General features: G+C 64.4%; 47 protein-coding genes and 3 tRNA genes (2 of these 50 cut by a window edge). 31 read left to right on the forward strand and 19 right to left on the reverse strand.

Features of this window, described 5'->3' with window-relative positions; all coding sequences use genetic code 11:
• From ubiD to QWY74_RS07655, 4 genes are all read left to right on the forward strand, one after another.
• A protein-coding gene (ubiD, locus tag QWY74_RS07640; RefSeq protein ID WP_264824255.1) for a 4-hydroxy-3-polyprenylbenzoate decarboxylase crosses the window boundary here: on the forward strand, positions 1 to 1,022 show its 3' portion. The gene continues 472 nt to the left of window position 1, outside the view; only the last 1,022 of its 1,494 coding nucleotides appear in the window; its start codon lies beyond the left edge, outside the window; the stop codon is at positions 1,020 to 1,022.
• Complete coding sequence (locus tag QWY74_RS07645) at positions 1,019 to 1,798, forward strand: NAD(P)H-flavin reductase (protein ID WP_264824254.1); 780 nt, start codon at positions 1,019 to 1,021, stop codon at positions 1,796 to 1,798. Before ubiD ends, QWY74_RS07645 begins: the two co-directional genes overlap by 4 nt.
• A complete protein-coding gene (folM, locus tag QWY74_RS07650; protein ID WP_264824253.1) occupies positions 1,795 to 2,508 on the forward strand; it encodes a dihydromonapterin reductase in 714 nt (237 codons plus the stop codon). The genes QWY74_RS07645 and folM overlap by 4 nt, the downstream gene beginning before the upstream one ends.
• A gap of 516 nt (positions 2,509 to 3,024) precedes the next feature.
• A complete protein-coding gene (locus QWY74_RS07655; RefSeq protein WP_264824252.1) occupies positions 3,025 to 4,092 on the forward strand; it encodes a 3-deoxy-7-phosphoheptulonate synthase in 1,068 nt (355 codons plus the stop codon).
• Positions 4,093 to 4,288: 196 nt separating this feature from the next.
• Here QWY74_RS07655 and ppk1 read toward each other — a convergent pair whose 3' ends face one another.
• Complete coding sequence (gene ppk1, locus QWY74_RS07660; protein WP_435389139.1) at positions 4,289 to 6,481, reverse strand: polyphosphate kinase 1; 2,193 nt, start codon at positions 6,479 to 6,481, stop codon at positions 4,289 to 4,291.
• 48 nt (positions 6,482 to 6,529) lie between these two features.
• Entirely contained in the window at positions 6,530 to 7,513 is a 984-nt protein-coding gene (gene hemB / locus QWY74_RS07665) for a porphobilinogen synthase (RefSeq protein ID WP_494337330.1), read from the reverse strand.
• A gap of 247 nt (positions 7,514 to 7,760) precedes the next feature.
• Here hemB and elbB point away from each other — a divergent pair, with 247 nt between their 5' ends.
• The gene (gene elbB, locus QWY74_RS07670; RefSeq protein ID WP_264824250.1) at positions 7,761 to 8,423 is read left to right on the forward strand and encodes an isoprenoid biosynthesis glyoxalase ElbB; all 663 of its coding nucleotides are present in this window, start codon (positions 7,761 to 7,763) and stop codon (positions 8,421 to 8,423) included.
• Positions 8,424 to 8,556: 133 nt separating this feature from the next.
• Here elbB and tatC read toward each other — a convergent pair whose 3' ends face one another.
• The 13 genes from tatC to QWY74_RS07735 form a co-directional block, all read right to left on the reverse strand.
• A complete protein-coding gene (tatC, locus tag QWY74_RS07675; protein ID WP_264824249.1) occupies positions 8,557 to 9,297 on the reverse strand; it encodes a twin-arginine translocase subunit TatC in 741 nt (246 codons plus the stop codon).
• A complete protein-coding gene (gene tatB, locus QWY74_RS07680; protein ID WP_264824248.1) occupies positions 9,294 to 9,641 on the reverse strand; it encodes a Sec-independent protein translocase protein TatB in 348 nt (115 codons plus the stop codon). The genes tatC and tatB overlap by 4 nt, the downstream gene beginning before the upstream one ends.
• Before the next feature lie 6 nt (positions 9,642 to 9,647).
• A complete protein-coding gene (gene tatA / locus QWY74_RS07685; RefSeq protein ID WP_290314081.1) occupies positions 9,648 to 9,908 on the reverse strand; it encodes a Sec-independent protein translocase subunit TatA in 261 nt (86 codons plus the stop codon).
• Between the two features lie 77 nt (positions 9,909 to 9,985).
• Positions 9,986 to 10,315: a phosphoribosyl-ATP diphosphatase gene (locus QWY74_RS07690; RefSeq protein WP_264824247.1), complete on the reverse strand. Its 330-nt coding sequence runs from the start codon at positions 10,313 to 10,315 to the stop codon at positions 9,986 to 9,988.
• A 22-nt stretch (positions 10,316 to 10,337) separates the two neighbouring features.
• Positions 10,338 to 11,960, reverse strand: coding sequence for a ubiquinone biosynthesis regulatory protein kinase UbiB (gene ubiB, locus QWY74_RS07695; protein ID WP_264824246.1), 1,623 nt, complete (start codon positions 11,958 to 11,960; stop codon positions 10,338 to 10,340).
• Positions 11,957 to 12,592: a ubiquinone biosynthesis accessory factor UbiJ gene (locus tag QWY74_RS07700; protein ID WP_264824245.1), complete on the reverse strand. Its 636-nt coding sequence runs from the start codon at positions 12,590 to 12,592 to the stop codon at positions 11,957 to 11,959. The genes ubiB and QWY74_RS07700 overlap by 4 nt, the downstream gene beginning before the upstream one ends.
• Positions 12,593 to 12,599: 7 nt before the next feature.
• Positions 12,600 to 13,352, reverse strand: coding sequence for a bifunctional demethylmenaquinone methyltransferase/2-methoxy-6-polyprenyl-1,4-benzoquinol methylase UbiE (gene ubiE / locus QWY74_RS07705; protein WP_290314083.1), 753 nt, complete (start codon positions 13,350 to 13,352; stop codon positions 12,600 to 12,602).
• 129 nt (positions 13,353 to 13,481) lie between these two features.
• Positions 13,482 to 13,868 carry a gamma-butyrobetaine hydroxylase family protein gene (locus tag QWY74_RS07710; protein ID WP_264824243.1) on the reverse strand — a complete coding sequence of 129 codons (387 nt, stop codon included), beginning with the start codon at positions 13,866 to 13,868 and terminating at the stop codon, positions 13,482 to 13,484.
• Positions 13,869 to 13,966: 98 nt separating this feature from the next.
• The gene (hslU, locus tag QWY74_RS07715) at positions 13,967 to 15,289 is read right to left on the reverse strand and encodes an ATP-dependent protease ATPase subunit HslU (protein WP_264824242.1); all 1,323 of its coding nucleotides are present in this window, start codon (positions 15,287 to 15,289) and stop codon (positions 13,967 to 13,969) included.
• Between the two features lie 2 nt (positions 15,290 to 15,291).
• Positions 15,292 to 15,810 (reverse strand): ATP-dependent protease subunit HslV, encoded by a 519-nt coding sequence (gene hslV / locus QWY74_RS07720; RefSeq protein ID WP_264824241.1) that lies wholly within the window; start codon positions 15,808 to 15,810, stop codon positions 15,292 to 15,294.
• Positions 15,811 to 15,952: 142 nt separating this feature from the next.
• Positions 15,953 to 16,723 (reverse strand): SPOR domain-containing protein, encoded by a 771-nt coding sequence (locus QWY74_RS07725; RefSeq protein ID WP_264824240.1) that lies wholly within the window; start codon positions 16,721 to 16,723, stop codon positions 15,953 to 15,955.
• Between the two features lie 3 nt (positions 16,724 to 16,726).
• The gene (gene argS, locus QWY74_RS07730) at positions 16,727 to 18,412 is read right to left on the reverse strand and encodes an arginine--tRNA ligase (RefSeq protein ID WP_264824239.1); all 1,686 of its coding nucleotides are present in this window, start codon (positions 18,410 to 18,412) and stop codon (positions 16,727 to 16,729) included.
• Between the two features lie 325 nt (positions 18,413 to 18,737).
• Entirely contained in the window at positions 18,738 to 21,089 is a 2,352-nt protein-coding gene (locus QWY74_RS07735; RefSeq protein ID WP_290314085.1) for a primosomal protein N', read from the reverse strand.
• Between the two features lie 20 nt (positions 21,090 to 21,109).
• Between QWY74_RS07735 and rpmE the strand changes: the two genes are divergently transcribed.
• Both rpmE and QWY74_RS07745 read left to right on the forward strand, forming a co-directional pair.
• A complete protein-coding gene (rpmE, locus tag QWY74_RS07740) occupies positions 21,110 to 21,322 on the forward strand; it encodes a 50S ribosomal protein L31 (RefSeq protein ID WP_264824237.1) in 213 nt (70 codons plus the stop codon).
• A 249-nt stretch (positions 21,323 to 21,571) separates the two neighbouring features.
• Complete coding sequence (locus QWY74_RS07745) at positions 21,572 to 22,843, forward strand: malic enzyme-like NAD(P)-binding protein (RefSeq protein ID WP_264824236.1); 1,272 nt, start codon at positions 21,572 to 21,574, stop codon at positions 22,841 to 22,843.
• 294 nt (positions 22,844 to 23,137) lie between these two features.
• On the opposite strand, the gene QWY74_RS07750 is transcribed toward QWY74_RS07745, so the two are convergent.
• Positions 23,138 to 25,666, reverse strand: coding sequence for a penicillin-binding protein 1A (locus tag QWY74_RS07750; protein WP_290314087.1), 2,529 nt, complete (start codon positions 25,664 to 25,666; stop codon positions 23,138 to 23,140).
• Positions 25,667 to 25,905: 239 nt separating this feature from the next.
• Between QWY74_RS07750 and pilM the strand changes: the two genes are divergently transcribed.
• The 12 genes from pilM to eno all read left to right on the forward strand — a co-directional run bounded on the left by pilM (position 25,906) and on the right by eno (position 42,109).
• Positions 25,906 to 26,895, forward strand: coding sequence for a type IV pilus biogenesis protein PilM (gene pilM, locus QWY74_RS07755; RefSeq protein WP_290314088.1), 990 nt, complete (start codon positions 25,906 to 25,908; stop codon positions 26,893 to 26,895).
• A complete protein-coding gene (locus QWY74_RS07760; protein ID WP_264824233.1) occupies positions 26,892 to 27,431 on the forward strand; it encodes a PilN domain-containing protein in 540 nt (179 codons plus the stop codon). The genes pilM and QWY74_RS07760 overlap by 4 nt, the downstream gene beginning before the upstream one ends.
• Positions 27,428 to 28,063, forward strand: a complete 636-nt coding sequence (locus QWY74_RS07765; protein WP_264824232.1) for a type IV pilus inner membrane component PilO — start codon at positions 27,428 to 27,430, stop codon at positions 28,061 to 28,063. Before QWY74_RS07760 ends, QWY74_RS07765 begins: the two co-directional genes overlap by 4 nt.
• The gene (locus QWY74_RS07770; protein WP_264824231.1) at positions 28,060 to 28,554 is read left to right on the forward strand and encodes a pilus assembly protein PilP; all 495 of its coding nucleotides are present in this window, start codon (positions 28,060 to 28,062) and stop codon (positions 28,552 to 28,554) included. The genes QWY74_RS07765 and QWY74_RS07770 overlap by 4 nt, the downstream gene beginning before the upstream one ends.
• Before the next feature lie 27 nt (positions 28,555 to 28,581).
• Positions 28,582 to 29,904: a type IV pilus secretin PilQ gene (locus QWY74_RS07775; protein WP_353960321.1), complete on the forward strand. Its 1,323-nt coding sequence runs from the start codon at positions 28,582 to 28,584 to the stop codon at positions 29,902 to 29,904.
• The gene (gene aroK / locus QWY74_RS07780; protein ID WP_264824230.1) at positions 29,904 to 30,446 is read left to right on the forward strand and encodes a shikimate kinase AroK; all 543 of its coding nucleotides are present in this window, start codon (positions 29,904 to 29,906) and stop codon (positions 30,444 to 30,446) included. Before QWY74_RS07775 ends, aroK begins: the two co-directional genes overlap by 1 nt.
• A gap of 4 nt (positions 30,447 to 30,450) precedes the next feature.
• A complete protein-coding gene (aroB, locus tag QWY74_RS07785; RefSeq protein WP_290314091.1) occupies positions 30,451 to 31,557 on the forward strand; it encodes a 3-dehydroquinate synthase in 1,107 nt (368 codons plus the stop codon).
• A 429-nt stretch (positions 31,558 to 31,986) separates the two neighbouring features.
• On the forward strand, positions 31,987 to 36,435 hold the full coding sequence (gene gltB, locus QWY74_RS07790) for a glutamate synthase large subunit (RefSeq protein ID WP_290314093.1): 4,449 nt from the start codon (positions 31,987 to 31,989) through the stop codon (positions 36,433 to 36,435).
• A gap of 42 nt (positions 36,436 to 36,477) precedes the next feature.
• Entirely contained in the window at positions 36,478 to 37,896 is a 1,419-nt protein-coding gene (locus QWY74_RS07795; protein WP_264824227.1) for an FAD-dependent oxidoreductase, read from the forward strand.
• Positions 37,897 to 38,261: 365 nt separating this feature from the next.
• On the forward strand, positions 38,262 to 39,917 hold the full coding sequence (gene pyrG / locus QWY74_RS07800; RefSeq protein ID WP_264824226.1) for a CTP synthase: 1,656 nt from the start codon (positions 38,262 to 38,264) through the stop codon (positions 39,915 to 39,917).
• 5 nt (positions 39,918 to 39,922) lie between these two features.
• A complete protein-coding gene (gene kdsA, locus QWY74_RS07805; protein WP_264824225.1) occupies positions 39,923 to 40,774 on the forward strand; it encodes a 3-deoxy-8-phosphooctulonate synthase in 852 nt (283 codons plus the stop codon).
• Between the two features lie 42 nt (positions 40,775 to 40,816).
• The gene (gene eno / locus QWY74_RS07810; RefSeq protein WP_264824224.1) at positions 40,817 to 42,109 is read left to right on the forward strand and encodes a phosphopyruvate hydratase; all 1,293 of its coding nucleotides are present in this window, start codon (positions 40,817 to 40,819) and stop codon (positions 42,107 to 42,109) included.
• A 493-nt stretch (positions 42,110 to 42,602) separates the two neighbouring features.
• Here the strand turns inward: eno and fdxA are convergent, their stop codons facing one another.
• Positions 42,603 to 42,926, reverse strand: coding sequence for a ferredoxin FdxA (fdxA, locus tag QWY74_RS07815; protein ID WP_264824223.1), 324 nt, complete (start codon positions 42,924 to 42,926; stop codon positions 42,603 to 42,605).
• Between the two features lie 144 nt (positions 42,927 to 43,070).
• Entirely contained in the window at positions 43,071 to 45,656 is a 2,586-nt protein-coding gene (mutS, locus tag QWY74_RS07820; RefSeq protein ID WP_264824222.1) for a DNA mismatch repair protein MutS, read from the reverse strand.
• 168 nt (positions 45,657 to 45,824) lie between these two features.
• On the opposite strand from mutS, the gene QWY74_RS07825 reads away from it, so the two are divergent.
• The 9 genes from QWY74_RS07825 to QWY74_RS07865 all read left to right on the forward strand — a co-directional run bounded on the left by QWY74_RS07825 (position 45,825) and on the right by QWY74_RS07865 (position 53,021).
• Positions 45,825 to 46,340, forward strand: coding sequence for a CinA family protein (locus QWY74_RS07825; protein WP_290314095.1), 516 nt, complete (start codon positions 45,825 to 45,827; stop codon positions 46,338 to 46,340).
• Between the two features lie 123 nt (positions 46,341 to 46,463).
• Complete coding sequence (recA, locus tag QWY74_RS07830) at positions 46,464 to 47,531, forward strand: recombinase RecA (RefSeq protein ID WP_264824220.1); 1,068 nt, start codon at positions 46,464 to 46,466, stop codon at positions 47,529 to 47,531.
• A 3-nt stretch (positions 47,532 to 47,534) separates the two neighbouring features.
• Positions 47,535 to 47,999, forward strand: a complete 465-nt coding sequence (locus QWY74_RS07835; protein ID WP_264824219.1) for a regulatory protein RecX — start codon at positions 47,535 to 47,537, stop codon at positions 47,997 to 47,999.
• 190 nt (positions 48,000 to 48,189) lie between these two features.
• Positions 48,190 to 50,796 (forward strand): alanine--tRNA ligase, encoded by a 2,607-nt coding sequence (gene alaS, locus QWY74_RS07840; protein WP_264824218.1) that lies wholly within the window; start codon positions 48,190 to 48,192, stop codon positions 50,794 to 50,796.
• A gap of 102 nt (positions 50,797 to 50,898) precedes the next feature.
• Entirely contained in the window at positions 50,899 to 52,149 is a 1,251-nt protein-coding gene (locus QWY74_RS07845; protein WP_264824217.1) for an aspartate kinase, read from the forward strand.
• Between the two features lie 216 nt (positions 52,150 to 52,365).
• On the forward strand, positions 52,366 to 52,563 hold the full coding sequence (gene csrA, locus QWY74_RS07850) for a carbon storage regulator CsrA (RefSeq protein WP_264824216.1): 198 nt from the start codon (positions 52,366 to 52,368) through the stop codon (positions 52,561 to 52,563).
• Between the two features lie 103 nt (positions 52,564 to 52,666).
• A tRNA-Ser gene (locus QWY74_RS07855) sits at positions 52,667 to 52,759 on the forward strand.
• 20 nt (positions 52,760 to 52,779) lie between these two features.
• Positions 52,780 to 52,856 (forward strand) — tRNA-Arg (locus QWY74_RS07860).
• Positions 52,857 to 52,944: 88 nt separating this feature from the next.
• Positions 52,945 to 53,021 (forward strand) — tRNA-Arg (locus QWY74_RS07865).
• Between the two features lie 178 nt (positions 53,022 to 53,199).
• Here the strand turns inward: QWY74_RS07865 and QWY74_RS07870 are convergent.
• Positions 53,200 to 54,165, reverse strand: coding sequence for a tRNA dihydrouridine synthase (locus tag QWY74_RS07870; protein WP_290314096.1), 966 nt, complete (start codon positions 54,163 to 54,165; stop codon positions 53,200 to 53,202).
• Between the two features lie 148 nt (positions 54,166 to 54,313).
• Between QWY74_RS07870 and QWY74_RS07875 the strand changes: the two genes are divergently transcribed.
• From QWY74_RS07875 to QWY74_RS07885, 3 genes are all read left to right on the forward strand, one after another.
• A complete protein-coding gene (locus tag QWY74_RS07875; RefSeq protein ID WP_264824215.1) occupies positions 54,314 to 54,565 on the forward strand; it encodes an OadG family protein in 252 nt (83 codons plus the stop codon).
• Positions 54,566 to 54,640: 75 nt separating this feature from the next.
• The gene (oadA, locus tag QWY74_RS07880; protein WP_264824214.1) at positions 54,641 to 56,440 is read left to right on the forward strand and encodes a sodium-extruding oxaloacetate decarboxylase subunit alpha; all 1,800 of its coding nucleotides are present in this window, start codon (positions 54,641 to 54,643) and stop codon (positions 56,438 to 56,440) included.
• Between the two features lie 86 nt (positions 56,441 to 56,526).
• Positions 56,527 to 57,671: the 5' portion of a sodium ion-translocating decarboxylase subunit beta gene (locus QWY74_RS07885; RefSeq protein WP_264824213.1), read on the forward strand. Its footprint extends 181 nt past the window's final position; only the first 1,145 of its 1,326 coding nucleotides appear in the window; its start codon is at positions 56,527 to 56,529; the stop codon falls past the right edge of the window.

The following is a 57,671-nucleotide window of genomic DNA, read 5'->3' on the forward strand; positions in this document are numbered from 1 at the left end:
GGCCGCTGGTGGTGACACGCGGCCCCAGCAAATCACGCCAGAACCTGGGCATCTATCGTCAGCAGAAGCTCTCGCACAATCGGCTGATCATGCGCTGGCTGTCGCATCGCGGCGGGGCGCTGGACTATCAGGAGTGGTGCGAGGCCCATCCCGGTGAGCCCTTCCCGGTGGCCGTGGCGCTGGGCGCCGACCCGGCGACCATCCTGGGGGCGGTGACCCCTGTGCCGGATACCCTTTCCGAATACGCTTTCGCCGGGCTGCTGCGCGGTTCGCGGACCGAGCTGGTGCAGTGCGGGCATTCCGACCTGCAGGTGCCGGCGTCGGCGGAGATCATCCTCGAGGGCGTCATTCACCCGGGTGACACGGCGCCGGAGGGCCCCTACGGCGATCACACCGGCTACTACAACGAGGTCGAGGAGTTTCCGGTCTTCACGGTGACGCGCATGACCATGCGCCGTGATGCCATCTATCACTCCACCTACACCGGGCGTCCGCCCGATGAGCCGGCCGTGCTGGGGCTGGCCCTCAACGAGGTGTTCGTGCCCATCCTGCGCAAGCAGTTTCCGGAAATCGTCGACTTCTACCTGCCGCCCGAGGGATGCTCCTATCGCATGGCGGTGGTGACTATGGAAAAGCGCTATCCGGGCCATGCCAAGCGCGTGATGATGGGGGTCTGGAGTTTTCTGCGGCAGTTCATGTACACCAAGTTCGTCATCGTGCTGGACGACGATGTGGATGCCCGTGACTGGCAGGATGTCATCTGGGCCATCACCACCCGCATGGATCCGGCCCGCGATACCGTGATGGTCGAGAATACCCCCATCGATTACCTGGATTTTGCCTCCCCGGTGGCGGGGCTGGGCTCCAAAATGGGGTTTGACGCCACCACCAAGTGGCCGGGCGAGACCGAGCGTGAATGGGGGCGCCCCATCACCATGGACCCGGACGTCAAGTCCCGGGTTGAAGCGCGCTGGGATGAGCTGGGCATTGAACTTCCCGACTCCGACAAGAGGCATGCATGACGGCCAAGACTCTTACCTGCCGGGTAGCCGAGGTCGAGGACCTCACGCCCGATGTCTTCCGCGTTTATCTCGAGGGCCGTGCTGAGGCCGTGGCGCATGCGGCCGGCCAGTATCTCGAGTTGAAGTTGGGCGAGGATGACTGGGTTCCCTTTTCCATCGCCAATGCGCACGGCGGTAATGGGCGTATCGAGCTGCATATTCAGCATTGGCCGGAGCGCAGCAACTCGGCGCGCCTGCGCGAACTACTGGTCGAGGCCGAACACCTGACCCTGCGTTTGCCCGGCGGCGACTGCATGCTCGATCCGGACAGCCAGCGCCCGCTGTTGCTGGTGGGGGCCGGGACCGGCTTCGCCCAGATGAAGGCGATCGCCGAAGCAGCGCTGGCCGAGGATCCGCAGCGCAATGTCGAGATCTGGTGGGCCGCCCGGGAACGTCGGGAATTCTACCTCGAGAGCCTGCCGCGGGCCTGGGCGGAGCAGTTTTCGCAGGTACACTTTCACGCCGTCAGTGAGGCCGAGCTGCCGGCCGATTTCGCAGACACCCGAGTGCATGGCCATCAGGGTCGGGTGGACGCGGTGCTGGCCGATTGCCTGTCGGATGTGTCGGCCCACGATGTCTATCTCTCCGGCTCGCCGGGCATGGTCTACGCCTGTGTCGATGTGCTGGCGTCCTGCGGGCTGGTGCCATCACGGGTCTTCTCCGACGTCTTCGCCTACGCCCCGCGGGACCCGCTGGTGCCGACGGTCGGCAGCCTGATCCGCGAGAGCGGGTCATGAGTGCGGCGCCGATCCTGATTACCGGGGGCGCCCAGCGCCTGGGTCGCCACTGTGCCGAACGGTTGTGCGATGACGGCCACCCGGTGATCATCAGCTACCGGCGCGAGCGACCAGCCCTGGACGCCCTGCGCGAGCGCGGCATCATCACCCTGCCGGCCGACTTCAGCAGCGAGGCCGGCATCCGTGACTTCATCATGCGGCTGCGCGAGACCACCGACGCCCTGCGTGCCATCGTCCACAATGCCAGCGACTGGCTGCCCGATGTGCAGGGCGAGGAAGCCGGCGCCAATTTCGAGCAGCTGTTCCGCGTGCACATGCTGGCGCCCTATCTGATCAACCTCGAGGCTCGTGACCTGCTCGAGGCGTGTGGCGAGCCATTGCGCGATATCGTGCACATGACCGACTATGTCGCGGCCCACGGTTCGCGCAAGCATCTGGCCTATGCCGCGTCCAAGGCCGGGCTGGAAAACCTGACCCTGTCGTTCGCCGCGCGCTTTGCTCCGGCCATCCAGGTCAATGCCATCGCGCCGGCGATGATCATGCTGGGTGAGGGCGATGACGACGCCTATGCTGAGAAGGCGCGGGCGAAGTCGGCGCTGGGCACCATTCCCGGCCCGGGAGTGGTCTACGAGAGTCTGCGTTATCTGCTCGACAGCCGCTACATGACGGGCGTCACACTGCCCCTGGATGGCGGCCGCCATCTGCGTTGATGCCGGGTGCTTGTCATCCGCGCCGCGACACGTCAGGATGTATTCAGACATCAGGAGATGACCATGACCTCGAATCCCCGCCCAGATACATGCCTTATCGCCCTCCGGGCGATGTGTGCCGGTGTGAGCAGCGGTTCTGGCGGCTATTGGCCGGGCTTTCGCTATTGGTTTAGCGACGTCGTGTCGCCGGTCATGTCCTGACGCCAACCTTTGAAGGACATCACCGCGAGGCACGCTCAGCATGGGTTGCCTCTCCTGCGAAACCCCCGGACGGCAACCCCGCCCGGGGGTTTCGCGTTGTATTTCCGGTAATTCGCCAACTGCCTGCAGCAAGGAGCTCATCATGACCGCCAAGCATCGTTGCCATGCCGAATGTCGCTTTTCGGGGCAGGAACACTACGGCGATGACGGGCGATTTAGCGGGACGCGGTCGGGCATGGACGCCACCTCCGGCCGTGCGTCAACCGGTGGCACGACGACCGCCAAACGATGTTCACGCCTACGGAGTTGAGCCCCATGAATGCCAGTGTTTCCCCCCTTGCCGAGGACACCCTGAAGGCGCCTCGAGCCGATGAATCCGTCCTGCCCACCCCGGCGGCACTGCGCCAGCGGATCCCGCTTGCCAGCATCCCAGCGAACCACATCCAGCAACAGCGCCAGGCGATTCGAGACATTCTGGAAGGTCGAGATGATCGGCTGCTGGTGGTGGTCGGTCCGTGCTCGATTCATGATCCCGACGCCGCGATCGACTATGCGCGACGCCTCGCCGCCCTGATGCCGCATATCGACGACCGGATCCTGCCGGTGATGCGGGTCTATGTGGAAAAGCCGCGGACAACTGTGGGCTGGAAGGGCCTGGCCTATGATCCGGAAATGCAGGGCGAGGGTGACATGGCTCGCGGGCTTACACTCTCGCGGCGGCTGATGCGGGATATCGCCGATTTGGGGCTGCCCGTGGCCACCGAATTGCTGCAGCCGATGCTGGCGCCCTATCTGGATGACCTGCTGTCCTGGGTGGCAATCGGCGCGCGCACCACGGAATCGCAGCTGCATCGCGAGCTGGCCAGTGGCCTGGAGGCCGTGGTCGGTTTCAAGAACGCCACCAACGGCGATCTCGGCGTGGCCCTGGATGCCATGCAGGCGGCCCGGCACCCGCACCAGCATTTCTCCATGTCTCCCCAGGGAGCCCCAGTGGTGCGTGACACGGCGGGCAACCCGCACACCCATGTGGTGCTGCGCGGGGGGCACGGCGAGCCCAACTATCAGGCCGCTCATGTGGCCGCTGGCCGTCGCGCGCTGAGCAAGGCCGGCCTGCCACCACGCCTGATGGTTGACTGCAGCCACGCCAACGCGCGCAAGGATCATCGCCGCCAGAGTGAGGTGCTACTCGATGTACTGGCCCAGCGCCTGGCCGGCGACGACTCGCTCATCGGCCTGATGCTCGAGAGCCACCTCCATGAGGGCAAGCAGCCGCTGGTCCCCGGTCAGCTGCGCTACGGCGTCTCGGTGACCGACGCATGCATCGGCTGGGAAACCACCGAGCACCTGCTGACCACCGCCGCCGAGAGGCTGCGCCGCGGCTAGCGCCGCTGCGAGAGCGAAGAGGGAAGAACGGCGCTTCGCGCCTTGAAGAGGGAAGAAAAAAACCTTGACTCCATGCCGTCGTGGTTCATGCTGCCTTCCTTCTTCCTTCTTCCTTCTTCCTTCTTCCTTCTTCCTTCTTCCTTCTTCCTTCTTCCTTCTTCCTTCTTCCTTCTTCCTTCTTCCTTCTTCCTTCTTCCTAGGCCCGCGCAGCGTAGGCGTAGAGCAGGGTTTCCTGGGCGCTGATCGGGGCGGCGTCGCCCGAGGTCTGCTTGACGTAGGTGCCGTCGCCCTGCAGTAGCCAGCTTTGGCAGTTGTCGACCAGGTAGGTTTCCAGGTCCTTGCGCACCCGGGCCGCCAGCTTCTTGTCGAGCAGCGGGAAGCAGGTCTCCACGCGGTGGAACATGTTGCGTGCCATGAAGTCGGCGCTGGAGCACCAGGTTTCCGGCTTGCCATCATTGTGGAAGTGGAAGACCCGGGTGTGCTCGAGGAAGCGGCCGATGATCGAGCGCACCCGAATGGATTCGGAAATGCCCGGCAGGCCGGGGCGTAGGCAGCACATGCCGCGGATGATCAGGTCGCACTCCACGCCGGCCTGGGAAGCCCGGTAGAGGGCCTGGATCAGCTTGGGCTCGGTGAGCGAGTTGCACTTGATGATCAGGTGGGCGCGCTTGCCCTTGCGCGCAAGGGCGGCCTCGCGATCGATCATCTCCACCAGGCGGTCGTGCAGAGTGAAGGGCGCATGCAGCAGCTTCTCGATATGCCGTGCCCGTCCCATGCCGGAAAGCTGCTGGAAGACCTTGTGCACGTCGGCACACAGCACCGGATTGGCGGTCAGCAGACTGTAGTCGGTATACAGCTTGGCGGTCTTGGAGTGATAGTTGCCGGTGCCCAGGTGAGCGTAGTGCCGCAATTCGCCACGTTCGCGGCGCACGATGTGCATCATCTTGGCGTGGGTCTTGTAGGCCATCACCCCGTAGATCACGATGGTGCCGGCCTCCTGCAGGCGCGAGGCAAGGGCCAGGTTGTCGGCCTCGTCGAAGCGCGCCCGCAGTTCGATGACCACGGTGACTTCCTTGCCGTTGCCGGCGGCTTCCACCAGGGCATTGACGATGGGCGAGTCCGCGCCGGTGCGATACAGTGTCTGCTTGATCGCCAGTACGTCTGGATCACGCGCCGCTTCGCGCAGCAGCTCCTCCACAGGATTGAAGGACTGGAAGGGATGATGCAGCAGGATGTCGCCATCGGCCATGGCCTGCAGCACGCTGTCGCGCTTGTTCAGGGCCTTGGGGTTGCCCGGCGTGAAGCCACGGTACAGGAGCTCGGGGCGGTCGACATCGTCGAGCACCGACATCATGCGGGTCAGGTTCACCGGGCCGCTGACCCGGTAGAGGTCGCTTTCCTCCAGCTGGAACTGCTTGAGCAGGAAGTTGACCAGGTCTTCCGGACAGTTGTCGGCCACTTCGAGACGCACGCCGCTGCCGTAACGGCGTGACAGCAGTTCGCCGCGCAGCGCCGATGCCAGGTCGGACACATCGTCCGGGTCGACGGTCAGGTCGGCATTGCGCGTCAGGCGGAACTGGTAACAGCCGCGCACCGACATGCCGGGGAAGACCTCCTCGGCATGGGCATGGATCATCGACGACAGAAAGACGTACTCGGTGAATCCCTTCTCGCACAGCTCGTCGGGCAGGGCAATGATCCGCGGCAGCGAGCGAGGGGCCGGCAGGATGGCCATGCCGCCCTCGCGGCCGAAGGCATCCTTGCCCTCCAGCTCGACGATGAAGTTGAGGCTCTTGTTGACCAGCCGCGGGAAGGGGTGCGAAGGATCCAGGCCGATCGGGCTGATGACCGGCATGATCTCGTTGGCGAAGTAGTTGGCTACCCACTTGCGTTGGCCCTTGGTCCAGTCGCCGCGCCGCCGGAAGCGCAGGCCCTGCTGCTCCAGGGCCGGTATCAAGTGGTCGTTGAGCACGCGATACTGGCGATCAACCTGCTCGTGGGCGATCTGGGCAATTTCGTTGAGCACCGAGCGCGGCGGGCGGCCGTCGGCGCCGGTTGTCTCATCCCCCAGGGCCAGCTGATTCTTCAGCCCGGCCACCCGGATCTCGAAGAACTCATCCATGTTGGACGAGAAAATCAGCAGGAACATTAGACGATTGAGCAGTGGATGCGCCTCGTCTAGCGCCTGCTCCAGGACCCGCACGTTGAACTGCAGGTGGGACAGCTCGCGATTGAAATAGAGGTTCGGATCGTTGAGATCGGCCTCCGGGTCCGGCATGGCCTTGGGCTTGATACCGGTGCGCGTCTGGTTGAGTCGCAGCATCGGGGGTTCGGCGCCCGGAGTGCTGTCCTGGCCCGCTTTGATCTCATCGTTACGCGATTCGTCCATTGGGAAGTCTCTGCTGTTGTCGGCTGACGACATGATGCTCGCCACGTTTCAGGTGTTGTCGGGCGCGCTGCCGAGTAGTCGCGCCGCTCGCTTGGCAAAATAGGTCAGGATCCCGTCGGCGCCGGCCCGCTTGAAGCACATCAGGGACTCCAGCATGACGGCATCGGCATCCAGCCATTGGTGGTCGAAGGCGGCCATGTGCATGGCGTACTCGCCGCTCACCTGGTAGGCGAAGGTCGGCACCCGAAATTCATCCTTCACCCGGCGGACCACGTCCAGGTAGGGCATGCCGGGCTTGACCATCACCATGTCGGCGCCTTCGTCGAGGTCCAGGGCCACTTCATGCAGCGCCTCGTCGCTGTTGGCCGGGTCCATCTGGTAGGTCGACTTGTCGGCCTTGCCCAGGTTGCCGGCCGAGCCCACGGCATCGCGGAAGGGGCCATAATAGGTCGAGGCGTACTTGGCGCTGTAGGCCATGATGCGCGTGTCGTGCAGCTTTTCCTTCTCGAGCACCTGACGGATGGTACCGATACGACCATCCATCATGTCGGAGGGCGCAATGATGTCGACGCCGGCCTCGGCGTGCGACAGCGCCTGCTTGAGCAGGGTCTCCACGCTCCGGTCATTGAGGACATGGCCCTGAGCGTCCAGGATGCCGTCCTGCCCATGACGGGTGTAGGGGTCCAGGGCCACATCGGTCATGATACCCAGTTCCGGCACGGCGCGCTTGAGCGCCCGCACACTGCGTTGCACCAGGCCGGCTGCGTTGTAGGACTCCTCGGCCAGTTCGCTCTTCAGGCTCGGGTCGATGACCGGAAACAGGGCCAGCAGTGGAATGCCCAGGTCACGCGCCTCACGTGCCTCCTCGATCAGCAGGTCCAGTGACAGGCGTTCGACCCCCGGCATGGACGGCACCGCTTCGCGTTGTCCCTCGCCCTCGAGCACGAACACCGGCCAGATCAGATCGGCGGCGGTCAGGCTGTTCTCGCGCATCATGCGGCGCGAAAAATCATCACGGCGCATGCGACGCATACGGGTGGCGGGGAACTGGCGTGTGCTCTTGAGACTCAAGGTGATCCTCCAACAATGGATCCTGGCCAGGATGTGAGTATGGTGGCCGGAGATGACGTGGCGATGACAATGCGCCGAGTATAGCAAGGTGGCAGAGTGTCGAAAGATGCGCCTTGTCGCACCCCGCATGACTCTCTACAGTGAGGGATTCGATTTGACCGACCCCTGCACGGCGCAGCCGGTGGGAAACGCCTTCAAGGAGATGAGCATGAGCAAGCAAGTCGCGGTGATTCTGTCGGGATGCGGGGTGCAGGATGGCTCGGAGGTCTACGAGACAACCCTGACCCTGTTGCGCCTCGACCAACTGGGCATCGGCTATCGCTGCTTTGCCCCGGACATCGACCAGCAGGAGGTGATCAACCACTATAGCGGCGAGGCGCAGCCCGAGCAGCGTCGCAATGTGCTGGTGGAGTCGGCACGCCTGGCGCGGGGCGATATTGCGCCGCTGGCCGAGCTTGCCGTAGATGAGTTCGATGCCGTCATCCTGCCGGGCGGCTTCGGGGCGGCCAAGAACCTCTCGACCTTTGCCACCGACGGTTCGGAAATGGCCATCCAGGCAGGGCTGCGCGAGGCGCTGGCGGACTTCCATGAGGATCGCAAGCCTATCGGCCTGATGTGCATTGCCCCGGTCATGGTGCCTCGGCTGCTGGGCCCAGGCATTGCCGTGACCATCGGCCACGACCCCGGCGTCTCCGGTGCCATCAGCGCCATGGGCGGCCTGCATCGCAGCTGCGGTGTCGAGGATATCGTGGTGGACTTCGAGAACCGTGTGGTCACCACCCCCGCCTACATGCTGGCGACACGCATCGGCGAAGCCGCCACCGGCATCTTTAAGCTCGTCGACCGCATCGACGAGATGATGGATCTGTAAGCTGGAAGAGCGGCTACGCCGCTATAAGAGGGAAGAACGGCGCTTCGCGCCTTGCAAGAGGGAAGGAAACCCTGACTTTCCAACCCCTGGCGCTAGCCTGCTATTCCCTCTTCCCTCTTCCCTCTTCCCTCTTTTACTCCCCATCTTCCCGCTTGCGCTTGACGAGTCGGCCGAACAGCAGGCCGATTTCGTAGAGCAGGTACATGGGCACGGCAAGCAGGCTCTGCGAGACGACGTCCGGTGGGGTCAGCAGCATGCCGATGATGAAGCAGCCGAGGATGATGTAGGGCCGCTTGCGGGCTAGGCTCTGGACCGAGGTGGCACCAGAGAGAATCAGCAGGAAGGTGGCCACGGGGATCTCGAAGGCGACTCCGAAGGCGAAGAACAGCTTGAGCACGAAGTTTAGGTATTGCTGGATGTCGGTCATCACCGCCACTTGGGCGGGACCTGTCTGGGTGAAGAACTGGAACAGCAGCGGGAAGACGACATAGTAGGCAAAGGCGATGCCGGCATAGAAGAGCACGATGCTGGAGGCCAGCAGGGGCAGGGCCAGATGCTTTTCGTTGGCGTAGAGCCCTGGGGCGATGAAGGCCCAGGCCTGATGCAGCACGAAGGGCACCGCGATCAGGAAAGCCACCATCAGGGTCAGCTTGAAGGGAGCCAGAAAGGGCGAGGCCACCTCGGTAGCAATCATCTGCGAGCCTTCCGGCAGCAGGGCCATCAGCGGGTCGGCCACGAAGGTGTAGATATCGTTGGCAAAGGCGTAGAGGCCCAGGAAGATCGCCAGGATCACGATCACCGCGCGCATCAATCGCGAGCGCAGCTCGACCAGGTGTTCGACCAGCGGCGCCTGCTTTTGCTCCGGTTGGCTCATCGCGGGTGGGTGTCCTTGTCGGCTTCAGCGGCGCTGGTGTCGTGCGATGTCGCGGTGGGGTCGTCAGGCCCGGTGTTCCGGCTGGTATCGGCTAGGTCCCGGGCGCCGCGCCTGACGTTGTTCACGCCTTCGTCCAGGGCTTTCTGCTGTTCGTCGAGCTGGCGACGCCAATCCTCGGCGTCGAGCTGGCTGTTGATCTCGCGCTGCATGTCGCTAACGGTACGCTTCAGTCTGCCCACCCAGAGTCCGGCGGTACGGGCGGCTCGGGGCAGCCGTTCGGGGCCGAGGACCAGCAGGCCGACGACACCGATGATGAGGAGTTCGAGAAAGCCGATGTCGAACATGGCGGCCTACTGGCGCTCCTCCGGGTCCTCTGCCTTGCGCTCGGCCTTGACGTCGTAGGTCGCGCTCTCGTCGTCATGGCGCATGCGGGCCTGTGGGTCGTCCTTACGGGTGCCGTCCTGCTTGTCCTCGTCGTTCACCGCCTTCTTGAAGCCCTTGATCGCCCCGCCCAGGTCGCCGCCGACATTGCGCAGTTTCTTGGTGCCGAAGATCAGGATGATGATGCCGAGTACGATCAGCAGTTGCCAAATACTGATACCACCTAACATGGGCGTTACCTCACTCATTGGCTCCGCCAGCGCGGAATGATGTTGCGACACGACGATGATGAGTCAAACGGCGCTGATTATCGAGCGGCCTTTTCGTCGTGCCCGGAAATGCCGAAACGGCCTGCCAGCTCATTCAGAACCTGATGATGGTCCAGTCCAAGATGGGAGAGCATGATTAGACTGTGAAACCACAGGTCGGCGGTCTCACTGATCAGGGCGTCACTCTGCGACGCGTCTCCCTGCTCCGCGTCCTTGGCGGCCAGCAGCGTCTCGGTGGCTTCTTCACCGACTTTCTCGAGTATCTTGTTCAATCCCTTGTGATGCAAGGACGCGACATAGGATGCATCCGGCGCGGCGTGCCGGCGCTGTTCCAGCACCTCGTGAAGTTGATCGAGAATATCGCTCATGGGTTACGTTTCCATTGCAGGGTCAGTTCCAGATCAGCAGCAGCGCGCCCAGGCCTGCCGCCGCGAGGATGGGCCAGGGCTGGTCGCTGGCCCATTCGAACAACGGTTGCCAGGCGAGGGCGCCCGCCATCAGCAGAACGCCCAGGCGCAGGCGACGTTGGCGCCGGACCTGGCGTGACAGGCCATGCTGGAGGCGGGTAATGGCCTCGGACTGACGGCGTTGCTGATGGTGGTCATGTTCGGCGCGTGTCAGTGCCTGGTGAGCGAGCACCGGCAGCTCCGGAAGTTGTCGCGACAGCTCGGGAGCCTGGCGCTTGAGTGACTCCCAGAAGCCGCGGGCACCGGCGCGCTCGCGCATCCATTGTTCCAGGAAAGGCTTGGCCGTCGCCCACAGGTCCAGGTCGGGATAGAGCTGGCGGCCCAGCCCCTCGATGTTGAGCAGGGTCTTCTGGAGAAGGACCAGCTGTGGCTGGACTTCCATGTTGAAGCGCCGGGCCGTCTGAAACAGGCCGAGCAGCACCTGGCCGAAGGAGATGTCCTTGAGCGGCTTCTCGAGAATCGGCTCGCACACCGTGCGCACCGCGGCGGCAAACTCGTTGGCGCGGGTATCCTCGCCGACCCAGCCGGACTCGATGTGCAGGGCGGCCACTTCGTAATAGTCCTGATGGAAGAAGGCCAGCAGGTTGCGCGCCAGGTAGTCCTGGTCCTCGCGGGTCAGGCTGCCGACAATGCCGCAGTCGATGGCAATGTACTGCGGGTCGTCCGGGGCCTCGCGGGACACGAAGATGTTGCCCGGGTGCATGTCGGCGTGGAAGAAGTTGTCACGAAACACCTGGGTGAAGAAGATCTCCACCCCGCGCTCGGCGAGCTTCTTTAGGTCGGTGCCCTGAGCGTGAAGAGTGGCGGTATCGGCCACCGGCACACCATGAATGCGCTCCTGGACCATGACGCGATGGCGCGTCAGGTCCCAGTAGGTAGCGGGCACATAGAGCAGCGGCGAGCGCTGGAAGTTGCGCCGCAGCTGGGAGGTGTTGGCGGCTTCCTTGGTCAGGTCGAGTTCGTCGAACAGGGTCGATTCATAGTCGCGCACCACCTCCACCGGGCGCAGGCGGCGGGCCTCGGGGACCAGTGCCAGCAGGCCCGCAATGCGATACAGCAGGGCCATGTCCTGGCGCATGACGCCCTCGATACCCGGGCGAATGATCTTGACCACCACATCCTCGCCACTGTGCAGGGTGGCGGCATGCACCTGGGCGATGGAGGCCGAGGCCAGCGGGGTCTCGGCGAAATGCGCAAAGGCCTGCTCGAGGGACATGTCGAGTTCTTCCTCGACCAGCGCCTTGGCCTGGTCGCCCGGGAAGGGCGGGACCTGATCCTGCAGGCGCTTGAGCTCATCGGCGATGTCCGGCGGCAGCAGGTCGCGGCGGGTCGAGAGCACCTGGCCGAACTTGATGTAGATTGGGCCCAGGGATTCCAGCGCCAGGCGCAGGCGTTCACCACGAGGCCGGGGGCCGATGGCGATCAGTCGCAGCGGTGACAGCAGAAAGAGGGCACGAAGCCACCAGGGGAGGCGCTCCAGGGGGACCAGGGTATCGAGCCGATAGCGGCTGGATACCCAGACGATGCGCATCAGGCGCCGGATCATGCACCGGCCTCCGTGGCCAGCAGGCGCCGGCGCAGCCGCTTGAGGCGGGCCTCCAGGCGGTCGGTGGCCAGCTCCAGCTCGGTCAGGTGGTCGCGCATGATCTCGAACTGGTGCTGGCCGGGCAGCAGGCGCGCTTCCTCGAAGACGTACTCGGCGACGTCGGCACGCAGCTCGCGTTGGGTGCGCAGCCCCCAGCGGCCGACGTTGCGCATGCCCTCGGCAAGGCTGTGGGCCGGCACATCGCCCAGCCACTGGGCGAGCTCGCCTTCCCAGTCGAGGTCGAGGTCCATCAGCAGGTCACGCATGTCTTCCAGCAGGTGCACGCGGCCGCGCACCGCCAGCTTGCCCTGGAACATCAGGCGCTCGATGGCGGCGCCCCCCAGGAGTTCGCCGAGGGTCTCGGCATCGAGTTCCACCGTGGCGTCGAAGTCTTCCTCTACAGCGTCATCGGGGCGCATCAGGTCGATGCCATGATCATGGAAATGCAGACTGAGTGCCAGGGCGGGAGATTCCAGGCGCAGCAGCACACGCTGCCCGCTGAGACGGGCGAGCCGTGAGGGCGCGGCGGGGTCCCGGGCGAGCAGTGCGTTGAGGGTGCGTTCCAGGCCGGCCAGCAACAGGGTCGATGTCATCTCGGCCTCACAGCTTGATACCGCGGTGCAGGGCTACAATGCCCCCGGTCAGATTGGTATAGTCGACGCGTTCCAGGCCGGCGCTTTCCATCATACCCTTGAGGGTCTGCTGGTCGGGGTGCATACGGATCGACTCGGCCAGGTAGCGATAACTCTCGGCGTCACCGGCGACGAACTCGCCCATGCGCGGCAGCAGGCGGAAGGAATACTCGTCATAGGCGCGATTGAGCACGGCGCTCTGCGGCCTGGAGAACTCCAGCACCAGCAGGCGACCTCCGGGCTTGAGCACGCGGGTCATGGAGCGCAGGGCGGCATTCTGGTCGGTGACATTGCGCAGACCGAAGGCGATGGTGATGCAGTCGAAGCTGTTGTCGGGAAAGGGCAAGGTTTCGGCATTGGCCTGGACATATTCGACATTGCCGCCCACGCCGCGATTCAGCAGCTTGTCGCGGCCGACCCGCAGCATCGACTCGTTGATGTCGGCCAGAACCACCCGGCCTCGTGGCCCCACCAGGCGCGAGAACTTGTAGGTCAGGTCGCCGGTGCCGCCGGCGATGTCTAGCACGCTCTGCCCCGGGCGCACCGCGGCGCGCTCAATGGTCAGCCGCTTCCATACCCGATGAATGCCGAACGACATCAGATCGTTCATCACGTCGTAGCGCGAGGCAACCGAATGGAAGACGTCCGCCACGCGAGAGGCCTTCTCGGTCACCGGGACTTCCTGGTAGCCGAAATGCGTGGTGTGCTTGTCGCTGGTCATGCGAGGGGCTCCCGAGTCCGCTGCACTAATGAGTCGCGATGGCGCCTGGCATCGCGCAATGGGACCTCATTGTAGCGCCCCATGGCCGCTGTTGTCTCGATGCGGTCGCATCAGGCATGCGAAAGGGAGCTATAACTGACGGATCTCGATACCCATCGGCTCTCGGGACGCGCCCGCCTGTTCCAGCTGTTTCAGGTAGTCGGCCCAGTAACGCTCGCGGCGCTGTATCAGGTCATACAGATACTCCCAGCTGTAGATGCCGCTGTCATGGCCATCATCGAAATGCAGCTTGATGGCATAACGTCCGACCTGGGAGATGTTGGTCAGGCCGACATCCTTCTTGCCGACTTGCAGCGTCGCCGACTCGGGGCCGCCGTGCCCACGCACCTCGGCGGAGGGCGAGAAGACGCGCAGATACTCCACCGACAAGCGGAAGCTGACCTCGTCCTCGTAGACCAACTCCAGCTCGCGCGCCTGCTTGTGGTAATGCACCTGGATCGGGATAGGAGCCTTCATCTTAACCTCCTGACGAGCTACGAGCTACGAGCTACGAGCTACGAGCTACGAGCTACGAGCTACGAGCTACTCGCGGCTCGTAGCTCGCGGCTCGCGTCTTAGAGAATATACCGCGACAGGTCTTCGTCCATCGCCAGTTCGCCGAGCTGGGAGTCGACATAGGCGGCGTCGATGGTCAGGCTCTCGCCCATGTCGGAGCCCTTGAACGAGGCTTCCTCGAGCAGGCGTTCCATGACCGTGTGAAGCCGACGGGCGCCGATGTTCTCGGTGCCTTCGTTGACCTTGAAGGCGATCTCGGCGATGCGTTCGATGCCGTCTTCAGTGAAGGTCACGTCCAGCCCTTCGGTCTCAAGCAGGGCGGCGTACTGACGGGTCAGGGCGGCGGAGGGCTCGGTGAGGATGCGCTTGAAGTCCTCCGGTGTCAGGGCGTTGAGCTCGACACGGATCGGCAGGCGGCCCTGCAGTTCCGGGATCAGGTCCGACGGGCGCGACAGGTGGAAGGCTCCCGAGGCGATGAAGAGGATGTGGTCGGTCTTCACCATGCCGTACTTGGTCGACACCGTGGAGCCCTCGATCAGCGGCAGCAGGTCGCGCTGCACGCCTTCCCGGGAGACTTCGCCGCCGCTGGATTGACCGCTGCCCTTGGCGACCTTGTCGAGCTCGTCGAGGAAGACAATGCCATGCTGCTCGACGGACTCGACGGCGCGCTGCTTGATGTCGTCCTCGTTGACCAGCTTGGCGGCTTCCTCGTCACGCAACAGGGCGAAGGCATCCTTCACCGCGACGCGGCGTGTCTCGGTCTTTTGCTTGCCCATGCTGGAGAACATGCTCTGCAGCTGGCTGGTCATTTCCTCCATGCCCGGCGGGGTCTGGATATCCATGCCCTGCCCCTGGGGCGTGACCTCGATATCGATTTCCTTGTCGTCGAGCTCGCCTTCGCGAAGCTTCTTGCGGAAGCTCTGGCGGGTGGCGTTATCGGTGCGCGGCTGATCTTCCTGACCACGCGGCGGCGGCAGCAGCACATCAAGGATGCGATCCTCGGCGGCATCCTCGGCACGATGGCGCACCTCGTCCTTGGCCTGCTCGCGCACCAGCTTGATGGCGGCTTCGGTGAGGTCGCGGATGATCGACTCGACATCCCGGCCGACATAGCCGACCTCGGTGAACTTGGTGGCCTCGATCTTGATGAAGGGTGCGCCGGACAGCTTGGCCAGGCGGCGGGCGATCTCGGTCTTGCCGACACCGGTCGGGCCGATCATCAAGATGTTCTTGGGCGTGACTTCCTGGCGCAGCTCCTCGTCGAGCTGCATGCGCCGCCAGCGATTGCGCAGGGCGCTGGCCACGGCACGCTTGGCGTCCTGCTGGCCGATGATGTACTGGTCCAGGGCGTGGACGATTTCGCGGGGGGTCATCCGAGTCATGATCAGAGCTCTTCCAGCGTGACGTGGTGATTGGTGTAGACACAGATATCGCCGGCGATTTCCAGTGACTTCTCGGTGATGTCGCGGGCTGACAGGTCGGTATTCTCAAGCAGCGCGCGCGCCGAAGCCAGCGCATAGTTGCCGCCGGAGCCGATGGCGATGATGCCGCGTTCGGGCTCGAGCACATCACCGTTGCCGGTGATGATCAGCGAGGCATGCTTGTCGGCCACGGCCAGCAAGGCCTCCAGGCGGCGCAGGGCGCGGTCGGTACGCCAGTCCTTGGCCAGCTCGACGGCCGCCTTGACCAGATTGCCCTGGTATTTCTCCAGTTGGGCCTCGAAACGCTCGAACAGGGTGAAGGCATCGGCCGTACCGCCGGCAAAACCGGCCAGCACCTGGCCACGGTAGAGGCGGCGTACCTTGCTGGCGTTACCTTTCATCACGGTATCACCAAGCGATACCTGGCCATCGCCGGCCAGAGCGACCTGCTCGCCGCGGCGCACGGAAACGATCGTGGTCATAGGGGAACTCCTTGTGGAAGCGGCTGGCTTCCGATGACTGGCGACGTCAGCGGCCTGACGCCGAAATAGCGCTTATCGGGTTAGTTTGGGCAGGCTCGGCAAAATTCAACCTCACGAGACAGGGCGGCAGGGCCGCCCATGGTCAATTCTGGAGTTGAATGAGCAGCGGCTCGATGCCCTGGGTGACCATCAGGTCCTGAGCGCGGGAGAGTTCATTGCGGTCGGTGTAGGGCCCGGCCTGAACACGGTGCCAGGTAGCGCCATCACCGGTCTTGACCTCGGTAATGTTGGCCAGCAGGCCGAAATCCTTGAGGCGATTGGCGAGCTTGCGGGCATCGGCGGTCGTGCGGAAGGAGGCCGCCTGCAGCATGTAGCGGCCGTCCTCGTCGACCTCGCGCTGCTCGTCGTCGGGCTCGGACGGCTGCGTCGTGTTGGCAGCAATGACCTGGGCGATGGGGTCATCGGCCGGCGCTTGGCTGTCGGAATCGGCAGTGCTGTCGTCACCGCTGTCGTTCTGTTCGGCCTGGTCCCGTGATGGGGGCGTGGCCGTGGATTCCGGCATGTTGCCGCCCGGGGCGACTACCTCGGACTCGGGCAGCAGGGTGTAGAACTCGAAGGTCGGCATGGCCGGTTCCGTGCGTTCCGGCTCGTCCTGCGACGCGCTCGGCTCGTCGTCTTCGGCTGCGGCCTGCTCATCGGCGGGCTGGGGTTCCACACGGGCGACTGGTGAATTGTCGGCATCCTGCCAGGGGGCCGTGCCGTGCTGATGCTGGGAAATCAGGAAGCCGGCGACCAGTCCGCAGAGCGCCCAGAGCCAGCCGGGCACGCCACGCCGAGCTGGGGCTTGCCTGGCCTTCGAGCGCTGATTGGTGGCACCGCGCTTGCGGGGTGCCGCCTTCTTGCGGGTGGCCATGGTTTACATCTCCTCGGGGGCACTGACACCCAGCAAATCCAGTCCATTGCGCACGACCTGGCGAGTGGCCAGACCCAGGGCCAGGCGTGCGTTGCGTGCCGCCGCGTCGTCGACCATGACCTTGACGGCGTTGTAGCAGGTGTGGAACTCCGCGGCCAGGTCCTGAAGGTATTGAGCGACCTGCTGGGGCTCGCGGGCCTGCGCGGCCCGCTCGACCACCTCCGGGTAACGCGACAGGCGGTTGAGCAGGGTCTTTTCCTGTTCGGTGTCGAGGCGGCCCAGGTTGGCCAGGGCCAGATCGTGGTCGAAGTGGCGTGCTTCGGCCTCGGCCTTGCGCAGCATGCTGCAGACGCGTGCATGGGCGTACTGCACATAGTAGACCGGGTTGTCATTGGAGCGGGAGCGCGCCAGATCGATATCGAAGGTCAACTGCGAATCGGCACGCCGGGCGGCCAGGAAGAAGCGGGTGGCATCGCGCCCCACCTCGTCGATCAGGTCGCGCAGAGTGACATAGCTGCCGGCCCGCTTGGAGAGCTTGACCTCGACGCCGGAGCGGGTGACCAGCACCATCTGGTGCAGCACATAGTCCGGCCAGCCCGCGGGGATGCCGGCCTCGAGAGCCTGCAGGCCGGCGCGCACGCGGGTCACGGTGGAGTGGTGGTCGGCGCCCTGTTCGTTGATCACGGTGGTAAAACCGCGCTGCCACTTGTCCAGATGGTAGGCGACATCCGGCAGAAAGTAGGTGTAGTGACCATCCTGCTTGCGCATCACCCGGTCCTTGTCGTCGCCGAAGTCGGTGGTGCGCAGCCAGGTGGCGCCATCCTGCTCGTAGGTATGGCCTTTTGCCGCCAGGCGCTCGGCCGTACTGGCCACCTTGCCCTGGTCATACAACGAGGACTCGAGGAAGTAGACATCGAAGTTCACGCCGAAGGCGTGCAGGTCCAGGTCCTGCTCGCGGCGCAGGTAGGCCACTGCAAAGTCGCGAATGGCGTCCAGGTCCTGGGGGTCGGCCCGGCCGGTGACGTGGCGGTCGTCGGCATGCACGGTGTCGCCGGCCATGTAGCTGTTGGCGACCTCGGTGATGTAGTGGCCCCGGTAGCCATCCTCGGGCCAGTCGGCGTCCTCCGGGGTGAGGCCGGTGGCGCGTGCCTGAGCGGAGAGTGCCAGATTACGTATCTGCGCACCGGCGTCGTTATAGTAGAACTCGCGGGTGACGTCATGGCCCGATGCTTCCAGCAGCCGGCATAGGCAGTCACCGATGGCGGCGCCGCGGCCATGACCCACGTGCAGCGGGCCTGTCGGGTTGGCGGAGACGAATTCCACCTGGACCTTCTGGCCCTGTCCGACCATGTTGCGACCATAGGCATCACCGCTGTCGAGGATGTGGCGCACAACCTGAGCGGCGGCGTCGGTCGCCGCAAAGAAGTTGATGAAGCCGGGGCCGGCGATTTCCACTCGCTGGATCGCCTCATTGTCGGGCAGTGCCGCGACCAGTCGGTCGGCCAGGTCGCGCGGTTTGAGACCGGCGGGCTTGGCCAGCATCAGGGCCAGGTTGGTGGCGTAGTCGCCATGGGCCTTGTCCCTGGCGGGGTCGACCTTGATGGCTGGAGCGAGGTCGTCGGGCAGAACCTCTTGGGTCTGGAGATCGGCCAGAGCGCGTTCCAGCAGAGCGATGATGGTGTCTTTCATGGGGCGTCGTCGATGTCCTGTGGCGCGGGCAGTGGGGGCGCGGCAAATGACGCGGTTTCCCCGGCGCTCAACCCGCCGATGGGCAGTTGGTGGCGTATTATCGACAATTGTAGGGCGGCTTTAAACCCCGGTCGGCAAGGACGCGGCTCCGCCGCTTGAAGAGGGAAGAGCGCCCGGCCTGTCGGCCGGGCTGGAAGTCGGAAGGATGGAAACTCGCGCCGAGCCTTGAGTCATGAAACTGCACTCTGTGTCTGGGCCCAACATGCTTTCCTGCGCTCCACCTCTTTCTTCCTTCTTCCTTCTTCCTTCTTTTCTCTTCCAGCCTTCAGCTCAGCGTCTGCGGGTCGATGTCGATGGACCAGCGGATGCGACGTGCAGAGGGCTCGGCTTCCATCCAGGCGATCAGGCGGGCGCAGGCGGCGTGGAGTCGGCTGCGTTGGTCGCCGCTTAGCATGATCTGCATGTGGTAGCGGTTCTGACGACGTTCCATGGGCGCCGGGACTGGCCCCAGGCAGTCGATGTCGAGGCCGCTGTGCTCGATGAAGGCGCGGGTGGCGGTGGCGGCGCTGTCGGCCAGGGCGTTGACATCCGCTTCCCGGGGGCCTTCAAGCCGCAGCAGCGCCATATAGCGAAAGGGCGGCAGGCCGGCGGCGTGGCGCTCCTTGAGCAGCTGTTCGGCCAGAGCGTCGTAGCCGTGTGCGGCCAGCAGCCGCAGGTTGGGGTCATCCGGGTGCAGGGTCTGGACCAGCACGCGCCCCGGGTGAGCCGAGCGTCCGGCGCGTCCGCCGACCTGCTCCAGCAACTGGGCACTGTGTTCCAGAGCACGGAAGTCGCTGGCGTAGAGGCCGGCATCGGCATTGACCACCACCACCAGATTGACGTGCGGCAGGTGATGGCCCTTGGCCAGCATCTGGGTGCCGACCAGCAGGCAGGGGGCGCCGCGTCTGACCTCGCTCAGGGTGTTCTCCAGCGCGTCGCGGCGCCGCGTGCTGTCCCGGTCGATGCGATGCACCGGCGTGTCGGGGAAGCGCTCGGCCAGGGTTTCCTCGGTGCGCTCCGTGCCGCTGCCCAGTGGGCGCAGGTCGGCGCTTCCGCAGCTCGGGCAGGCATCGGGCAGCGGTTGACGATGGTCGCAATGGTGGCATGCCAGCACGGGAGGCTGCCGATGCAGCGTCATATGGGCATCGCAATGATCGCACTCGGCCAGCCAGCCACAGGCGTGACAGGCCAGAGTGGGCGCAAACCCGCGGCGGTTGATGAAGACCAGCACCTGATGGCCGGCTTCCAGGGCCGTCGCAATGGCATCGATTACCGGTGGGGCCAGCCCGCCCCGGCGGGTACGGCCGCGCAGGTCAACCAGCTCGAGTCGCGCCGGGGCGTGACGGCTGGCGCGTTGTGTGAGCCGCAGATGCTGGTATTGACCGGCGACGGCCTGCTGAAGGCTTTCCAGCGCCGGTGTGGCACTGCCCAGGACCACCGGGATGGCATGGCGCTGGGCGCGCAGGGTGGCCAGGTCGCGGGCATGGTAGCGCAAGCCTTCCTGCTGCTTGAAGGAGCCGTCATGCTCTTCGTCGACGATGATCACGCCCGGGGCGGCCAGGGGCGTGAAAATGGCCGAGCGCGTGCCGATGACGATGGGCGCACGACCGCTGGCGGCGGCTTCCCAGGCATCCAGGCGGTCGTTGTCGGTCAGGCCGGAATGCAGGGCGACCACGGCGCACTGGAAGCGTTTACGAAAGCGCTCCAGGGTCTGGGGCGTCAGACCGATCTCCGGCACCAGCACCAGGGCCTGGCGCTGCCGGGTGATCACCGCCTCGATCAGTTGCAGATAGATCTCGGTCTTGCCGCTGCCGGTCACACCATGCAGCAGGCAGGGATGGAAGGTATCGAGGCCGTCATGGAGCCTGGCCATGGCGGCAGCCTGCTCGCCGTTCAGTGGCAGGGCGGGTTCGGCCAGCACGGCTCCTGGCGATTGTTGTCCGCCGGTCATGGGTTCCTCGTGGCGCTCGACCAGCCCCTTGTTGACCAGTGCCTTGAGTTGCTCACGGGTAAAGGACTGGGCCAGCACGGCCTGGGTGACCAGCCCCTGCGGATGCTGGCGCAGCATCTCCAGCAGGGCCACCTGGCGTGGTGCCCTCGCCAGTGTCTGCCGGGCCGCCTCATGCTCTGCCGGGGTGGCGACCCAGCGCTCCCTGGTGCGCGGTGTCAGGGCGCGACCCTGGCGCAGCAGGGCCGGCATGGCATGCTGAAGGGTGTCGCCGATAGCGTGCTGATAGTAGCGGGCGGTGAAGCGGCACAACCATAACCAGTCGGCAGGCAGCGGGGTGTCATCCAGGCGTTCATCGATGGGCTTGAGCTTTGACAGGGAGAGCTCACTGCTGTCCCGGCATTCGATGATCACGCCGACGACCCGGCGGCGGCCGAAGGAAATACGGACCCGCAACCCCGGCTGCCAGCCCTCGGCGGGCGCCGGGCCTGCCGGCAGGTAGTCGAACAGTCGCCGCAGGGGGGAGGGCGTGGCGATGCCGAGTACGCGTGGCGTGTGGCAGGACGGTGCGGGCAATTGGCCTCCGGTGACGGCTCTGCTAGAATACCCGGCTGTCGGCAAATCCCGACTAGCCGGTTGATAGTTCAAACCCCCGTATGCGGTGCCTGGCAAGCGATCAGGTGGCGGCATACAGCTTCGTGAGGCTCAAGATGAAACAAGGTATCCATCCGAATTACAAGACGGTCAGTGCGACCTGTTCCTGTGGCGCCACCTTCGACGTCGGCACCACCTCCGGGCAGGACATGTATCTGGACGTCTGCTCTCAGTGCCACCCCTTCTACACTGGCAAGCAGAAGCAAGCGACCACGGGTGGCCGTGTCGAGCGCTTCAACAAGCGCTTCGGGGCTGCCATGAAGCGCTGAGGCCCATTGCTTCGGCGCATCCGGTGTGCCGTGCCGCAAAGAACCCGCCCAAGTGGCGGGTTCTTTCGTTACGGGCCGGCGGCCGGGTGAGGTACGGACTGGCGGGCTTGTTTTTTTACGAGAAAACCCATTAAAAAGTGTGAATATCGCTTAAATGACGTGAATTATTGCCGAATGTTGCCACGTTGAGCCCGGCCGCTTTTTTCTATACTCTTTGCCGCCCTATCGCAAGGCAACCGGATTCCTAGCATGACAGACGCGAAGAGACAGGCAGCGCTGGATTATCACGCTCATCCCACTCCCGGGAAGCTGTCGGTGGAGCTCACCAAGCCCACTGCCACGGCCCGCGATCTGGCGCTGGCGTACAGCCCCGGTGTTGCCGAACCGGTTCGGGAGATCGCCAGAGACCCGGAAAATGCCTATCTGTATACCGGCAAGGGCAACATTGTCGCGGTCATTTCCGACGGCAGTGCCATTCTCGGCCTCGGCAATCTCGGCCCCATGGCCAGCAAACCGGTCATGGAAGGCAAGGGCGTGCTCTTCAAGCGTTTCGCCGGCATCAATGCCACGGATGTCGAAGTCAATGCCGAGAGCCCCCAGGCCTTCATCGATACGGTCGCCCGCATCGCCGATACCTGGGGCGGCATCAATCTCGAGGACATCAAGGCGCCGGAGTGTTTCGAGATCGAGCGAGCCCTGGTCGAACGCTGCCATATTCCGGTCTTTCACGATGATCAGCACGGCACCGCCATCGTTACTGCCGCTGGTATGCTCAATGCGCTGGATATTGCCGGCAAGTCGCTGGACGAGGCGCGTATCGTCTGTCTGGGCGCGGGGGCCGCGGCGATCGCCTGCATGAAGCTGCTGGTATCATGCGGTGCGCGCTCCGAGAATCTGGTGATGCTGGATCGCAAGGGCGTGATCCACACCGGGCGGGAAGACCTCAATCAGTACAAGGCCATGTTTGCCGTCGATACCGACAAGCGCACCCTGATGGATGCCATCGAGGGGGCGGATGTCTTCGTCGGGCTGTCCGGCCCCGGCCTGATGTCGGAAGACCATATCCGTCGCATGGCGGACAACCCGGTGGTCTTTGCCTGCACCAACCCGGACCCGGAGATCTCGCCGGACCTGGCCTATGCGACTCGCCCCGACGTGATCATGGCCACCGGCCGTTCGGACTACCCCAATCAGGTGAACAATGTGCTGGGTTTTCCGTTCATCTTTCGGGGTGCCCTGGATGTGCGCGCCACCGGCATCAACGAGGCCATGAAGGTCGCCGCGGTGCATGCGCTCAAGGATCTGGCGCGCGATCCGGTGCCCCGGGCGGTGCTGGATGCCTACAACATGACCGCCATGAGTTTCGGCCGGGATTACATCATTCCCACCCCGATGGATGTGCGTCTGCTGGAGCGCGTGTCGTCAGCGGTCGCCCAGGCCGCCGTTGACTCCGGCGTGGCACGACGCCCGTATCCATCGCATTATCCGTTGAAAACGGTGGATGACGTCTACGGCACTTGATGCAGATCCGGCGGCCAGCTCGCGCAATGCTTGCGTTGGGCCGTTCTGACTGAGGGTCACAGGAAAATGCCGCCGCCGGGCGATCCGGCGGCGGCATTTTGCCGAGTGCGGCAGCGACTTTCGGCCCCGCCTAGGAGCCTGTCGGACTTAACGCTGATCTGCTACGAGGCCCGGGCTTTCGGCCAATTTCATTCGATCTGATTCGTTAAATAGCGGGCTATTAGCCTCATCAGATCGATAAACTTGTCTCGAAATCCGTGATTCTCGCGACGATCGGTCAAATCCGACAGGCTCCTAGAAGATGGCCTCGTAACTCCCGGTGCCCTGCGAGCCGCTTTCCTGCTCGATTTCCTCTTCAACACGTCGCGGTTGCTGGCTGGGCAGGTGGTCGGCGCGGAAGATTTCCGAAATGCCGCCACCCTGGCTTTCGCTCAACAAGCGGCCGGAATCTGGGTCGACGCGGCGTTCCACCACGGCATCCGGGCGTTCCGGCAGGCGCTCCGGCCGCCCCTCGAGGGCCCGGCCCATGAAGTCCACCCAGATCGGCAGGGCGGCCTGGGAGCCATACTCGGCGGTGGGCGAGTTGTCGTCCTTGCCCACCCAGACCGTGGTGGCGAGGTCCATGTTGAAGCCGGCGAACCAGGCGTCGCGCTGGTCGTTGGTGGTGCCGGTCTTGCCGACGATATCGCTGCGTTCCAGCGCTAGGGCACCGCGTGCCGTGCCGTTCTCGACGACTTCGCGCAGCATGTCGCGCAGGATGTAAACAGCAGCCGGGTCGGCAACACGCGGCGCGACCCGATAGGTCTTGCCGTCGATCCGGGTGGTCTCCTGGCCGGGAGCGCAGTCTCGGCAGGCCACCATGGGGTCGGCTTCTTCCAGAATCGTTGGCTGTTCGCCGCGAGCGACTCGCTGGATGAACCAGGGCTGCACGCGGAAACCGCCGTTGGCGAGGGTGGCATAGGCCTGGGTCATTTCCAGCGGCGTCAGGCTGGCACTGCCAAGAGCCAGCGACAGGCCGTTGGGCAGACGCTCCGGGTTGAAGCCGAAGGTTTCCAGGAATTCCAGGGTATTGCTAAGCCCCAGCGACTGCAGCAGGCGAATCGTGACTAGATTGCGCGAGCGGGCCAGGCCGACGCGCAGGCGCGTCGGGCCGAGGAAATCGCCGCTGGAGTTGTTGGGGCGCCACATCTCGCCACTGCCATCCTGCATGACCACCGGCGCATCATTGATGACCGTGGCGGGGTTGACCTCGCCACTGTCGAGGCCCGCCAGGTAGACGAACGGCTTGAAGATCGAGCCTGCCTGGCGGCGTGCCTGGATCGCCCGGTTGAACTTGCTGGCATCGAAGTCGAAGCCGGCCTGAAGGGCGAGAATCGCGCCGGTCTGCGGTTCCATGACGACCAGCGAGCCCTCGGCATCGGGCTGCTGGGAGAGGCGCCAACTGCCATCCTCCTGCTGGAGGATGCGGACCAGGGCCCCGCTTTCAGCGATCTGGGCGGCGTTGTCGGGAGAGGCGCCGCGGCTGCGTGGGCTGCGGTAGGGGCGGGCCCAGTCGAGCCCCTCCCAGTCGAGGGTGACGATCTGCTGGCCGGTGGTCAGCACGCGCATCTCGCGCCCCTCGCTCTCGATCACGACGGCGGGTTGCAGCGGGCCGAGCTGAGGAGTGCGCTCGAGCACCTGCAACCAGTTACTGACATCCCCGTCGATGCCCTCAACGCTGATCTGGCTGCGTTCGGCGGCCTGGCGGGCGGTTTCCATGACCTCGGGGGACTCCGAGAGTTCTTCTTCGAGGCCTCGGCGCTCGGTCCGTTCCTGGGCTTCGGCCAGGCTGCGTGGAATATCGGTCTCCTCCGGACCGCGCCAGCCATGGCGGGTGTCATACGCAATCAGACCGTTGGCCAGGGCCTCACGTGCCATGGGCTGCAGCTCACTGTCGAGGGTGGTGGTGATGCGATACCCCCCGGTATAGGCCTTGTCCTTGAAGCGATCTACAGCAAACTGCCGCGCCATTTCGGCGACGTAATCCGCGTTGACCTCGGCCTGAGTGATGTGACGCCGCGCGGTGACGGGTTCCTGAACGGCCTCCTGGTAGGTGGCCTGGTCGATATACCCCAGGTCACGCATGCGAATCAGGATCCAGTTGCGGCGTATCAAGGCGCGCTCGGCGTTGGCCAGCGGGTTGAAGGCCGAGGGCGCCTTGGGCAGGCCGGCGATCATGGCCTGCTGGGCCAGGGTTAGCTCATCCAGCGGGCGGTCGTAGTAGACCTCGGCGGCCGCGGCGATGCCGTAGGCTCGGTGCCCCAGGAAGATCTTGTTGACGTAGAGCTCGAAGATGTCCTGCTTGTCGAGGATCTGTTCCATTTCCAGTGACAGCAGTATCTCGCGGACCTTGCGAATATAGGTGCGATCGAGCGTCAGCAGATAATTGCGCGCCACCTGCATGGTGATGGTCGAGCCGCCGGACTGGATGTCGCCACCACTCTCGAGCAGCTCGAAAGCGGCACGTGCCAAGCCCTTGGGGGCGACCCCGTGGTGGTCGAAATAGCTGGCATCCTCGGCGGCCAGCAGGGCCTGCACCAGCCCCCTGGGAATTTCGTCAAATTCAACTGGCATGCGTCGTTCTTCGCCGAACTCGCCGATCAGCTTGCCGTCGCGGGTATAGATGCGCAGCGGTGTCTGCAGTTCGAAATCCTCCAGCTGCCGAACATCGGGCAGGCCGGGCGCAAAATACAGCGCCGCGCCGGCCACGGCCAGCAGCGTGGCTGAGGTAAGCGAAACCAGCAGCCAGAGTACTGAAAACGTCAGGGTTTTGAGGAACTTCATGAAAACGCGGTATCCGTGCTGAGAGCGAGAACGTCGTAGCGAGGTGCGGTACTGGGCCGAGCGGTTCGACGGCCATTATAGGAAGACGCCCCGGCGACCACCAGAGTGGATCCATGGCGACAGCCGTTTTGTGTCAAATTTGTCATTTATGGCTACTCTCGAATTACGGCGACGGCGAAGCCATTCGTCGCGGCGCAAGGAAGCGCAGAATATCCAAGTTGGCACGGGAGGCCCTGGCCGTGTTGAAACGCAATTCCGCTGCCTGTGGCAGGCTCGGCATCGATATCGGCCCCGACGCCGTTAAACTCGTCGAATTGTCGACGAGCCGGCGAGGGCGGGAGGTGCGAGGGCATGACGTGGCGCCGCTGCCTCGCGGCGCTGTCCACGAGGGGCGCATTCATGACGAGACGGCCGTTCTCGAAACCCTGTCAGGGGCCCTGGCGCGTGCTGGTGTGCGGGTCCAGTGTGCCAGTGTTGCCGTACCGGCAGAAGCCTCCATCATCAAGACCCTCCCGTTACCGGCTGCCCTGAACGAGGAGGAACTCGAGTGGCGTCTGCGACTCGATTCCGACCAGCACATTCCCTTTCCGTTCCCGCAGGTTGCCTTTGACTTTCAGTCGCTGGGGCCGCTCGACGACGATGCCGATCAGCAGGCCGTGCTGCTGGTCGCCTGTCATCGGCAGGTGGTTGAGCAGCGCGCCGAACTGCTGCGCCGGGCGGGTCTGAGGCCTGTGGCGGTGGATATCGAGACCTTTGCCATGGAGCGGGCGCTGACCCGCCTTGCGCCGGCCCGGCCGCCAACCGACGACACCTGTGCGCTGCTGGATATCGGCCGGGAAGCCGGCACCTTTCATGTGCTGCACCGCGGGCGCGCCGTCTATCGGCAGGACATCCCGTTGCCTTGGCCGGAAGGCGAGCCTATCGAAACCGGGGCGTCGGCCTGGCAGTCAGCGGATGTCGAGGCGCTGGCATCACAGCTGGCACGCGCCCTGCAACTCCATGCGTCCGCCGGCCTTTCGCCGCCTGTCGGCCTCCTGTGGCTGTCAGGAAGCATCAGTGGCCTGCGACAGCTGGCCGATGACCTGAGCGAGGCAATGGCCTTGCGGGTCGTCATGGCCGACCCGTTGCGGCCACTGGCCTGCCATGCCGGCGTTGACGACGAGGCCCTGCGGCAAGTTTCGCCGAGCCTGCTGGTCGCCTGCGGTCTTGCCCTGCGGGGTGACACATGACCATTGAGATCAATCTCCTGCCTTGGCGGGATGCCAGGCGCCAGGCCCGTCGTCGGCGCTGGCAGCGGATGCTGCTGGGTGCACTCTTGAGCGGGTTGCTGCTGGGAGTCGCCGCCGACCGCCACCAGGCGGCTCGCCTGGAGTCGCAGCGTGCCCGCCTGGCGCTGATCGAGCAGCACACGCAAGCGCTTCAGCCGGCTCTGGCGGAGCTTGCCGATGTGCAGGCCCGGGCGGGTCGGCTGGAGGCGCGCCTGGCGGTCCTCCACAGGCACCTGGGGCAGCAGGGCCGCATGCTGGAGTGGTTCAACGGTCTGGCCGAGACCCTGGTGACCGGGGTGGGCTATATCAGCCTGACCCAGCGGCAGCAACGCCTGACGCTGGAAGGGCAGGCCCTCAGCCATCAGCGGATTGCCGCGCAGCTCAAGGCCCTGGAGGCCTCGCCGGTGTGGCGGGCGCCATCCTTGTCGATGGTCGAGCCCGGTGCGGCGGGGTGGGATTTTCGCCTGAGGGTCCTGCTGGAGGAGTCGTCGCCATGAAAGCGGAGGATATTCGTCATGGTATCCGAAAGCTGGCGGGACATGAGCTGAGTATCCAGGCGGCGGCTGACTGGCCGCGTGGCGCTCAGTGGCTGTGCTGTCTGGCGCTGGTTTGCGTGGTGATCGCCCTCTGCTGGTGGGGTCTGGTGAGGCCCGACATGCGTGTGCTCGAGGTGGCTCGGCAGGAGGAAAGCGTGCGGCTGGAGGCGTATCGACGCCAGGTATCGCGGCTGGCTGAGCTGCCGTTGCAGCAAGCTCGGGTGGCGCGGTTGCAGGCGCGCCTTGCCCTGCTGGACGGGGCCTTTCCGGCCTCCCCTGGAATGGCGGCGCTGATCGATGCGCTGGGGGCCGCGGCGGCTCGCCACGGCGTCGAGTTGAGCGCCATGGAGCTTCAGCCGGTGCGTGAGGAGCCTCCTCTGCGGGTGCATCCTGTCTCGCTGAGTGTGAACGGGGAGTATCACGCTCTGGGGCGCTTTCTGGCCGATGTGGCCACCCGGGAGCGCCTGGTGACCCTGCATGAGGCTCGCCTCAGTCGTCGGGACAAGGGTCTGCGGCTCGGGCTGGAGGTCCGCGCCTATCAGCGGGTCACCACGCCGGCGGCGGGCACCTCCCGAGAGGAGGAGGACGCATGAAGATCTGGTGCATGGGATGTCTGTCGGTCGCCGTGACAGCGCTTCTTGCCGGCTGCGATGACGCGCACCTGACGGAACTGGATCAGCGCCTGGCGGACTGGCGTGTCGAGGCCTCGGCCGCGTCGCACCAGTGGGTTCCGGCAGGGATCCGGCCCCCACCACCGGCGTATCGACAGGGCGCGGCTCCGAGCCCCTTTGCCGCCCGGTCGGTGCCGGCATCGGAACCCAGCGGTGTAGCGGAGCAGGACGCTGCCCCCGAGGGGCATGTATTGCCACAAGCCTGGCGGCTACTCGGCACGCTGCAGGTGGGCGAACAGGCCTGGGCCCTGCTGAAGGGCCCCGCTGGCAAGGAGCATCTGGTGACGGCCGGTGACCGGGTTGCGGGCGCCAGAATCATGACCATCGAGGCGGCGCACCTGGAGTTGGCGCCGCGGCGCACTTCGCCCGACGACAGCGTACAGGGGACAGTGAAGCTGACGCTTGAGAACTGAGGCACGATCGACAGCAGGGAGGCGGCGATGAGGATTCGAACATGCAGGGGATGCTGCCGGCTGGCGTTGTGGGGCTGGCTGGGGCTCTGGGTGGCCGGGTCGTTGGCGGCCGATACGCCAGGGCCGGAGGTAGAGCCAGGGGGCGAGAAGGTGCCGCCCATCTCGCTGAATCTGCGTGATGTGTCGGTTCGCACGGCGCTGGCCACCATCGCCGATGTCACCGGGCTCAACCTGGTGGCCAGCGACGCGGTGTCCGGCCGGGTGACCCTGAACCTCGATGAGGTGCCCTGGCAGCGGGCGCTGTCATTGATCCTCGAGAGTCATGGCCTGACCAGCCGTCGCCGGGGTAATGTCATCATGGTGGCGCCGGCATCGGCGTCGGTCGAGGTGAACGACATGCCGACGCCCTCGTTGATCACCGAGCGGCTGCGCATCAAGTATGCCAGGGCCGAGGAGCTGGCCGCCATGTTGCGCGGCGAGGGTGGCGTCGGATTGCTGACCGAGCGCGGGCGCGTGGCCGTGGATGCTCGGACCAACAGCCTGCTGTTACAGGATACCGCGGAGCGGGTAGCTGCCGTCAGGCAGATGGTCGCCAGGCTCGATGTGCCCGTCCGCCAGGTGCGCATCGAGGCGCGCATCGTGATTGCCCGGGACTCGGTGGCGCGTCAACTGGGGGTCGCCTGGGGGCTTTCCGCCGCCGACCGCGGCGAACCGGGCGGCGTCAATGTGGCAGGAGCCTCCAGCGGCGTTGCCGAAAATGGCGGCCTGGCTGTGGACCTTGGCGATGCCGAGGCCCCCGGTACGCGCTTTGCCTTTGGCTATCTTTCCGGCGATGTGCTGCTGGATCTCGAGCTGAGAGCGCTGGAAAGCGAGGGCAAGAGCCGTATCGTGTCCCAGCCCAGCGTGATCACGGCCAATCGGCGTGAGGCCTTGATCAAGCAGGGAACGGAAATTCCCTATCAGGAAGCGACCTCCAGCGGGGCCACCAATGTGGCTTTCAAGGAAGCGGTACTGTCGCTGAAGGTGACGCCCCGGATCACGCCGGATGACCGCATCATAATGTCGCTGGTGCTCAATAATGACACCATCGCCCGGGAAACCTTCGGCGGAGCGCCGGCCATCGACACCAATCAGATTGCCACGCGGGTGCTGGTCAACGACGGTCAGACCGTGGTGCTGGGCGGTATCCTAACGACCCGCCAGATCAGTCAGTTGTTCAAGACGCCCCTGCTCGGCGACCTGCCCTGGGTGGGGGAGCTATTTCGCTATACCGAGAACAGCAGCGATAAGGTAGAGTTGCTGGTATTCATTACGCCTCGAATACTGATCGAAAATTTGGCGGCACCTTAATGTCAGTACTCCCCAACATCATTCTCGTCGGCCCCATGGGGGCCGGCAAAAGCACCATCGGTCGTCTCCTGGCGGCCGAGATATCGCGTGAATTCCTGGACAGCGATCACGAGATCCAGGCCCGCTGCGGAGCCGATATTCCGTGGATATTCGACGTGGAAGGCGAGGCCGGTTTTCGCGCTCGCGAGTCGCAGATGATCGCCGAGCTGGCGGGCCGCTCGGAGGTTGTCATCGCCACTGGTGGCGGTGCCGTGTTGCGCGAGGACAATCGACGTGTGCTGCGTGACAGCGGCAGTGTCATCTATCTGTATACCACCGTCAGCCAGCAGCTGCGACGCACCGCCAAGGACCGCAATCGCCCGCTCCTGCAGCGCGATGATCGGCGCCAGGTGCTCGAGCGGATGTTCGGCGAGCGGGACCCGCTCTACCGGGCGACCTCGGATATCGTGGTTCGCACTGACCGGCGCGGTCCGCGCTCCGTGGTGAGCGACATTCTGCGCCGCGTGCAGAGCCTGACCGATCCACTTCATTGCAAGGCCTGATGCCATGACTTCATCCGACGACGCCCTGACCACGCTGCCGGTCTCGCTGGGCGAGCGCAGCTACCCGATCCACATCGGCCCCGGCCTGCTGGGCGACCCGCAGTGGCTGGCGCCGCACCTGGCCGGGCGACAGGTGATGGTGGTGACCAACGACCGCGTGGCGCCCCTATATCTCGAGGCGCTGAAGCAGGGGCTTTCCGACGACCTGGACGTGCGCGAGGTCATCCTGCCGGATGGCGAGGCGACCAAGAGCCTGGCCAGCGTCGAACGGATCTGGGATGCCCTGCTCGCGGCCGGATTCAACCGGCGCTGCACCCTGATTGCCCTGGGGGGCGGGGTGATCGGCGACATGGCCGGCTATGCCGCGGCCAGCTATCAGCGTGGCGTGGCCTTCATCCAGGTGCCCACGACCCTGTTGGCGCAGGTGGACTCATCCGTGGGTGGCAAGACCGGGGTCAATCACCCGCGCGGTAAGAACATGATTGGCGCTTTCTGGCAGCCCCGGGCCGTGCTAATCGACACTGAAACCCTGACGACACTGCCGCCGCGTGAACTCTCGGCGGGGCTCGCCGAGGTCATCAAGTATGGCCTGATTCGTGATAGCGACTTTCTGGCCTGGCTGGAAGCCAGCATGGCGATGTTGCGGGGCCTCGATACGGCGACCCTAACCCTGGCCATCGAGCGGAGTTGTCGCCTAAAGGCCGAGATCGTCGCCGAGGATGAAACCGAGCAGAACGTGCGAGCCCTGCTCAACCTGGGGCACACCTTCGGGCATGCCATTGAAACCCATCAGGGCTATGGGCAGTGGTTGCATGGCGAAGCGGTCGGGGCCGGCATGCTGATGGCCAGTGAGCTGTCCCATCGGCTGGGCTGGCTCGACGCCTCCGATGTGGCCCGTGTCCGCCACCTCCTAGAGGCTGCTGACCTGCCGCTGGCGGCGCCGGGCGATATGCGGGCCGAGGATTTTCTGGCCCTCATGCGGCTCGACAAGAAGAATCTCGATGATCGCCTGCGCCTGATCCTGCTACGCCGGTTGGGCGACGCCTGCGTGCATGAAGCGACGCCGCCGGAGATGCTGGTGAGATTGCTCGAGGAATTTCCGCGAGCCTGATCGCTGACGCCAATCATCCGCTCACATGACGCCCGCGTTTCGAACGCGGGCGTCGTCGTCTGGGGCAGGTCAGCGTTCTGTTTGCGGTAATCTGTATGCCTTATGCTATATCGGCATGGGGGGAGCGGGTGTTTTAGACCAAAGTCTGGTGTCTTCCTGCCGGGGGCGAGCTGTTGTATGGCTGTTTTGCAAGCTATTGAGTTGTCGGGGCTTTTTTCTTGAATAATTGTGCAAGTCACGGATTTGGCGGATAAATCAGCCGGCCGGGCGTAGCTCGGGCGTTGCGTCCGGGGCGAGGGGTGGCTATTCTGGATTGCCTTTTGCCGCGCGATTCAACGGCTTTTTTCAGGCCATATGTAAAAAGAAAAAACCACCACAATAACACCTGACACTGTTATATAAAATACCTACCGTAGCTGAGGCGCGTCCATGAACCGAGGTCTCCACCAGCCCGACGAATTCCGTGACAACTGCGGGTTCGGTTTGATTGCCCACATGGAGGGGCAGGCAAGCCATGACCTGCTTAAGACGGCCATTGAATCCCTAACCTGCATGACCCATCGCGGCGGCATTGCTGCCGATGGCAAGACGGGGGATGGCTGCGGCCTTTTGTTGAAAATGCCCGATGCCTTCATGCGCGACATGGCCCGTGAGGTGCTGGGCGTCGAGCTGGGCGAGCGCTATGCCGTGGGTTCGGTGTTCCTGCCGGATGATGATGCGCGTGAAGCGCATTGCCGCGAGACTCTGGAAGGCGAACTCACCCGGCGCGGCCTGAAGGTACTGGGCTGGCGCGAGATGCCCGTGGACCCGAGCGTCTGCGGTCCCATGGCCCTGAAGTGCCTGCCGCGGATTCGTCAGCTCTTCGTCGAACCGGGGGATGTCGACGACGCGACCTTCGATGTCGAGCTGTTCATGGGGCGCCGCCATGCCGAGCAGGCATTGGCCGGGGATGCCGACTTCTATGTCAGCTCGCTGTCACCCAGGGTCGTGTCCTACAAGGGACTGGTCATGCCGGTGGACCTGCCGGCCTTCTATCCTGACCTGGGGGACGAGCGCCTGGAAACGGCGATCTGTGTCTTTCATCAGCGCTTCTCCACCAATACGGCGCCGCGCTGGCCGCTGGCCCAGCCGTTTCGCCTGCTGGCGCACAATGGCGAGATCAACACCATCCAGGCCAACCGCGGCTGGGCCAACTCGCGCAAGGAAAACTTCACCAGCGAGCGTCTGCCCGACATCGCCGAGCTCGACGAGATCGTCAATACCACGGGGTCGGATTCGTCGAGCATGGACAACATGCTGGAAGTGCTGCTAACCGGCGGCATGGATCTGCACCGCGCGGTGCGCATGATGGTGCCGCCGGCCTGGCAGAACGTCGAGATGATGGACGGCGACCTGCGCGCTTTTTATGAATACAACTCCATGCACGCCGAGCCCTGGGATGGGCCGGCGGGCGTGGTCATGACCGATGGCCGCCAGGCGCTGTGCATGCTCGACCGCAACGGCCTGCGACCGGCGCGCTGGGTCATTACGCGCAATGGCTATATCACCCTGGCCTCGGAAATCGGCACCTATGATTACCGACCCGAGGACGTGGTCGCCAAGGGCCGGGTCGGCCCCGGTCAGGTGCTGGCGGTGGATACCGAGACCGGCGAGGTGCTGCACACCCGCGACATCGACGAGCGTCTCAAGTCGGCCTATCCCTACAAGCGCTGGCTCAAGCAGGAAGCCAACTACCTGGAGTCGGCACTCACCGAACTGGCGCGCTTCCAGAACATGGACGCCGATCGACTGGCCGTGCAGCAGAAGATGTTTCAGGTCAGCTTCGAGGAGCGCGATCAGGTGCTGCGCCCGCTGGCCGAGAGCGGTCAGGAAGGCGTTGGCTCCATGGGGGATGACACCCCGATGGCCGTGCTGTCGCGCAAGCAGCGCTTGCTGACCGATTATTTCCGCCAGAAGTTTGCCCAGGTTACCAACCCGGCGATCGACCCGCTGCGCGAGGCCATCGTGATGTCGCTGGAAAGCTGCATCGGTGCCGAACTGAATGTGTTTCGTTCGACCCCGGAGCATGCCCATCGGCTGATCCTGACCACACCGGTACTGTCGCCGCGCAAGTTCACGGCGCTGGTCAGCCAGGAAGACCCCGCCTTCGCCAGCCTGACCCTGCCGCTGGCCTATGACCCTCAGCACACTAGTCTCAAGGGGGCGCTGCAGGCGCTGTGTGCCCGAGCGGAAGAAGCGGCTCGCGGCGACAGCGTGCTGCTGGTGCTGTCGGATGCCGAGCTCGAGCAGGGGCAACTGCCGATCCAGGCCGCACTGGCCGTCGGCGCAGTGCACCATCACCTGAACCGCAAGGCGTTGCGCCCGCGGGTCAACCTGATCGTCGAGACCGGCTATGCCCGCGATGCTCACCAGATGGCCGTGCTGTTCGGTGTGGGCGCCACGGCGGTCTACCCCTGGCTGGCCTATCAGGTCATGGCCGACATGCATCGCACCGGCGAGCTGGTCGGCAATCCGGCGGATGCCCGCGAGAACTATCGCAAGGGTTTGCAGAAGGGGCTGTTCAAGATTCTCTCCAAGATGGGCATCTCGACCCTGGCCTCCTACCGCGGCTCTCAGCTGTTCGAGGCGGTGGGCCTGGCCTCCGAGGTCATGGAACTGTGCTTCGACGGCATGGCGTCGCGTATCGAAGGCACCGGCTTCGCCGAGCTGCAGCTTCAGCAGGAACTGCTGGCCAGGGATGCCTGGAAGCCGCGCAAGCAGATCGCCCAGGGTGGCCTGATGAAGTATGTGCATGGCCACGAGTACCATGCCTACAACCCGGACGTGATCAAGGCGCTGCAGGAAGCGGTCCAGGAAGGCAGCTATACCAAGTGGAAGAAGTTTGCCTCCCTGGTCAACGAACGCGATCCGGCGACCATTCGTGACCTGCTTAGGCTCAAGCCCGCCGAGACGGCCCTGCCGCTCGAGGAGGTGGAGCCGGTCGAAGACCTGCTGCCGCGCTTTGACAGCGCCGGCATGTCGCTCGGCGCCCTGTCACCGGAAGCCCATGAGTCGCTGGCCCAGGCCATGAACGAGACCGGCGGGCGCTCCAACTCCGGTGAAGGGGGGGAGGATCCGGCACGCTACGGCACCATTCGCAGTTCCAAGATCAAGCAGATCGCCTCGGGACGTTTCGGCGTCACGCCGGCCTATCTGGCCAACGCCGAGGTCCTGCAGATCAAGGTGGCCCAGGGCGCCAAGCCCGGGGAGGGCGGCCAGTTACCGGGGGGCAAGGTCAACGGCCTGATCGCGCGCCTGCGCTATGCGGTGCCCGGCGTGACACTGATTTCCCCGCCGCCGCACCATGACATCTATTCCATCGAGGACCTGGCCCAGCTGATCTTCGACCTCAAGCAGGTCAACCCGGATGCCCAGGTCTCGGTCAAGCTGGTCTCGGAGCCCGGCATCGGCACCATCGCCACCGGGGTCGCCAAGGCCTATGCCGATTTGATCACGGTTTCCGGCTACGATGGCGGTACGGCGGCCAGTCCGCTGACCTCGATCAAGCATGCCGGCAGCCCCTGGGAGCTCGGCCTGCCCGAGGTACACCAGGCACTGCGCCTCAATGGCCTGCGCGACAAGATTCGCCTGCAGACCGATGGCGGCCTGAAGACCGGCCTGGACGTGATCAAGGCGGCCATTCTGGGCGCCGAGAGCTTCGGCTTCGGCACGGCCCCGATGGTGGCGCTGGGCTGCAAGTACCTGCGCATCTGCCACCTCAACAACTGTGCCACCGGGGTTGCCACCCAGCATCAGGCGCTGCGCGACGAGCATTTCCGCGGCACGGTGGACATGGTCAAGCACTACTTCCGTTTCATTGCCGAGGAAGTGCGTGAGCTCATGGCCATGCTGGGGGTTCGCCAGCTGACCGATCTGATCGGGCGTACCGATCTGCTCGAGATCCTGGAAGGCACCACGGCGTCGCAGCGCGGGCTGGACCTGTCGCCACTGATGACCAACGACTTCGTGCCGGCCGAGGCACCGCAGTTCTGCCGCGTGAATCGCAATGTGCCCCACGACCCGGGGGCCAAGAACCAGGAATTGTTGGCGGCGCTGAAGACGGCCATCGAGACCAAGACAGGCGGTGAGTTCGACTTCGCCATCACCAACTGTGACCGCAGCGTGGGGGCTCTGGTCTCGGGTGCCATCGCCAAGCGCCATGGCGAGCCCGGCCTCGAAGAGGCGCCACTGACGGTGCGTTTCCGCGGCGTGGCCGGCCAGAGCTTTGGCGTCTGGAATGCTCGGGGGCTGCACCTCTATCTGGAAGGCGATGCCAACGACTATGTCGGCAAGGGCATGAACGGTGGTCGTGTGGTGGTCGTGCCGCCTCGCGAGAGCCATTTCGAGAGTCACCGGACGGCCATCATCGGTAATACCTGTCTGTATGGTGCCACCGGCGGCAAGCTGTTTGCCTCCGGCATGGCCGGCGAGCGCTTCGGGGTGCGCAACTCGGGTGCCCATGCGGTCATTGAGGGCGCTGGCGACCACTGCTGCGAGTACATGACCGGCGGTGTGGTGGCGGTGCTCGGCGAGACCGGCATCAACTTCGGTGCCGGCATGACCGGCGGCTTTGCCTATGTCTACGACGAGGATCGCACCTTCGTCGACAAGTACAACCACGAACTGGTGGAGATTCACCGGGTCAACATCGAGGCCATGGAGGCCCATCGTCGACACCTGAGGGAAGTCATCGAGGAGTTCGTCGCGGAAACCGGCTCGCAGCGCGGCCGCGACATGCTCGAGGATTTCAGCGACTACATCCGTCATTTCTGGCTGGTGAAGCCCAAGGCGGCGAGCCTTGCCAGCCTGCTGGATCAGTCCCGGCGCCAACCGGAATGACATCGGCGCATCGATCAGGTTCGTTCCCCAGGAGCACAGAACATGGCTAACCGTCTGCACAACGATTTTCAGTTCATCGACGTCGGGCGTCAGGACCCCGATAAGAAGCCGGCGCGCACGCGAGCGAAACAGTTCGCCGAGATCTACGAGCCCTATCAGCCGCAGGATGCCGCGGCCCAGGCGCATCGCTGCCTGCACTGCGGCAATCCCTACTGCGAGTGGAAGTGCCCGGTGCACAACTATATTCCCAACTGGCTGCAGCTGGTCAGCGAGGGCAATATCCTGGAAGCCGCCGAGATGTCGCACCGCACCAACTCGCTGCCGGAGGTCTGCGGCCGCGTCTGCCCTCAGGACCGCCTCTGCGAGGGCGACTGCACCCTCAACGACGGCTTCGGCGCGGTGACCATCGGCTCGGTGGAGAAATACATCACCGACACCGCCTTCGCCATGGGCTGGCGCCCGGATATGTCCAAGGTGTCCTGGACCGACAAGCGCGTGGCGATCATCGGGGCCGGCCCGGCCGGACTCGGCTGCGCCGACATCCTGGTGCGCAGCGGCGTCAAGGCCGTGGTGTACGACAAATACCCCGAGATCGGCGGCCTGCTGACCTTCGGTATCCCCGAGTTCAAGCTCGAGAAGACGGTCATGGAACGTCGCCGGGCGGTCTTCGAGGAAATGGGCGTGGAGTTCCGCCTCGGCGTCGATGTCGGCAAGGACCTGGCCTTCGATGAGCTGCTCGACGAGTACGACTCGGTCTTTCTGGGCATGGGCACCTACAAGTACATGGAAGGCGGCTTCCCCGGGGAAGACCTGCCCGGTGTGCACAAGGCGCTCGACTACCTGGTCGCCAACGTCAATCACTGCCTGGGCTTCGAGACCGACCCGGCCGACTATGTCTCCCTCGCCGGGCAGCGGGTGGTGGTGCTGGGCGGTGGCGACACCGCCATGGACTGCAACCGCACGGCGATTCGCCAGGGGGCCGCCGCGGTGACCTGCGCCTATCGGCGGGACGAAGAGAACATGCCGGGATCACGCAAGGAGGTGGCCAACGCCCGCGAGGAAGGCGTCGACTTCCTGTTCAACCGCCAGCCGGTAGCGGTGGTCGGCGAGGAGCGTGTCGAAGGCATCAAGGTGGTACGTACCCGTCTGGGCGAGCCTGACGAGAACGGCCGCCAGCGTCCCGAGGTGGTACCCGGCTCCGAGGAGGTCGTGCCCGCCGATGCCGTGGTCATCGCCTTCGGCTTCCAGCCGAACCCGCCCCCCTGGTTCGAAAGCGTTGGCATCGAGCTCGACGACAAGGGCCGGGTCAAGGCGCCGGAAGAGGGCGCCTACGCCTTCCAGACCACCAACCAGAAGATCTTCGCCGGTGGGGACATGGTGCGTGGCTCCGATCTGGTGGTAACGGCGGTGTTCGAGGGACGCCAGGCCGGCGAAGGCATTCTCGATTATCTGGATGTGTGACGCGCGGTTGGCGACGAGCTGCGAGCTACGAGCTGCGAGCTGCGAGGTAAGAGGTAAGAGGGAAGAGGGAAGAGGTAAGATGCAGTCCGCCAAGCGTGTCGTGGGTCGAACTCTGACTCGGGACAATGCATTGGGGCCCGGGGACTAGTCGAAGAGGAGGTCCGACGCCATGGATGGCGTCGGTAGCCTACAGGGAAGTATTCATGGCGCCTCCTCGCAGACTTGTCGACGGGCCACTCCGCTGTGAATCGCCTCGATGTGGCCAGTCGCCAAAATTGAGCGGGCGGTCCGGATCTGCTAGTCTGTCGTCCCATCCTGGCGCGGCTTTCTGCCGGGCCTACCGATCACGTTTCGACAGGTTCTCCATGACACGATATATCTTCGTGACCGGCGGCGTTGTGTCCTCTCTCGGCAAGGGCATCGCGTCTGCTTCGCTGGCGGCGATTCTCGAGGCCCGCGGTCTCAAGGTCACCATGCTCAAGCTCGATCCCTACATCAATGTGGATCCCGGCACCATGAGCCCCTTTCAGCATGGTGAGGTCTTCGTCACCGAGGATGGCGCCGAGACCGACCTCGATCTGGGGCATTACGAGCGCTTCATCCGCACCAAGATGACCCAGGGCAACAACTTCACCACCGGGCGTGTCTACGAACACGTGCTGCGCAAGGAACGCCGCGGCGACTACCTGGGGGGCACCGTTCAGGTCATCCCGCACATTACCGACGAGATCAAGCGTCGGGTCTACGAAGGCGGCAAGGGCTTCGATGTGGCGCTGGTCGAGATCGGCGGCACGGTGGGTGATATCGAATCGCTGCCGTTTCTCGAATCGATTCGCCAGATCCGCAGCGAACAGGGCGCCAGCAAGGCCATCTTCATGCACCTGACGCTGGTGCCCTACATCCAGACGGCCGGCGAGACCAAGACCAAGCCCACACAGCACAGCGTCAAGGAACTGCGCTCCATCGGCATCCAGCCGGATATCCTGATCTGTCGCAGCGAAGTCGAGCTCGAGGAAAGTGAACGCCGCAAGATCGCGCTGTTCACCAATGTCGAGGAGCGGGCCGTGGTGCCGCTGCAGGATGCCGATACCATCTATCGCATTCCGCTGATGCTGCACGAGCATGGCCTGGACGACATCGTATGCGACAAGCTGCGCCTCGAACCCGGCGAGGCCAGGCTCGACGAGTGGATCCGCGTCCTCGATGCCAAGCTCAATCCGCTCAAGTCGATCAATATCGCCATGGTCGGCAAGTACATGGAGCTGCTCGACGCCTACAAGTCGCTTAATGAAGCCCTGATTCACGCCGGCATCCAGTCGCGTATCAAGGTCAATATCGATCACATCGACTCCGAAGACATCGAACACCATGGCCCCGAGCGGCTGGCCGGCAAGGATGCCATCCTGGTGCCGGGAGGCTTCGGCGAACGCGGGGTCGAGGGCAAGATCGCCGCGGCTCGCTTCGCCCGCGAGAAAAGGATTCCCTACCTGGGCATCTGCCTCGGCATGCAGGTCGCCGTCATCGAGTTCGCCCGCCACATGGCCGGCTGGGAAGACGCCAACTCCACCGAGTTCACGCGTGACACCCAGCACCCGGTGGTCGGCCTGATCACCGAGTGGATCAGCCCGGAAGGCCATATCGAGCTGCGCGACGAGGCCTCCGACCTCGGCGGGACCATGCGCCTCGGCGGCCAGGTCTGCCGTCTGGCGCCGAATACCCGTGCCCGCGAGGCCTATGGCGACGACGAGATCGTCGAGCGGCACCGTCACCGCTTCGAGGTCAACAACCAGTTCGTCGAGGACCTGGAAAAGGCCGGTCTGGTGGTCTCGGGCAAGAGTGTCGATGGCTCTCTGGTCGAGATGGTCGAGCTCCCGGACCACCCCTGGTTCGTGGCCTGCCAGTTCCACCCGGAGTTCACCTCGACCCCGCGTGACGGCCACCCGCTGTTCACCGGCTTCGTTAACGCGGCGCTGGAGCACAAGGCGGCCAGAACCCGCGCACATTCCACGCCTCAGGAGTAGTGGCCATGGCCGACCCCGAACGCCTCATTGAACTGGCCGGCCTTCGGGTCGGCAATTCCCTGCCGCTGGCCCTGTTCGGTGGCATGAATGTGCTGGAGTCGCGGGAGATGGCCATCGAGGTGGCCGACGCCTATGTGCAGGCCACCGCGAAGTTGGGTATCCCCTATGTCTTCAAGGCCAGCTTCGACAAGGCCAACCGCAGCTCCATCCATTCCTTCCGGGGCCCGGGCATGGAAAAGGGCGTCGAGATGCTCGCCGAGATCAAGGCGCGTTTCGGGGTGCCGGTGATCACCGACGTGCACGAGCCCTGGCAGGCCGCGCCGGTGGCCGAGGTCGCCGATGTCATCCAGCTCCCGGCCTTTCTGGCTCGCCAGACCGACCTGGTCGTGGCCATGGCCGAGACCGGGGCCGTGATCAATATCAAGAAGCCGCAATTCCTGGCCCCCCATGAAATGCGCCATATCATCGCCAAGTGTCGCGAGGCGGGAAACGACCGTCTGATTCTCTGCGAGCGGGGCTCCAGCTTCGGTTACAACAACCTGGTGGTCGACATGCTCGGTTTCGGCGACATGAAACAGACCGGCCATCCCTTGTTGTTCGACGTCACCCACGCGCTGCAGCGCCCCGGCGGCCGGGCCGACAGCGCCGACGGGCGCCGCGCCCAGGTTGCCGAGCTTGCCCGCGCCGGCGTGGCCGTGGGGCTGGCGGGACTCTTTCTCGAGGCCCACCCCGATCCGGACAATGCCAAGTGTGACGGCCCCTGTGCCCTGCCCCTGAACCGGCTGGAGCCTTTCCTGGCACAGCTCAAGGCGCTGGATGATCTGGTGAAGGGGTTTGACCCGCTGCGCATAGACTGATTTCTTCAACGCTGACCGACTCGAAAAAGGATGACAGGACCCATGACCAAGATCGTCGATATTCGCGCCCTCGAGGTGCTTGATTCTCGTGGCAACCCGACCGTGCACGCCGAGGTCCAGCTGGAAAGCGGTGCTCGCGGAGAAGCCTGTGCGCCCAGCGGGGCCTCCACCGGCTCGCGTGAAGCCCTCGAGCTGCGTGATGGGGACAAGTCGCGCTATCTCGGCAAGGGCGTCACCAGGGCCGTCTCAGCGGTCAACGGGCCGATCCGCGAGCGCCTGACCGGCATGGACGCCAGCGATCAGCGTGGCCTGGACAACGCCATGCTCGAGCTGGACGGCACCGACAACAAGGCGAGCCTGGGCGCCAACGCGATTCTCGCGGTGTCGCTGGCCGCCGCCAAGGCCGCCGCCAGTGACCGGGACGTGCCGTTGTATGCCCACATCGCCGAGCTGTATGGCACGCCGGCACAGTTCAGCATGCCGGTGCCGATGATGAACATCCTCAACGGCGGTGAACATGCCGACAACAATGTCGATATTCAGGAGTTCATGATCCAGCCCGTGGGCGCCGACAGCTTCCAGGAAGCGCTGCGCATGGGGGCCGAGGTCTTCCACGCCCTCAAGAAGGTACTGGCGGGTCGGGGGTTGTCCACCGCCGTTGGTGACGAGGGCGGTTTCGCGCCGAACCTGGATTCCAATGTCGAGGCGCTGGCGGTGATCAAGCAGGCCGTGGCGGATGCCGGCTACGAGCTGGGGCGCGATATCACCCTGGCCCTGGACTGTGCCGCCAGCGAATTCTACCGCGACGGCCAGTACGTGCTCTCCGGCGAGGGCAAGTCCCATGATGCCGCCGGCTTTGTCGATTACCTGGCCGAGCTGTGTGACCAGTATCCGGTGGTGTCCGTCGAGGATGGCATGGACGAGTCCGACTGGGATGGCTGGAAGGCGCTGACCGACCGCCTGGGCGATCGCGTGCAGCTGGTCGGCGATGACCTGTTCGTGACCAACACGCGCATTCTCAAGCGGGGTGTCGACGAAGGCATCGGTAACTCCATTCTCATCAAGTTCAACCAGATCGGCTCGCTCTCCGAGACCCTGGACGCCATCCGCATGGCTCAGGACGCCGGGTTCACGGCCGTGATCTCGCATCGCAGCGGCGAGACCGAGGACACCACCATTGCCGACCTGGCCGTGGGCACCAGTGCCGGTCAGATCAAGACAGGCTCACTGTGTCGCAGTGACCGGGTGGCCAAGTACAACCGCCTGCTGGTCATCGAGCATGATCTGGGTTCGCGCGCCGCCTATCCCGGCCGTGGGGCGATCAAGGGTCAGTAAGGCGTTTCGCCGACAATTGCCCGTCGTTTTGTAGGAGATTGCCTACACGCAAGCGACGAGATTGACCCGATAAATCCTCGGAAGACTGGCGTTCATGACGTCAGTCTTTTTTATGCAATTGACTTAAAAGGAGTTTTTTGCAGGTCGTGATTTCCGGCTGTGCTCGGCATTGGTGATCGTCAAGTTGTGTAGTTGTGCAGCCGTGCCACAATGCACTCGGGACAAGGGAGAGCCAGGCTCTTCCGGCAGGATGCTACGGGATGCATCTCGAGTGCGCGCGGTGTGACAGGACGTCGCCTCCGTGCAGGGACAACACTCAGGACGTGAGCGAAAGGAATCGCTCAAGGACGAGCTAGGAGCGGGCGGCCTTAGGGCCGCCTTTTTTGTGGCTGGCCATCGGCCAGGCGGGCCGGGCAAGGGCCGGATACAGACGCGCCGGATGCCTCGCGACATCCGGCGCGTTTCTATCGATGGCTTTCGCTGGGCGCCGTCTTCAGCGCTCCAGATGCTCCAGTTTGCCGGTCTTGCCGTCCCACTGTTCGGCATCTTCCGGCGGATCCTGCTTCTCGGTGATGTTCGGCCAAGTCTCGGCGAGTTCGGCATTGATCTCGATGAACTGCTCCTGCCCCTCGGGCAGCTCGTCCTCCGAGTAGATGGCCTCGGCGGGGCACTCCGGTTCACACAGGGCGCAGTCGATGCACTCGTCAGGATGGATCACCAGGAAATTGGGGCCTTCGTAGAAGCAGTCCACCGGGCAGACCTCGACACAGTCGGTGTACTTGCACTTGATGCAGTTTTCGGTGACGACGAATGTCATCTCTGTCTCCCTTCCTCGGGCCGAGGGTGTGCCGCGGCCAATCGGTCACTTGTGATGATGTTTGGTTATAAAAAAGATATATCTTATAATATCTTTATGCTTTGGCTCCATTCTAGTCGTGCCGCCTTGCCGACCGCAAGACAGCTAGAGCCTTTCCTTCCAGTGATACAGCCACTCCAGCGCCTGCCTGGGCGTCATGTTGTCGACGCCCAGTGAGCCCAGACTTTCCACCATGGGGTGGGGGGCGCTGGCAAAGAGATCGGCCTGCTGAGGGCTGTTCGTCGAGGTGCCGTGGGTCCCGGATGTCCGGTCGCGCTGCCCCTGGTCGATTTCCTGCTGTTCCAGCACCGCCAGCTTCTCCCGCGCGCGGGCAATGACGTCCTGTGGCACGCCCGCCAGCTGGGCGACCTGCAGGCCGTAACTCTGACTGGCCGGGCCGTCCTCCACGCGATGCATGAAGACGATGCCGTCCTGATGCTCGGTGGCGGTCAGATGCACATTGGCCACGCCCTCGACCTGCTCGGCGAGTGCCGTCATCTCGAAGTAGTGGGTGGCGAACAGCGTGAAGGCCTGGCTGCGGGTCAACTGCTCGGCACTGGCCCAGGCCAGCGACAGGCCGTCGAAAGTGCTGGTGCCGCGGCCGATTTCGTCCATCAGCACTAGGCTATGGTCGGTGGCGTTGTGCAGGATGTTGGCGGTCTCGGTCATCTCGACCATGAAGGTCGAGCGCCCCCCGGCCAGATCATCCGAGGAGCCGATGCGCGTGAAGATGCGGTCCACCGGCCCGACCGAGGCGGCATCGGCGGGCACGAAGCTGCCGGTGTGTGCCAGTAGGGTAATCAGCGCGGCCTGGCGCATGTAAGTCGACTTGCCGCCCATGTTAGGACCAGTGATCACCAGCATGCGCCGCTCGTCGTCCATGCGCAGGTCGTTGGGCACGAAGGGCGCGTCGCTGACCTGCTCGACCACCGGGTGCCGGCCGCCCCGGATGTCCAGCCCTGGCGCCTCGGGCAGCTCGGGTTGCACGAAATCGAGGGCCCGGGCGCGCTCGGCCAGGGTGGCCAGCACGTCCAGGGCGGCGAGCGCCTGGCCGGTGGCCTGCAGTGTCGCCAGTTCGGCGTTGAGATCATCAAGCAGGCTGTCGTAAAGCAGCTTTTCGCGTGCCAGGGCGCGGGACTTGGCGGACAGGGCCTTGTCCTCGAACTCCTTGAGCTCGGGGATGATGAAGCGCTCGGCGTTTTTCAACGTCTGGCGGCGGATGTAGTCCACCGGCGCCTCCTGGGCCTGGGCGCGGGGGAGCTCGATGAAATAGCCGTGCACGCGGTTGTAGCCGACCTTGAGGCCGGGCAGGCCGGTACGTTCGCGCTCACGGGTCTCGAGCTCGATCAGGTAGTCGCCGGCATGCTCGGCCAGTCCGCGGTGCTCATCGAGCTCGGCGTCGAAGCCCTCGGCGATGACGCCGCCATCGCGAATCACCACCGGCGGGTTGTCGACCAGGGCGCGACTCAGGGTGTCGGACAGCGTCGGGTAGGGGTGAATGCGGTGCTTCAGATCATCGAGCGCGGTGCCCGTGGCGAAGCGCGCGAGCTCGGCCTCGAGCTCCGGCAGCGCATTCAGCGCATCGCGTAGCCTGGCCAGATCGCGTGGCCGCGCACTGTAGAGGGCCACGCGAGCCAGAATGCGTTCCACGTCGCCGATGGCCTTGAGGATGGTGCGTGGAGCCTCATGGGCATCGCCATCCAGAAGCAACGCCACCGCTGCCTGGCGGCCGGCCACCCGGGCGCGATCGCGCAGCGGGCGGTTCAGCCAGCGCTTGAGCAGTCGCGAGCCCATGGCCGTGGTGGTGGTGTCGAGCACACTGGCCAGGGTGTTGTCGTGGCCACCCCCGAGATTGACGCCGATCTCCAGATTGCGGCGGCTGGCCGCGTCGATCACCACCGCGTCGTCACGGTTCTCCACGCCGATGGCCGTGACATGGGGCAATGGCGAGCGCTGCGTGTCGCGGGCATAGTCGACCAACACCCCGGCGGCGGTGATGGCGGCCTCCAGGTGGGCACAGCCGAAGCCCTTGAGATCCTGAACGGCAAACTGGTCACAGAGGGTGCGGTTGGCGCTTTCCAGGTCAAATAGCCAGTCGCTCTCGCGGCGCAGACCCTGATGAGTGGCCAGTTCCGGCGGCAGACTTAGGCTCTCGGCAACCAGCAGTTCCGCCGGATCGAGTCGCGTGATCTCGGCCAGGGCCTCGCTCTCGCTGTCGACCTCGAGCACGCTGAAGCGGCCACTGGAGAGCTCCAGCCAGGCCAGCCCCCAGTGCTCTCCCGTGGCGTTCAGGGCAACCACCAGGTTGTCGCGACGGGCATCCAGCAAGGCCTCGTCATACAGGGTGCCGGGTGTGACGATACGCACCACCTGGCGCTCCACCGGCCCCTTGGCGGTGTTCGGGTCGCCCATCTGCTCGCAGATCGCGACCGATTCGCCGGCAGCGACCAGGCGCGCCAGATAGCCTTCGGCGCTGTGGTAGGGGACGCCCGCCATGGGGATCGGTTGCCCGGCCGACTGACCCCGCTGGGTCAGGGTGATGTCGAGGATGCCGGCGGCGCGTCGGGCGTCGTCGTAAAACAGCTCGTAGAAATCGCCCATACGGTAGAAGAGCAGCACGTCGGGGTGTTCGCGCTTGATCTTCAGGTACTGGGCCATCATCGGGGTATGAGAGGTGCTGGCCTTGGACATGGGCTTCCTTGACGGGCAGGTCGGATTGAGGCGACACGGGCATTGGTATTACCGCGGGGGATGTCATGCATGTCGCAGTCAAACCCAGTATTCTACGCTCAAGGAAGTGCGGCGTCAGGGGCCTGTGTTGCCCCGTCGCCCATCACCTACTCAGCGGGAGAACCGATCATGGCTTTGCATGCCGAAAGCGCCGAGCCCCTGGATGCCGAGCGTCTGGCCGAACGCCTGGGGGTATTATGTCGACAGCGGCGCATCCTGGTGAGCGCCGCGGAGTCCTGCACCGGTGGCGGCGTGTCCAGCGCCATCACGGCGATTGCCGGCAGCTCCGAGTATTTCGAGACAGGCTATGTGACCTATTCGAACGGCGCCAAGCAACGCCTGCTGGGCGTTGACGAGTCGCTGCTGACGACCCATGGCGCGGTCAGTCGCCCTGTGGTTGAGGCCATGGTGGCCGGCGCCTGTGCCGACAGCGGTGCTGACCTGACGGTGGCCATCAGCGGAGTGGCTGGCCCTGCGGGGGGCACGCCGGAAAAGCCTGTAGGGACCGTCTGGCTGGCCTGGGGCAATCAATGGCAATGCTCGGCCGAATGCCTGCACCTCACCGGCGATCGCGAGGCGGTCCGTCAGGCCGCGGTCAAGGAGGCACTGGCCGGTCTGGTGCGCTGGTTGTCGGCCGACGACTAAAGCGTCGCCCGGGGGCTGGTCGAGACGTGTTTTTTTCGCCATAATACTGTTCAATCATACAGTAAAGAGCAGGGCGCTCTTTCCTGCTGACACCGATGTTTCGCTATCGCTTAGGAGGCCTTCATGGCTCAGGACGAGAACCGTTCCAAGGCGCTGGATGCCGCGCTTTCGCAGATCGAGCGCCAGTTCGGCAAGGGAACCGTGATGCGGCTGGGCGACACGCCGCGTGTGGTCATGCCCTCGGTATCCACCGGCTCGCTGGGCCTGGATATTGCGCTGGGTATCGGCGGTCTGCCCTACGGCCGGGTGGTCGAGATCTTCGGCCCGGAATCCTCGGGCAAGACGACACTGACGCTGTCCGTCATTGCCGAGGCGCAGAAGCAGGGCAAGACCTGTGCCTTCATCGATGCCGAGCATGCGCTGGACCCGAGTTATGCCGAAAAACTCGGCGTCAACCTGGATGACCTGCTGGTCTCGCAGCCTGATACCGGCGAACAGGCCCTGGAAATCTGCGACATGCTGGTGCGTTCGGGCGGTGTCGACCTGATCATCATCGACTCGGTGGCGGCGCTGACCCCGCGGGCCGAGATCGAGGGCGAGATGGGCGACTCGCATGTGGGCCTTCAGGCCCGCCTGATGTCCCAGGCGCTGCGCAAGATCACCGGTCACATGAAGAATGCCAACTGCTCGGTGGTCTTCATCAACCAGATCCGCATGAAGATCGGCGTGATGTTCGGCAGCCCCGAGACCACCACCGGCGGCAATGCCCTGAAGTTCTATTCCAGCGTGCGCCTGGACATCCGGCGTACCGGCTCGGTGAAGCAGGGCGACGAAGTGACCGGCAACGAGACCCGCGTCAAGGTGGTCAAGAACAAGGTGGCGCCGCCCTTCCGTCAGGCGGAGTTCCAGATTCTCTATGGCAAGGGGATCTATCACGCCGGTGAAGTGGTCGATCTCGGCGTGCAGTGCGGCCTGGTCAGCAAGGCGGGTGCCTGGTACAGCTATCAGGGCAACAAGATCGGCCAGGGCAAGGCCAATGCGGCACAGTACCTCGAGGACAACCCGGCGGTCATGGAAGAGATCGAGTCACAGATCCGTGGTCAGCTGCTGGCGGCTCCGGAGCCGCGCGAGGAAGACCCGGAAGAGGCGTCTTCCGGTGAAGCCGGTGAGCACGAGGACGGCGTGCTCTGATCGATGACCGCAACGCCCGACAGCTCGCCCCGGGATGACGCCATCCGACTGCTGGCGAGACGCGAGTATGGCCGTCAGGAACTGCGACAGCGCCTGGCGGCCAAGGGTCATGAACCGGACCAAGTGGAAGCCTGCCTGGACGAGCTGGAAGAGCAGGGGCTGCAGTCGGATCAGCGCTTTGCCGAGAGCTTTCTGCGCTCGCGGGTGGCGCGCGGCCAGGGCCCCGTCAAGGTGCGAGCCGAGCTGGGCCAGCGTGGCATCGACGATGCTACCCAGGCCCAGGCATTCGACGAAGTGGCCGATGAAGTCGACTGGTACGAGCTCGCCGCGGCAGTGCTGGCCCGGCGCTTTTCGGGGCCCGGCGACAGCCCGCGTGAACGAGCCCGTCGCGAGCGCTTCCTCGCCGGCAGAGGCTTCGATTTCGACCAGCTTCGTCATGCCATGACGCATGCCTGGGACACCCCCTGACCCGCCTGTCTGTCCTGCACACCCTGTCGTGGGCGGATGACTGCGCTATAATGTCTCCCTTTGCCAAGAAAGCCCGGCTCGACTGCCCCGGATGCCCTCACGCCGGATCATGCAGAGCCGTTCTGCCGGCTTTCCAGTGCCCCGGGCGTGATGCCCGGCGGGCCACCATGCTTATTGTCACGGATATTCCATGAAAAGTGCAGACATCAGACAGGCCTTTCTGAGCTACTTCGCGGAGCGAGGGCATACCATCGTCCCGACGAGCTCCCTAGTGCCGGACAACGACCCGACCCTGCTGTTTACCAATGCCGGCATGGTGCCGTTCAAGGACGTTTTCCTGGGTCGTGATCCGCGCTCCTATGTGCGCGCCACCTCGGCGCAGCGCTGCGTGCGAGCCGGCGGCAAGCACAATGACCTGGACAACGTCGGTTACACCGCACGTCACCACACCTTTTTTGAGATGCTGGGCAATTTCAGCTTCGGCGATTACTTCAAGCGTGATGCTATCCAGTTTGCCTGGCGCTTTCTGACCGAGGTGCTGGGGCTGCCCCGCGAGAAGCTGTGGGTCACGGTGCACGTCAGTGATGAAGAAGCCGAGCGTATTTGGAAGGACGAGGTCGGCATCGACCCCGAGCGCTTCTCGCGGCTAGAGGACGACAATTTCTGGCAGATGGGCGATACCGGCCCCTGCGGGCCGAGCTCCGAGGTCTTCTTCGATCACGGCCCCGAGGTCTGGGGTGGCCCGCCCGGCAGTCCGGAAGAGGACGGGGATCGCTACATCGAGATCTGGAACCTGGTGTTCATGCAGTTCGATCGCGATGCCGGCGGCAACATGAACCCGCTGCCCAGGCCGTCCATCGACACCGGCATGGGGCTGGAGCGCATCGCGGCGGTCATGCAGGGCGTGCACTCCAACTATGAGATCGACCTCTTCCAGAATCTGCTGAAGGCCGCCGCCAGTGCCACCGGGCATGATGACATCATGGCGCCGTCCCTCTGCGTGATCGCCGATCATATCCGTTCCTGCGCCTTCCTGATTGCCGATGGCGTCATGCCTTCCAATGAGGGGCGGGGCTATGTGCTGCGCCGGATCATTCGTCGTGCCGTGCGTCACGGTCACAAGCTGGGTGCCCAGGGCAGCTTCTTCCACACCCTGGTGGCGGCACTGGATGCGGAGATGGGCGAGGCCTATCCGGAGCTGCGCGAGGCTCGGGACCAGATCGAGCGTGTTCTGCTCAAGGAGGAGGAACAGTTTGCCCGCACCCTGGAACACGGCATGGGGATGCTGGGAGAGGCGCTGGATGCTCTGGAAGGGGATATGCTGGCCGGCGAGACGGTGTTCAAGCTCTATGACACCTACGGCTTTCCCTATGATCTCACCGCGGATGTCTGCCGCGAGCGCGGCGTCTCGCTGGATGAGGCCGGTTTCGAGCGCGAGCTGGAAGCGCAGCGTCAGCGGGCCCGTGCCGCCAGTCAGTTCGGGGTCGATTATGGCGCCGCCCTGGAGCTCGATGGCGAGAGCGAATTCACCGGCTATGAGCGTCTCGAGGACAGGGCCCGGGTGATCGCACTGATCGATGAGCAGGGCCAGGCGCTGGCGCAGCTTCAGGCCGAGCAGTCCGGTGTGGTGGTGCTCGATCGGACGCCCTTCTATGGTGAATCGGGCGGCCAGGTGGGCGACACTGGCTATCTCGAACTCGAGACCGGCCGTTTTCTGGTCGAGGACACCCAGAAGCAGTCCGGCCACCACCTGCACCGTGGGCGCCTGCTGGAGGGCCAGCTGGCCGTGGGAACGGAGGTCTCGCCGCGCGTCGACTCGAGCCTGCGCGCCGCCACGGTGCGCAACCACTCGGCCACCCACCTGCTGCACCAGGCCCTGCGCATGGTGCTCGGCGAGCATGTTCAGCAGAAGGGGTCGCTGGTCACGCCGGAACGCCTGCGTTTCGACTTCAGTCATTTCGAGCCGATGAGCGCGGAGCAACTGGCCGAGGTCGAACGCCTGGTCAATGAGCAGGTGCTGTCCAATGCGCCCACCCGTATCGAGCATATGACCCTCGATCAGGCCAAAGCCAAGGGCGCCGCGGCACTCTTCGAGGCCAAGTACGCCGACAGCGTGCGGGTGCTGACCATCGGTGCCGATGACTTTTCCATCGAGCTCTGCGGAGGGACTCACGTGGCGCGCAGCGGCGATATCGGTTGCTGCCACATCGTCGCCGAAGTCGGCATTGCCAGCGGCGTGCGACGCATCGAGGCGCTGACCGGTGATGGCGCGTTGGCCTATTTCCGCGAGCAGGAAGCGCGAGTGGCGCGGCTGGGAGAGCGCCTCAAAGCCAAGCCCGAACAGGTCGAGGAAAGGGTTGCCGCGCTGGTCGACGGCAACCGGCAGATGGAGAAGGAGCTCGAGCGCCTCAAGGCAAGGCTGGCCAGTGCGGCGGGCAGCGACATGCTCGCCGAGGCGCGCGAGGTCAAGGGCGTGAAGGTGCTGGCCAAGCAGCTCGAGGGCGTGTCCGGCAAGGAGCTTCGCGGCCTGCTGGACCAGGTCAAGAACAAGATCGGCTCGGGCGTGGTGGTGCTCGGTGTCGCTGACGAAAGCGCCGGCAAGGTCAGTCTGATTGCCGGTGTCACCCAGGATCTGACCGCGCAATTGAAAGCCGGTGAACTGGTCAATCACGTCGCTTCGCGAGTGGGCGGCAAGGGCGGTGGGCGTCCTGACATGGCCCAGGCCGGAGGCAGCGATGCTGCGGCGTTGCCCGGTGCCCTGGATAGCGTCGCGGACTGGGTCGGCGACAAGCTCTGATGGCAATCCCGGGGCCGAAGGGGAGATACCTTCGGCCCTTGCTTTATGCGCAAGGTCCGTTTTTCCTTCGAACGTTAACCCGCCAGAGAGGGGCAACGATTAATGGCACTATACGTACAGAAGTTTGGCGGTACCTCGGTGGGCTCGGTGGAGCGCATCAAGGCCGTGGCCGAAAAGGTCAAGCGCTTCCGCGATCAAGGCCATCAGGTCGTGGTGGTAGTCTCCGCGATGAGTGGCGAGACCAATCGCCTGATCGGCCTGGCCAACGACATCAATGATGAGCCAACGCCGCGCGAAATGGACATGCTGGTCTCCACCGGCGAGCAGGTGACCATCTCGCTGTTGGCCATGGCGCTGCACAAGCTGGGTGTGCCGGCTACTTCCTACACCGGGTCGCAGGTCGGCATTCTGACCGACAGCTCGCATACCAAGGCGCGCATTCAGCGCATCGAGACCGAGGACATGCGTGCCGACCTGGATGATGGTCAGGTGGCCGTTGTGGCCGGTTTTCAGGGGGTCGACGAGGAAGGCAACATCACGACCCTGGGGCGCGGCGGGTCCGATACCACCGGTGTCGCCCTGGCCGCTGCGCTGAATGCCGATGAGTGCCAGATCTATACCGATGTCGATGGTGTCTATACCACGGACCCGCGGGTCTGCTCGCGGGCTCAGCGTCTGGACACCATTACCGTCGAGGAGATGCTCGAGCTGGCCAGCCTGGGTTCCAAGGTGCTGCAGATTCGCGCCGTCGAGTTCGCCGGCAAATACAATGTTCCGCTGCGTGTGCTGTCCAGTTTCGAAGAAGGCCCGGGCACGCTGATTGTCGCAGACTCCGATAATGACGAGGATTCCATGGAAGAACCGCTGATCTCCGGTATTGCCTTTACCGCCAATGAGGCCAAGCTGACGTTGCTCAACACGCCGGATGTGCCGGGTGTGGCATCGAAGATCCTGGGGCCGATCGCCGATGCCAATATCGAGATCGACATGATTGTGCAGAACGTGGCTCCCTCCGGTGGCTATACCGACTTCACCTTCACGGTCGCCAAGGGGGATTACAAGCAGACCCTCGACATCCTCAAGCAACAGGTTCTGCCGGCACTGGGCGAAGGGGAGCTCAAGGCGGACGACAACATCGCCAAGGTCTCGCTCGTCGGTGTGGGCATGCGCTCCCATGCCGGTGTGGCCTCCAAGATGTTTCGTGTGCTGTCGGCGGAAAACATCAATATCCGCATGGTCTCCACCTCGGAGATCAAGATCTCGGTGGTCATCGACGAGAAGCACATGGAGCTCGCGGTGCGTGCCCTGCATGAGGCCTTCGGGCTCGACAAGACGGCCATTGAGCAAGAATAATCCTCGCTTCGTGTCACAGCTTCTACGCTGTTAGACATGGATCAATGCACTGAAAGATGTGCACCTTCGGGCGTGTTGCCAAATGTCCCGGGCATCACGCTTGGCTTGAGGGCGACAACGTGCCATGGTTCTAGGTGATTTAGTGCGAGGGTTGTCGTCCTCTGTCGATGAATGCATCCCTTAGTTGCAAGCCAAAGTCTGAAAAGGAGATCAGTCATGCTCATCCTGACCCGCCGTGTGGGCGAAACCCTGATGGTGGGTGACGACATAACCGTCACCGTTCTCGGGGTCAAAGGAAACCAGGTCCGCATCGGCGTGAATGCGCCCAAGGATGTCGCCGTGCATCGTGAAGAGATCTATCAGCGCATTCAGCGCGAGAAGACCGACGAGGATCACGACGACGAGATGCCTTGAGCCGTGCTCCGGCACTGGCTGATAACGGCTTTGAACGATAAAAAACGCGTCCAGGTATGGACAACAGGGTTTCTGATAGGTAGGATACGCACCGTGCCGATGGGGAGAGGTGGCCGAGTGGCTGAAGGCGCTCCCCTGCTAAGGGAGTAAGGGGTTAATAGCCCCTTCGAGGGTTCGAATCCCTCTCTCTCCGCCACCATTGGTACCAGAAGGTAAGCGCCCGTAGCTCAGCTGGATAGAGTACCTGACTACGAATCAGGTGGTCGGAGGTTCGAATCCTCCCGGGCGCGCCACTTTCGAGGCTAGCCTACGCTTGTCCCGTCAGATGTTTTTTCCTTCTAGCAAGCCGAGCGTCACGCATGGCGTGATCATCGCAGCTTTGCGCCCGTAGCTCAGCTGGATAGAGTACCTGACTACGAATCAGGTGGTCGGAGGTTCGAATCCTCCCGGGCGCGCCAGATATTGACCCGTCCTCCTCGTGAGGGCGGGTCTTCCTTTTTTTGGCCTGCTTGCCATGAGCCGAAGCCGGGTGTACCGCCCCGGTTTCCGCGATCGTTGAAGCGCCACTCTGTCGACTGCCCCGCTCGGGGCGACGACGGGTGAGCGCTTTTTTTTATGCCGGTTGGCCGGCTATCTTCATGCGCTTCGGGCCCCGGCTTCCCGCGCGGCGCTGCGTGACTCGCGCAGCCCTGCCAGGAAAGTGTCCAGCTCGGTGACGCGCCGCAAGGTCTGAAAGCATTGTGCGGCCTGCTCATCCTGCGGCCGCATATGGTTCATCCACTGCTTAAGTCGCGCGACCACTGTCTTGCCGGAAAGTGTGCTACGCTGCAATGCAGCATATTCCAGCAGCACCTCGGCCTTGCGGGCCCATTGGGTCGCCGGCAGGCAGGCCCCGGTGTGCTGCCAGTGACGGATTCTGGCCGCCAGGTCCGGGTCCGAGAGGGCGCCGCGGCCCAGCATGACATCCTGGCAACCGGACAGGGTGCGTGCCTTCCAGTAATCCGCGAGGGTCCAGATATCGCCATTGGCGACCACGGGAATGTTCAGGCGTTGGCGCATGCGGCCGATCCATTCCCAGTGAGCCGGGGGACGATACCCCTCGTTGCGGGTTCGAGCATGCACGACCAGCTGTCGAGCGCCGCCATCCTCGGCGGCATGGGCGCATTGCAGCGCCAGTCGACGGTCGGCGAAGCCCAGGCGGATCTTGGCGGTCACCGGAATGGTGTCGCCTATGGCGTCATGAACGGCGGTGACGGCAGCGCGAAGGCGCCGCGGGTCGCGCAACATGGAGGCTCCGCCATCATGGCGGTTGACCAGCTTGGCGGGGCAGCCAAAGTTGAGATCGAGGCTCCGGGTGCCGAGTGCCAGGGCCTGTAGGGCATTGGCGGCCAGGGCGGCAGGGTCCGAGCCCAGTAGCTGGAGGTGCACGGGAGCACCGCCGGGTGTGCACGGCATGCCGCCGTGCAATTCCGGGCAATGACGGAGGAAGACGCGCTGCGGGAGTCGGGTATCCACCACGCGCACGAATTCGGTGACCGTCCAGTCGATGCCGGCAGAACGGGTGAGCAGGTCCCGGGTCGCGGCGTCGATGACCCCCTCCATGGGGGCTAGGCCTATCCGCCCCGGGTGTAGTAAGTTAACAACATTGTCAGGTTCCATGGCGTTATTGTACGCCATCTCGCGGCGGTCAGGTGAGTCATCCATGGGGGGTCGCCGGTCGGGCGGGTCGTTTCGAGCAGGAGGAAGCCACATGCAGGAAACGCAGTTAATGAATGAGGGCCTTGCCCTGATGGGGCTCGGCATGGGGTTTGTGTTCGTCTTTCTGACGGTCCTGGTCATCACCACAACCCTGATGTCGCGCCTGGTGGGTCGCTATTTCCCCGAGCCGTCGCCGTCTCCGGCGCCTTCTATGGCGGGGCGCGCATTGCCCGCCCAGGATGACGATGTCATGGCGGCCATCAGTGTTGCCGTGCATCGGCACCGTCAGCGGCATCGCCGGTGAGCCCCTTGCAGTGCCGGGTGGCGGTCGCAAAGGGGAACAACATGCTCTTCGAGTTACAACGATAAGGACGCTCACATGACGGATAACGCTAACCCTCTCGGTATTACCGATGTCGTGCTGCGTGACGCTCACCAGTCACTCTTTGCCACGCGCCTGCGTCTGGATGACATGCTGCCGATCGCCGAAAAACTGGATCGCATCGGATTCTGGTCTCTGGAGTCCTGGGGAGGGGCCACCTTTGATGCCTGCATCCGTTATCTCGGTGAAGACCCTTGGGAACGCATTCGGGCCCTGAAGGAAGCCATGCCCAACACCCGCCAGCAGATGCTGCTGCGTGGCCAGAATCTGCTGGGGTATCGCCATTATGCGGATGACGTGGTCGATCGCTTTGTCGAGCGCGCCAGGACCAACGGCGTGGACGTGTTCCGGGTCTTCGATGCCATGAACGACCCTCGCAACCTGGAGCGCGCACTGCGCGCCGTGCGCGCCAATGACGGCCATGCCCAGGGCACCATTTCCTATACGGTGAGCCCGGTTCACACCATGGAGAGCTGGGTCGAGCTGGCCAGTGAGATTGCCGAGATGGGCGCCGATTCTCTGGCCATCAAGGACATGGCCGGCCTGCTGACGCCTTATGATGCTCATGAGCTGGTCTCGCGCCTCAAGCAGGCGCTGAGCATCCCGATTCACCTGCATTGCCATGCCACCACCGGACTGTCGACGGCCACGGCACTGAAGGCGGTGGAAGCCGGCGTCGACAATGTCGATACCGCCATCTCGTCGATGTCCATGACCTATGGCCACAGCCCCACCGAGTCGCTGGTGGCGATGCTCAAGGGCACGCCCCGCGATACCGGGCTCGACCTGGAAGCGCTCGAGGACATCGCCGGCTACTTTCGCGCCGTGCGCAAGAAGTATGCAGCCTTCGAGGGGGCGCTCAAGGGAATCGACTCGCGCATCCTGGTGGCTCAGGTGCCGGGCGGCATGCTGACCAACATGGAAGGCCAGCTCAAGGAGCAGGGCGCCGGAGACAAGCTGGATGACGTCCTGACGGAAATTCCCCGCGTGCGCCAGGATCTGGGTTACATCCCGCTGGTCACGCCGACATCGCAGATCGTGGGCACCCAGGCGGTGATGAACGTGATGATGGGCGAGCGCTACAAGTCGATCTCCAAGGAGGTCCAGGCGCTGCTCAAGGGCGAGTATGGTGCCGCCCCGGCCGATTACAACAGCGAGCTTCAGGCCCGCGTCCTCGAGGGGGGTGAGCCGATTACCGAGCGTCCGGCGGACCGCCTGTCGCCGGAGATGGAGCGTCTTTCCAGCGAGCTCGACGACAAGGCTCGCCAGGACGGCATCCGGCTCGCCGAAGGGCAGGGCCGGGTCGACGATGTGCTGACCTATGCCCTCTTCCCGCAGATCGGACTGAAGTTCCTGGCCAATCGTGATGATCCCGGTGCCTTCGAGCCGATCCCCCGGGCGCCCGAGGAGCAACCGGCTGCGTCGGCCGCGGTGCCCGCCGAGCCCGGCGCCCCCGAAACCTATACCGTCACGGTCAATGGCAAGCGCTATGTCGTTGAAGTCGCCGATGGCGGAGAAATCGATCGCGTGCAGGAACAGGGCGAGGTTGCACCGCAGGCATCGGCCCAGCCTGAGACGGGTTCCTCGGGGGAGACCATCGCGGCGCCGCTGGCCGGCAACATCTTCAAGGTCAACGTCAAGCCGGGCGACAGTGTGGCGGAAGGCGACGTGGTGATCATTCTCGAGGCCATGAAGATGGAAACCGAGGTCAGGGCCGCCAGTGCTGGAGTGGTATCCGGCGTCAAGGTCAGCGAGGGGGATAGCGTCGCGGTGGGCGATGCGTTGATCGTCCTCTAGGCTCGTTTCGGGTCGTCTCGAAAAGCGCCGTGGCGGGTGGCGAGCCCGCCAGGCTTTCTTTCGGCGCCTTCATCAAGGACATGGGAATGACAGACAAACTACTTACCCTGTGGCATGGCTCGGGGCTCTACAACCTGGACCTGGGGCAGGCGGCCATGATCCTGGTCGGCCTGGGTCTGCTCTACCTGGCGATCAACAAGAAGTTCGAACCCCTGCTTCTGGTGCCGATCGGCTTTGGCGGCATTCTGGCCAATATCCCTGAAGCCGGGCTGGCGCTCTCCGCTGCCGAACAGGCGGTGCAGCAGGCCGGCCCCCAGGTGCTGGAACGCATGGCGGCGGCACTCGAGGTGTCGCTGGAGCCATCGGCCGGCATCGAGGCCACCCGACAGCTGCTCAGCGATGCGCTGCACGGTGACGCGGGACCGGCGTTGATGGGGGCGGCCAATGACGTCGCCCGCGGCTCCGGTTTCACACCGGGCATGCTCTATCAGTTCTACAGTGTGGCCATTGCCTCTGGCGTGGCGCCGCTGGTGATCTTCATGGGCGTGGGCGCGATGACCGATTTCGGCCCCTTGCTGGCCAATCCGCGGACCCTCTTCCTGGGCGCGGCGGCCCAGTTCGGCATTTTCGCCACCCTGCTCGGGGCAGTCGGGCTCTCGGCCATGGGCATCATGGACTTCTCGCTCAAGCAGGCAGCCGCCATCGGGATCATCGGCGGGGCCGACGGGCCCACCTCGATCTATGTCTCGAGCCTGCTGGCGCCGGAGTTGCTGGGTGCCATCGCGGTGGCCTCCTACTCGTACATGGCGCTGGTGCCGCTGATCCAGCCACCCATCATGCGTGCCCTTACATCCCGGCGCGAGCGCGAAATCACCATGACCCAGCTGCGCCCGGTGTCCAAGCTGGAAAAGATCGTCTTTCCGCTTTCGCTGCTGATCCTGGTGGTGCTTTTCTTGCCGGATGCCGCACCGCTGCTGGGCATGTTCTGCTTCGGCAACCTGATGCGTGAGTGCGGCGTGGTCGAGCGGCTCTCCGATACCGCCCAGCATGCCCTGATCAATACTGTAACGATCTTTCTGGGTCTGTCGGTGGGATCCAAGTTGATGGCGGATCGTTTCCTGGCCCTGGAGACCCTGGGTATTCTGGGGCTCGGCATGGTGGCCTTCGCCATCGGTACGGCCTGCGGCATCCTCATGGCCAAGGTGCTCAACGCGGTCAGCAAGCAGTCAAT

Source organism: Halomonas almeriensis (assembly GCF_030409235.1).
Lineage (GTDB): Bacteria > Pseudomonadota > Gammaproteobacteria > Pseudomonadales > Halomonadaceae > Halomonas > Halomonas almeriensis.

Bases quoted from the DNA above. Each gene is read 5' to 3' on its own strand.
- QWY74_RS07645 (WP_264824254.1), top strand. From the start codon at position 1,019: ATGACGGCCAAGACTCTTACCTGCCGGGTAGCCGAGGTCGAGGACCTC.
- folM (WP_264824253.1), top strand. From the start codon at position 1,795: ATGAGTGCGGCGCCGATCCTGATTACCGGGGGCGCCCAGCGCCTGGGT.
- QWY74_RS07655 (WP_264824252.1), top strand. From the start codon at position 3,025: ATGAATGCCAGTGTTTCCCCCCTTGCCGAGGACACCCTGAAGGCGCCT.
- ppk1 (WP_435389139.1), bottom strand. From the start codon at position 6,481: ATGGACGAATCGCGTAACGATGAGATCAAAGCGGGCCAGGACAGCACT.
- hemB (WP_494337330.1), bottom strand. From the start codon at position 7,513: ATGCGTCGCATGCGCCGTGATGATTTTTCGCGCCGCATGATGCGCGAG.
- elbB (WP_264824250.1), top strand. From the start codon at position 7,761: ATGAGCAAGCAAGTCGCGGTGATTCTGTCGGGATGCGGGGTGCAGGAT.
- tatC (WP_264824249.1), bottom strand. From the start codon at position 9,297: ATGAGCCAACCGGAGCAAAAGCAGGCGCCGCTGGTCGAACACCTGGTC.
- tatB (WP_264824248.1), bottom strand. From the start codon at position 9,641: ATGTTCGACATCGGCTTTCTCGAACTCCTCATCATCGGTGTCGTCGGC.
- tatA (WP_290314081.1), bottom strand. From the start codon at position 9,908: ATGTTAGGTGGTATCAGTATTTGGCAACTGCTGATCGTACTCGGCATC.
- QWY74_RS07690 (WP_264824247.1), bottom strand. From the start codon at position 10,315: ATGAGCGATATTCTCGATCAACTTCACGAGGTGCTGGAACAGCGCCGG.
- ubiB (WP_264824246.1), bottom strand. From the start codon at position 11,960: ATGATCCGGCGCCTGATGCGCATCGTCTGGGTATCCAGCCGCTATCGG.
- QWY74_RS07700 (WP_264824245.1), bottom strand. From the start codon at position 12,592: ATGACATCGACCCTGTTGCTGGCCGGCCTGGAACGCACCCTCAACGCA.
- ubiE (WP_290314083.1), bottom strand. From the start codon at position 13,352: ATGACCAGCGACAAGCACACCACGCATTTCGGCTACCAGGAAGTCCCG.
- QWY74_RS07710 (WP_264824243.1), bottom strand. From the start codon at position 13,868: ATGAAGGCTCCTATCCCGATCCAGGTGCATTACCACAAGCAGGCGCGC.
- hslU (WP_264824242.1), bottom strand. From the start codon at position 15,289: ATGACTCGGATGACCCCCCGCGAAATCGTCCACGCCCTGGACCAGTAC.
- hslV (WP_264824241.1), bottom strand. From the start codon at position 15,810: ATGACCACGATCGTTTCCGTGCGCCGCGGCGAGCAGGTCGCTCTGGCC.
- QWY74_RS07725 (WP_264824240.1), bottom strand. From the start codon at position 16,723: ATGGCCACCCGCAAGAAGGCGGCACCCCGCAAGCGCGGTGCCACCAAT.
- argS (WP_264824239.1), bottom strand. From the start codon at position 18,412: ATGAAAGACACCATCATCGCTCTGCTGGAACGCGCTCTGGCCGATCTC.
- QWY74_RS07735 (WP_290314085.1), bottom strand. From the start codon at position 21,089: ATGCCGCCACCTGATCGCTTGCCAGGCACCGCATACGGGGGTTTGAAC.
- rpmE (WP_264824237.1), top strand. From the start codon at position 21,110: ATGAAACAAGGTATCCATCCGAATTACAAGACGGTCAGTGCGACCTGT.
- QWY74_RS07745 (WP_264824236.1), top strand. From the start codon at position 21,572: ATGACAGACGCGAAGAGACAGGCAGCGCTGGATTATCACGCTCATCCC.
- QWY74_RS07750 (WP_290314087.1), bottom strand. From the start codon at position 25,666: ATGAAGTTCCTCAAAACCCTGACGTTTTCAGTACTCTGGCTGCTGGTT.
- QWY74_RS07760 (WP_264824233.1), top strand. From the start codon at position 26,892: ATGACCATTGAGATCAATCTCCTGCCTTGGCGGGATGCCAGGCGCCAG.
- QWY74_RS07765 (WP_264824232.1), top strand. From the start codon at position 27,428: ATGAAAGCGGAGGATATTCGTCATGGTATCCGAAAGCTGGCGGGACAT.
- QWY74_RS07770 (WP_264824231.1), top strand. From the start codon at position 28,060: ATGAAGATCTGGTGCATGGGATGTCTGTCGGTCGCCGTGACAGCGCTT.
- QWY74_RS07775 (WP_353960321.1), top strand. From the start codon at position 28,582: ATGAGGATTCGAACATGCAGGGGATGCTGCCGGCTGGCGTTGTGGGGC.
- aroK (WP_264824230.1), top strand. From the start codon at position 29,904: ATGTCAGTACTCCCCAACATCATTCTCGTCGGCCCCATGGGGGCCGGC.
- aroB (WP_290314091.1), top strand. From the start codon at position 30,451: ATGACTTCATCCGACGACGCCCTGACCACGCTGCCGGTCTCGCTGGGC.
- gltB (WP_290314093.1), top strand. From the start codon at position 31,987: ATGAACCGAGGTCTCCACCAGCCCGACGAATTCCGTGACAACTGCGGG.
- QWY74_RS07795 (WP_264824227.1), top strand. From the start codon at position 36,478: ATGGCTAACCGTCTGCACAACGATTTTCAGTTCATCGACGTCGGGCGT.
- pyrG (WP_264824226.1), top strand. From the start codon at position 38,262: ATGACACGATATATCTTCGTGACCGGCGGCGTTGTGTCCTCTCTCGGC.
- kdsA (WP_264824225.1), top strand. From the start codon at position 39,923: ATGGCCGACCCCGAACGCCTCATTGAACTGGCCGGCCTTCGGGTCGGC.
- eno (WP_264824224.1), top strand. From the start codon at position 40,817: ATGACCAAGATCGTCGATATTCGCGCCCTCGAGGTGCTTGATTCTCGT.
- fdxA (WP_264824223.1), bottom strand. From the start codon at position 42,926: ATGACATTCGTCGTCACCGAAAACTGCATCAAGTGCAAGTACACCGAC.
- mutS (WP_264824222.1), bottom strand. From the start codon at position 45,656: ATGTCCAAGGCCAGCACCTCTCATACCCCGATGATGGCCCAGTACCTG.
- QWY74_RS07825 (WP_290314095.1), top strand. From the start codon at position 45,825: ATGGCTTTGCATGCCGAAAGCGCCGAGCCCCTGGATGCCGAGCGTCTG.
- recA (WP_264824220.1), top strand. From the start codon at position 46,464: ATGGCTCAGGACGAGAACCGTTCCAAGGCGCTGGATGCCGCGCTTTCG.
- QWY74_RS07835 (WP_264824219.1), top strand. From the start codon at position 47,535: ATGACCGCAACGCCCGACAGCTCGCCCCGGGATGACGCCATCCGACTG.
- alaS (WP_264824218.1), top strand. From the start codon at position 48,190: ATGAAAAGTGCAGACATCAGACAGGCCTTTCTGAGCTACTTCGCGGAG.
- QWY74_RS07845 (WP_264824217.1), top strand. From the start codon at position 50,899: ATGGCACTATACGTACAGAAGTTTGGCGGTACCTCGGTGGGCTCGGTG.
- csrA (WP_264824216.1), top strand. From the start codon at position 52,366: ATGCTCATCCTGACCCGCCGTGTGGGCGAAACCCTGATGGTGGGTGAC.
- QWY74_RS07870 (WP_290314096.1), bottom strand. From the start codon at position 54,165: ATGGAGGGGGTCATCGACGCCGCGACCCGGGACCTGCTCACCCGTTCT.
- QWY74_RS07875 (WP_264824215.1), top strand. From the start codon at position 54,314: ATGCAGGAAACGCAGTTAATGAATGAGGGCCTTGCCCTGATGGGGCTC.
- oadA (WP_264824214.1), top strand. From the start codon at position 54,641: ATGACGGATAACGCTAACCCTCTCGGTATTACCGATGTCGTGCTGCGT.